Annotated in this window: 53 protein-coding genes, 1 tRNA gene, 3 pseudogenes and 1 riboswitch (2 of these 58 running past the window's edge); of the genes and pseudogenes, 49 read left to right on the top strand and 8 right to left on the bottom strand. The window is 34.7% G+C overall.

Features of this window, described 5'->3' with window-relative positions:
- From CaldiYA01_RS08235 to CaldiYA01_RS08200, 8 genes are all read left to right on the top strand, one after another.
- Nucleotides 1-80, top strand: partial view of a HesA/MoeB/ThiF family protein gene (locus tag CaldiYA01_RS08235; RefSeq protein WP_207178629.1) — the final stretch only. 601 nt of this gene lie to the left of the window's left edge; 80 of the gene's 681 nt are visible here — the last part of the coding sequence; the start codon falls outside the window, past its left edge; it ends in the stop codon at nt 78-80.
- Nucleotides 74-206, top strand: a riboswitch (molybdenum cofactor riboswitch). (Overlaps the previous gene by 7 nt.)
- 89 nt (nt 207-295) lie before the next feature.
- The gene (locus CaldiYA01_RS08230; protein WP_207178627.1) at nt 296-1,111 is read left to right on the top strand and encodes a substrate-binding domain-containing protein; all 816 of its coding nucleotides are present in this window, start codon (nt 296-298) and stop codon (nt 1,109-1,111) included.
- Between the two features lie 19 nt (nt 1,112-1,130).
- Entirely contained in the window at nt 1,131-1,763 is a 633-nt protein-coding gene (locus CaldiYA01_RS08225) for an ABC transporter permease (RefSeq protein ID WP_207178625.1), read from the top strand.
- The gene (locus CaldiYA01_RS08220) at nt 1,756-2,343 is read left to right on the top strand and encodes an ATP-binding cassette domain-containing protein (protein ID WP_207178623.1); all 588 of its coding nucleotides are present in this window, start codon (nt 1,756-1,758) and stop codon (nt 2,341-2,343) included. Before CaldiYA01_RS08225 ends, CaldiYA01_RS08220 begins: the two co-directional genes overlap by 8 nt.
- Nucleotides 2,340-3,554 carry a molybdopterin molybdotransferase MoeA gene (locus CaldiYA01_RS08215; protein ID WP_207178620.1) on the top strand — a complete coding sequence of 405 codons (1,215 nt, stop codon included), beginning with the start codon at nt 2,340-2,342 and terminating at the stop codon, nt 3,552-3,554. Before CaldiYA01_RS08220 ends, CaldiYA01_RS08215 begins: the two co-directional genes overlap by 4 nt.
- Nucleotides 3,551-4,714 (top strand): molybdopterin molybdotransferase MoeA, encoded by a 1,164-nt coding sequence (locus CaldiYA01_RS08210; protein WP_207178617.1) that lies wholly within the window; start codon nt 3,551-3,553, stop codon nt 4,712-4,714. Before CaldiYA01_RS08215 ends, CaldiYA01_RS08210 begins: the two co-directional genes overlap by 4 nt.
- A gap of 5 nt (nt 4,715-4,719) precedes the next feature.
- On the top strand, nt 4,720-5,655 hold the full coding sequence (moaA, locus tag CaldiYA01_RS08205) for a GTP 3',8-cyclase MoaA (RefSeq protein ID WP_238480628.1): 936 nt from the start codon (nt 4,720-4,722) through the stop codon (nt 5,653-5,655).
- A gap of 7 nt (nt 5,656-5,662) precedes the next feature.
- Nucleotides 5,663-6,589, top strand: a complete 927-nt coding sequence (locus CaldiYA01_RS08200; RefSeq protein WP_207178607.1) for a cyclic pyranopterin monophosphate synthase MoaC/MOSC-domain-containing protein — start codon at nt 5,663-5,665, stop codon at nt 6,587-6,589.
- Between the two features lie 9 nt (nt 6,590-6,598).
- Here the strand turns inward: CaldiYA01_RS08200 and CaldiYA01_RS08195 are convergent, their stop codons facing one another.
- A complete protein-coding gene (locus CaldiYA01_RS08195; protein ID WP_207178605.1) occupies nt 6,599-7,093 on the bottom strand; it encodes a MogA/MoaB family molybdenum cofactor biosynthesis protein in 495 nt (164 codons plus the stop codon).
- A 120-nt stretch (nt 7,094-7,213) separates the two neighbouring features.
- Here CaldiYA01_RS08195 and CaldiYA01_RS08190 point away from each other — a divergent pair, with 120 nt between their 5' ends.
- The 11 genes from CaldiYA01_RS08190 to CaldiYA01_RS08140 all read left to right on the top strand — a co-directional run bounded on the left by CaldiYA01_RS08190 (nt 7,214) and on the right by CaldiYA01_RS08140 (nt 15,625).
- A complete protein-coding gene (locus CaldiYA01_RS08190; protein WP_207178603.1) occupies nt 7,214-7,600 on the top strand; it encodes a GNAT family N-acetyltransferase in 387 nt (128 codons plus the stop codon).
- Nucleotides 7,601-7,624: 24 nt separating this feature from the next.
- Nucleotides 7,625-8,407, top strand: coding sequence for a CheR family methyltransferase (locus CaldiYA01_RS08185; protein WP_207178601.1), 783 nt, complete (start codon nt 7,625-7,627; stop codon nt 8,405-8,407).
- Nucleotides 8,404-8,916, top strand: a complete 513-nt coding sequence (locus tag CaldiYA01_RS08180; protein ID WP_207178599.1) for a hypothetical protein — start codon at nt 8,404-8,406, stop codon at nt 8,914-8,916. Before CaldiYA01_RS08185 ends, CaldiYA01_RS08180 begins: the two co-directional genes overlap by 4 nt.
- Nucleotides 8,909-9,889, top strand: a complete 981-nt coding sequence (locus tag CaldiYA01_RS08175) for an MraY family glycosyltransferase (RefSeq protein WP_207178597.1) — start codon at nt 8,909-8,911, stop codon at nt 9,887-9,889. The genes CaldiYA01_RS08180 and CaldiYA01_RS08175 overlap by 8 nt, the downstream gene beginning before the upstream one ends.
- A gap of 108 nt (nt 9,890-9,997) precedes the next feature.
- Complete coding sequence (locus CaldiYA01_RS08170; protein WP_207178595.1) at nt 9,998-10,981, top strand: GerMN domain-containing protein; 984 nt, start codon at nt 9,998-10,000, stop codon at nt 10,979-10,981.
- Between the two features lie 21 nt (nt 10,982-11,002).
- Nucleotides 11,003-11,779 (top strand): ribonuclease PH, encoded by a 777-nt coding sequence (gene rph / locus CaldiYA01_RS08165; protein ID WP_207178593.1) that lies wholly within the window; start codon nt 11,003-11,005, stop codon nt 11,777-11,779.
- Nucleotides 11,748-12,359 (top strand): XTP/dITP diphosphatase, encoded by a 612-nt coding sequence (locus tag CaldiYA01_RS08160; RefSeq protein WP_207178591.1) that lies wholly within the window; start codon nt 11,748-11,750, stop codon nt 12,357-12,359. Before rph ends, CaldiYA01_RS08160 begins: the two co-directional genes overlap by 32 nt.
- Nucleotides 12,340-12,816, top strand: coding sequence for a metallophosphoesterase (locus CaldiYA01_RS08155; protein WP_207178589.1), 477 nt, complete (start codon nt 12,340-12,342; stop codon nt 12,814-12,816). The genes CaldiYA01_RS08160 and CaldiYA01_RS08155 overlap by 20 nt, the downstream gene beginning before the upstream one ends.
- A 6-nt stretch (nt 12,817-12,822) precedes the next feature.
- Nucleotides 12,823-13,380 (top strand): GNAT family N-acetyltransferase, encoded by a 558-nt coding sequence (locus CaldiYA01_RS08150; RefSeq protein ID WP_207178587.1) that lies wholly within the window; start codon nt 12,823-12,825, stop codon nt 13,378-13,380.
- Nucleotides 13,381-13,430: 50 nt separating this feature from the next.
- On the top strand, nt 13,431-14,852 hold the full coding sequence (locus CaldiYA01_RS08145; RefSeq protein ID WP_207178585.1) for a rhamnulokinase: 1,422 nt from the start codon (nt 13,431-13,433) through the stop codon (nt 14,850-14,852).
- An 8-nt stretch (nt 14,853-14,860) separates the two neighbouring features.
- Entirely contained in the window at nt 14,861-15,625 is a 765-nt protein-coding gene (locus tag CaldiYA01_RS08140; RefSeq protein WP_015907385.1) for a DeoR/GlpR family DNA-binding transcription regulator, read from the top strand.
- 25 nt (nt 15,626-15,650) lie between these two features.
- On the opposite strand, the gene aroA is transcribed toward CaldiYA01_RS08140, so the two are convergent.
- The 4 genes from aroA to hisC all read right to left on the bottom strand — a co-directional run bounded on the left by aroA (nt 15,651) and on the right by hisC (nt 19,964).
- Entirely contained in the window at nt 15,651-16,952 is a 1,302-nt protein-coding gene (gene aroA / locus CaldiYA01_RS08135; protein ID WP_207178583.1) for a 3-phosphoshikimate 1-carboxyvinyltransferase, read from the bottom strand.
- Entirely contained in the window at nt 16,949-17,791 is an 843-nt protein-coding gene (locus tag CaldiYA01_RS08130; protein WP_207178581.1) for a prephenate dehydrogenase, read from the bottom strand. Before CaldiYA01_RS08130 ends, aroA begins: the two co-directional genes overlap by 4 nt.
- Nucleotides 17,792-17,796: 5 nt before the next feature.
- Nucleotides 17,797-18,810 (bottom strand): 3-deoxy-7-phosphoheptulonate synthase, encoded by a 1,014-nt coding sequence (aroF, locus tag CaldiYA01_RS08125; RefSeq protein ID WP_207178579.1) that lies wholly within the window; start codon nt 18,808-18,810, stop codon nt 17,797-17,799.
- Between the two features lie 77 nt (nt 18,811-18,887).
- Nucleotides 18,888-19,964 (bottom strand): histidinol-phosphate transaminase, encoded by a 1,077-nt coding sequence (gene hisC / locus CaldiYA01_RS08120; RefSeq protein ID WP_207178577.1) that lies wholly within the window; start codon nt 19,962-19,964, stop codon nt 18,888-18,890.
- A gap of 298 nt (nt 19,965-20,262) precedes the next feature.
- Here hisC and CaldiYA01_RS08115 point away from each other — a divergent pair, with 298 nt between their 5' ends.
- The 22 genes and pseudogenes from CaldiYA01_RS08115 (at nt 20,263) to CaldiYA01_RS08010 (ending at nt 48,214) form a co-directional block, all read left to right on the top strand.
- A complete protein-coding gene (locus CaldiYA01_RS08115; RefSeq protein ID WP_207178575.1) occupies nt 20,263-21,933 on the top strand; it encodes an ABC transporter substrate-binding protein in 1,671 nt (556 codons plus the stop codon).
- Between the two features lie 116 nt (nt 21,934-22,049).
- A complete protein-coding gene (locus CaldiYA01_RS08110; protein ID WP_207178573.1) occupies nt 22,050-23,135 on the top strand; it encodes a uroporphyrinogen decarboxylase family protein in 1,086 nt (361 codons plus the stop codon).
- A gap of 139 nt (nt 23,136-23,274) precedes the next feature.
- Entirely contained in the window at nt 23,275-24,951 is a 1,677-nt protein-coding gene (locus CaldiYA01_RS08105; protein ID WP_207178571.1) for an ABC transporter substrate-binding protein, read from the top strand.
- Between the two features lie 127 nt (nt 24,952-25,078).
- Nucleotides 25,079-26,017, top strand: a complete 939-nt coding sequence (locus CaldiYA01_RS08100; RefSeq protein ID WP_207178569.1) for an ABC transporter permease — start codon at nt 25,079-25,081, stop codon at nt 26,015-26,017.
- A 32-nt stretch (nt 26,018-26,049) separates the two neighbouring features.
- Nucleotides 26,050-26,949 carry a carbohydrate ABC transporter permease gene (locus CaldiYA01_RS08095; RefSeq protein WP_207178567.1) on the top strand — a complete coding sequence of 300 codons (900 nt, stop codon included), beginning with the start codon at nt 26,050-26,052 and terminating at the stop codon, nt 26,947-26,949.
- Nucleotides 26,950-27,067: 118 nt separating this feature from the next.
- Nucleotides 27,068-28,906, top strand: a complete 1,839-nt coding sequence (locus CaldiYA01_RS08090; RefSeq protein WP_207178565.1) for a sensor histidine kinase — start codon at nt 27,068-27,070, stop codon at nt 28,904-28,906.
- Nucleotides 28,907-28,921: 15 nt separating this feature from the next.
- Nucleotides 28,922-30,451 (top strand): response regulator transcription factor, encoded by a 1,530-nt coding sequence (locus CaldiYA01_RS08085; RefSeq protein ID WP_207178563.1) that lies wholly within the window; start codon nt 28,922-28,924, stop codon nt 30,449-30,451.
- Between the two features lie 58 nt (nt 30,452-30,509).
- A complete protein-coding gene (locus tag CaldiYA01_RS08080; RefSeq protein WP_207178561.1) occupies nt 30,510-32,591 on the top strand; it encodes an alpha-glucuronidase family glycosyl hydrolase in 2,082 nt (693 codons plus the stop codon).
- A gap of 42 nt (nt 32,592-32,633) precedes the next feature.
- Entirely contained in the window at nt 32,634-34,253 is a 1,620-nt protein-coding gene (locus CaldiYA01_RS08075; RefSeq protein WP_207178559.1) for a mannitol dehydrogenase family protein, read from the top strand.
- Nucleotides 34,254-34,283: 30 nt separating this feature from the next.
- Nucleotides 34,284-35,378, top strand: coding sequence for a mannonate dehydratase (uxuA, locus tag CaldiYA01_RS08070; RefSeq protein WP_207178557.1), 1,095 nt, complete (start codon nt 34,284-34,286; stop codon nt 35,376-35,378).
- Nucleotides 35,379-35,512: 134 nt separating this feature from the next.
- On the top strand, nt 35,513-37,945 hold the full coding sequence (locus CaldiYA01_RS08065; protein WP_207178555.1) for a glycoside hydrolase family 2 TIM barrel-domain containing protein: 2,433 nt from the start codon (nt 35,513-35,515) through the stop codon (nt 37,943-37,945).
- A gap of 240 nt (nt 37,946-38,185) precedes the next feature.
- The gene (locus CaldiYA01_RS08060; RefSeq protein WP_207178553.1) at nt 38,186-38,839 is read left to right on the top strand and encodes an energy-coupling factor ABC transporter permease; all 654 of its coding nucleotides are present in this window, start codon (nt 38,186-38,188) and stop codon (nt 38,837-38,839) included.
- Nucleotides 38,840-38,861: 22 nt separating this feature from the next.
- Nucleotides 38,862-39,182 carry a PDGLE domain-containing protein gene (locus CaldiYA01_RS08055; protein WP_207178551.1) on the top strand — a complete coding sequence of 107 codons (321 nt, stop codon included), beginning with the start codon at nt 38,862-38,864 and terminating at the stop codon, nt 39,180-39,182.
- A 6-nt stretch (nt 39,183-39,188) separates the two neighbouring features.
- On the top strand, nt 39,189-39,980 hold the full coding sequence (locus CaldiYA01_RS08050; protein ID WP_207178549.1) for an energy-coupling factor transporter transmembrane component T family protein: 792 nt from the start codon (nt 39,189-39,191) through the stop codon (nt 39,978-39,980).
- Nucleotides 39,977-40,726: an energy-coupling factor ABC transporter ATP-binding protein gene (locus tag CaldiYA01_RS08045; protein ID WP_207178547.1), complete on the top strand. Its 750-nt coding sequence runs from the start codon at nt 39,977-39,979 to the stop codon at nt 40,724-40,726. Before CaldiYA01_RS08050 ends, CaldiYA01_RS08045 begins: the two co-directional genes overlap by 4 nt.
- A 50-nt stretch (nt 40,727-40,776) precedes the next feature.
- Nucleotides 40,777-41,808 carry a nicotinate phosphoribosyltransferase gene (locus CaldiYA01_RS08040; protein ID WP_207178545.1) on the top strand — a complete coding sequence of 344 codons (1,032 nt, stop codon included), beginning with the start codon at nt 40,777-40,779 and terminating at the stop codon, nt 41,806-41,808.
- A gap of 152 nt (nt 41,809-41,960) precedes the next feature.
- A pseudogene (locus CaldiYA01_RS08035) lies at nt 41,961-44,405 on the top strand (type I restriction-modification system subunit M).
- Nucleotides 44,392-45,693 (top strand): AlbA family DNA-binding domain-containing protein, encoded by a 1,302-nt coding sequence (locus tag CaldiYA01_RS08030; protein ID WP_207178543.1) that lies wholly within the window; start codon nt 44,392-44,394, stop codon nt 45,691-45,693. Before CaldiYA01_RS08035 ends, CaldiYA01_RS08030 begins: the two are co-directional and overlap by 14 nt.
- A 105-nt stretch (nt 45,694-45,798) precedes the next feature.
- A pseudogene (locus CaldiYA01_RS08025) lies at nt 45,799-46,268 on the top strand (restriction endonuclease subunit S); the annotation flags it as partial.
- Nucleotides 46,254-47,096, top strand: a pseudogene (locus CaldiYA01_RS08020) (restriction endonuclease subunit S); the annotation flags it as partial. The pseudogenes CaldiYA01_RS08025 and CaldiYA01_RS08020, both read left to right, overlap by 15 nt.
- Nucleotides 47,093-47,383, top strand: coding sequence for a nucleotidyltransferase family protein (locus tag CaldiYA01_RS08015; RefSeq protein WP_127351497.1), 291 nt, complete (start codon nt 47,093-47,095; stop codon nt 47,381-47,383). The pseudogene CaldiYA01_RS08020 and the gene CaldiYA01_RS08015, both read left to right, overlap by 4 nt.
- A gap of 156 nt (nt 47,384-47,539) precedes the next feature.
- Nucleotides 47,540-48,214, top strand: coding sequence for a M48 family metallopeptidase (locus CaldiYA01_RS08010; RefSeq protein WP_207178537.1), 675 nt, complete (start codon nt 47,540-47,542; stop codon nt 48,212-48,214).
- A 127-nt stretch (nt 48,215-48,341) separates the two neighbouring features.
- Here the strand turns inward: CaldiYA01_RS08010 and CaldiYA01_RS08005 are convergent, their stop codons facing one another.
- Together CaldiYA01_RS08005 and CaldiYA01_RS08000 are read right to left on the bottom strand one after the other, a co-directional pair.
- Nucleotides 48,342-49,403, bottom strand: a complete 1,062-nt coding sequence (locus CaldiYA01_RS08005; protein WP_207178535.1) for a YARHG domain-containing protein — start codon at nt 49,401-49,403, stop codon at nt 48,342-48,344.
- Nucleotides 49,404-49,694: 291 nt separating this feature from the next.
- Nucleotides 49,695-49,771: transfer RNA gene (locus CaldiYA01_RS08000), tRNA-Arg, on the bottom strand.
- 193 nt (nt 49,772-49,964) lie between these two features.
- On the opposite strand from CaldiYA01_RS08000, the gene serS reads away from it, so the two are divergent.
- On the top strand, nt 49,965-51,227 hold the full coding sequence (serS, locus tag CaldiYA01_RS07995; RefSeq protein WP_207178533.1) for a serine--tRNA ligase: 1,263 nt from the start codon (nt 49,965-49,967) through the stop codon (nt 51,225-51,227).
- 37 nt (nt 51,228-51,264) lie between these two features.
- Here the strand turns inward: serS and CaldiYA01_RS07990 are convergent, their stop codons facing one another.
- The gene (locus CaldiYA01_RS07990) at nt 51,265-51,975 is read right to left on the bottom strand and encodes a TVP38/TMEM64 family protein (protein WP_207178531.1); all 711 of its coding nucleotides are present in this window, start codon (nt 51,973-51,975) and stop codon (nt 51,265-51,267) included.
- A 237-nt stretch (nt 51,976-52,212) separates the two neighbouring features.
- Here CaldiYA01_RS07990 and CaldiYA01_RS07985 point away from each other — a divergent pair, with 237 nt between their 5' ends.
- The 7 genes from CaldiYA01_RS07985 to CaldiYA01_RS07955 all read left to right on the top strand — a co-directional run.
- Complete coding sequence (locus tag CaldiYA01_RS07985; RefSeq protein ID WP_207178529.1) at nt 52,213-52,788, top strand: 2-oxoacid:acceptor oxidoreductase family protein; 576 nt, start codon at nt 52,213-52,215, stop codon at nt 52,786-52,788.
- The gene (locus CaldiYA01_RS07980) at nt 52,788-53,087 is read left to right on the top strand and encodes a 4Fe-4S binding protein (RefSeq protein WP_013290123.1); all 300 of its coding nucleotides are present in this window, start codon (nt 52,788-52,790) and stop codon (nt 53,085-53,087) included. Before CaldiYA01_RS07985 ends, CaldiYA01_RS07980 begins: the two co-directional genes overlap by 1 nt.
- Nucleotides 53,088-53,122: 35 nt before the next feature.
- Complete coding sequence (porA, locus tag CaldiYA01_RS07975; RefSeq protein WP_207178527.1) at nt 53,123-54,304, top strand: pyruvate ferredoxin oxidoreductase; 1,182 nt, start codon at nt 53,123-53,125, stop codon at nt 54,302-54,304.
- Between the two features lie 17 nt (nt 54,305-54,321).
- Nucleotides 54,322-55,260: a thiamine pyrophosphate-dependent enzyme gene (locus tag CaldiYA01_RS07970; RefSeq protein WP_207178525.1), complete on the top strand. Its 939-nt coding sequence runs from the start codon at nt 54,322-54,324 to the stop codon at nt 55,258-55,260.
- 149 nt (nt 55,261-55,409) lie between these two features.
- Nucleotides 55,410-56,267 carry a prephenate dehydratase gene (pheA, locus tag CaldiYA01_RS07965; RefSeq protein WP_207178523.1) on the top strand — a complete coding sequence of 286 codons (858 nt, stop codon included), beginning with the start codon at nt 55,410-55,412 and terminating at the stop codon, nt 56,265-56,267.
- Complete coding sequence (locus CaldiYA01_RS07960) at nt 56,264-57,169, top strand: DUF2232 domain-containing protein (RefSeq protein WP_207178521.1); 906 nt, start codon at nt 56,264-56,266, stop codon at nt 57,167-57,169. The genes pheA and CaldiYA01_RS07960 overlap by 4 nt, the downstream gene beginning before the upstream one ends.
- A protein-coding gene (locus CaldiYA01_RS07955; protein WP_207178519.1) for a DHH family phosphoesterase crosses the window boundary here: on the top strand, nt 57,166-57,671 show its 5' end (the start). Its footprint extends 1,498 nt past the window's final position; the window shows 506 of its 2,004 coding nt (coding positions 1-506); the start codon lies at nt 57,166-57,168; its stop codon lies beyond the right edge, outside the window. Before CaldiYA01_RS07960 ends, CaldiYA01_RS07955 begins: the two co-directional genes overlap by 4 nt.

The following is a 57,671-nucleotide window of genomic DNA, read 5'->3' as shown; positions in this document are numbered from 1 at the left end:
CAGCTCAAGGTGAGAACTTAATTGGAAAGTGTATGGTTGTAAATCTCTTGACAAATGAATACAGAATTTTTGAATTTTAGAATCTTTCCGAGCCACAGTAGCCTAAAAAGAGGGTGTTTCCTCTTCATGGTGCTGTGGCCGATAGGGTGCAGATTTGGGAAACCGCTGCGCCTCCCGCTTTGGAAAGGAAAGATTCTTCTAAAACTTGGTTTTTAGAAGGATACTCTTTTGCTTCAGGTTTCAAAGCGGGGGAGTATCCTTTTTGTTTTTGAAATATAAATGCGGAGGGATATAAATGAAAAAAGAAAAGTATTTTAGAAATTTAGCAGCATTACTTTTTTTAATTTGGATTGCTACTTTTAATTTTATTTCATTTTCTTATTCTAAAACTTATAAAATAGCTACGACTACTAGTATATACGATAGTGGTTTTTTAAATTTTGTTACACCAATATTTGAAAAGGAAAACAATATAAAGTTCGATTTTATTTCAGTGGGAAGTGGTCAAGCTGTAAAGATTTTCAGAAATGGCGATGTTGATGGAATAATAATACATGAAAAATCATTTCTGGATGAGCTTAAAAAAGAAAAACTGATAAACGGTTATACGGCATTTGTTTTGAACTATTTTATACTTGTTGGACCCAAGGATAAAAAGGATTTATTTAAAAAGGTTAAAAGTGTCCAAGAAGCTTTTGCCTTGATAAGAAAAAATAACTTTAAATTTGTGTCACGTGCAGACAACTCAGCAACTTATATTAGAGAACTTGAGATATGGAAGTTAGCAAATGTCCAGCAAAATTTTGGAGGATATATAAAGTCAGGGCAAGGTATGGGGATGAGTCTAAATCTTGCAAATGAAAAGGGAGCTTTTATTCTCACTGATGAAGCAACATTTTATAGAATGAAAGATACATTAGATAACTTGGATGTAGTTTACCAAAATCCAAAGGATCAAGTACTTACAAATATTTATTACTTTGCTTACTCACCTAAAAAAGCGCAGCTTTACAAATTTGCTACCTACTTGAAAAGCAAGGAATTTAAAGATCTTGTAACTTCTTTTAACATAAAATTCTTCAAAAAAGAAATCTACAGAGTTGTAAAATAAGTGCTCAAGAGGTAGCAAGATGCTGGCAAATGTAGTTATTTCAACTTTGGTTGTTTGTATTCCTTCGACATTCTTGGCAGTTTTGATAGGTGTTCCTGCAGGATATTTTCTTAAAATCAAAAGATTTAAATACAGAAAGATGGTAATAAGAATAGTTTATACCCTATCTGGGCTACCACCTGTGCTTGCAGGACTGCTGGTATACATACTTCTTTCCAGAAAAGGGCCTCTTGGTTTCTTGAACATACTTTTTACAAGATGGGCAATGGTTATTGCCCAGGTAATACTCATTGTTCCTATAGTCACACTGTATACCGTGTCTGGACTTAAAAATTTAGATAGGGTTATTGAAAACTTGGATTATTTGAACGTGAAAGGACGCAAAAAATATATAGCCATTATGAAGGAATATTCAAAAGAAATAATGTATGCTATTGTTTTGGGTCTATCAAGATCAATTTCTGAGGTTGGTGGAGTTTTGATTGTTGGAGGTAACATAGAAGGAAGCACACGGATTTTAACAACAGCCATAATTTTTGAAATTACCAAGGGTGAGTTTTCAAACGCTCTTTTGCTGGGCTCGATACTTCTTACCATCTCATTTATTTTTAACACAATTTTACAAATATTACAGGGTGATATTATTGATTGAGATAAAAAATGTAAAAAAGAACTTTGGACAGGTGACATTGTTTGAGTGCAAAAATCTTACGTTTGAGAAAAAAGGACTATATGTTATTAGAGGACCAAACGGTTGTGGAAAAACTACTTTTTTAAAAATGCTTTTTGGGAAAGACAAAGAGTATTCAGGTACAATAAATAATCTTTTTAAAAAAAACATTATGCTTCCACAGCAGCCATATTTTTTTAGAGGAACGGTTGAATATAATCTTGGACTTGCTCTTTCGCATGAGAGGCTAAAGTATACCCAGGGGGTTTTAAAGATGTTTGGTGTTCCTCTTAAAGTCAACATAAATCAGCTCTCATCTGGGCAAAAACAACTAGTAGGTTTTTTGAGAGCGTTTTATATACCTTCTGATGTGCTTTTCTTGGATGAGCCCGATTCCTTTCTCGACAAAGATGTAAAAGAGTTTGTGTACAGACTTATAGAAGATGAAGCACAAAAAAGGTGTATAATAATTGTAACACATAATCAAGGTATATCTTTGAGGGGTACTGTGATACGTTTTGAAAATGGTCAGATTGCCAAAGAAGGGGAGATTAACATATGAAGGTATTAAAAACATATTTTGAAGTGTTTGAAATACTTAAAAACGAATTTTATGATTTTAACCTTGAATCAGAAAAAATATATATTCAAGATGCGGTTTTTAGGATTGCGGCTCAAGATATTATAGCAGATATAGATGTTCCTCACTTTGACAAATCTACTGTTGATGGATATGCACTAAGATGTGAAGAGACGTTTGAAGCAAATGATGAAGCCCCGGCAATGTTTGAGATAATAGGCGAGGTAAAAACAGGAGAGGTACCAGACTTTCAAATACAAAAAAGACAGGCTGCAAGAATCTTCACAGGAGGATATGTACCACAAAATGCAAATAGTATTGTAATGCTTGAGAATACCATTGAAGAAGACGGGAAGCTTTATGTTTTCAAGCCTGTAAGACCTAGCGAGAATATAATTAAAAAAGGTGAAGATATAAAAAAAGGAAACGTTGTTATAAAGAAATATCAAAAACTTGAACCTGTTCAAATTGGTGTACTGGCAGCAATTGGAAGAAAGGAAATAGAAGTTTTTAAAAAAATAAGGGTGGGTATTATCTCAACCGGGGATGAGATAATTTCACCGGACGAAAAGCTTGATAGTGCAAAGATTTATGATGTTAACTCATTCACCTTGTTTACATCTTGCTACAGAGAATACGCTCTGCCAAAAATGTACGGAATTGTAAAAGATGATTTTGAAGCTTTAAAAGATATCCTCTATAAAGCTTTGCAGGAAAATGACATTGTTCTTATTTCAGGTGGAAGTTCAGTCGGTACATACGACAACACTTTAAAGGCTATTGAGAGCCTAAAAGATTCTAAGGTGCTTGTTGACGGTGTTTCAATAAAACCGGGCAAACCAACAATAGTAGCTAAGGTTGGAACAAAGGCAGTTTTCGGACTTCCTGGCCATCCTGTGTCTTGCCTTTTTATATTCAACTTTTTTGTAAAAAAACTTATGGACATAATATTACATCAGCAGGATACTTCCAGAAAAGTATTTGCAAAGATGAAGACAAGCATCGCAACTTCATCCGGCAGAACTGAGTTTATGTTTGTAAAGCTTCATTTTGGTGATGAGATTTTAGCTGAGCCTCTTTATGGAAAATCAGGTTCGATAAATCTTTTGAATAATGCAAGTGGATATATAAGGGTTGATGCAACAAAAACTGGTATCAGGGCGGGAGATATTGTTGAGGTGATATTGATATGAAAGATTATCATTTTTCAGCTGTGCTTCCCCAGCATGCAAGATCTTGTATCCAGGAAATTTTAAGAAAATATCTGATACTTAATGAAGAAGAAATTTCATTGTATGATGCAAGAAATAGATTTATTGCAGAGGATTACAAAGCTATTCACACATCCCCACCTACAGATGTTGCTGCAATGGATGGATATGCTGTGATGGCTGAAGAGACATTTGAAGCTTATGACACAAATCCAAAATACATTGGATGTTTCAAGGTTGTTCAAACAGGCGAGAGTATAGATAATTTCAATGCAGTTATTCCTTTTGAAGATGTCCAAGTTGAAGGTGAAAAAATAAAAATTTTTCAAAGTTACTATCCGCGCCAAAACATTCGTTCAAAAGGCGAGGATATAAAAGAAGGTGAGATGATAATAAAGAAAGGTGAGTTTTTGACATTTTTTGATAAGGTATATTTAAAAGCTGGTGGATGGCTTAATGTCAAAGTTTACAAAATGCCAAAGGTTGCTTTTCTTCCAACAGGGGATGAGCTTATGGATATAATTGAAAAAAGTGGGCAACTTGTTGAGTTCAATTCGGTGATTTTTAGTGAACTTCTTTATCAGTACGGTTTTGAAATTAGCATTTTCAAACCAGTAGCCAACAATTTAAATGTTTTAAAAGAAACTTTGAAAAAACTTTTAGATGAATTTGATATTGTGTTTGTAAATGCTGGGTCATCTAAAGGTGACAAAGATTTAACATCTGAAGCTATCCAAAGTCTTGGCAAGGTAATTGTCCACGGTATAGCTATAAAGCCTGGCAAACCAACAGTCATAGGTGAGGTAAATGGGAAACTTGTAATGGGGCTTCCTGGTTTTCCTGTTTCTATGTTTTTTGTTCTCAAAGAGATTTTTTTAAAGGCTTTTTTTGACACATATTTGTTGAATCCGAAAGAAAGAACCGTTTCGGCAACTTTGGAGAGAAGAGTTGGATCGGATATTGGATCTGAAGAGTATATAAGAGTAAAACTTGAAAACAAGGATGGCAAAAACCATGCAAGAGTTTTAAAAAGAGGATCAAGCGTGATTTCAAGCTTGATACGGGCAGATGGGTATATAGTTGTGCCAATAAATGTGGATGTGGTGGAAGAGGGAAGTTTGGTAAAGGTCAAGATGATTTGAAAAAGGTGATGAAAATGTTTGATGGTTTTTCAAGAAAAATAGACTATTTGAGGCTTTCTGTGACAGATAAATGTAACTTTTATTGCATGTATTGCCGAAAAAAGGATTTGATTTATAATACGATAGACCAGCTTTCAAAAGAAGAAATATTTATGATAATCTCTGCATTTAAAAAGCTTGGAATACAAAAGCTTCGGATTACTGGTGGAGAGCCTTTTTTGAGAAATGATATTTTTGAGATAATTGACTTTGCACACAGTATTGGTATAAAAAACATAAATATAACAACAAATGGTTGGTTAGATACCGAAAAGATTAAAAAGGTTATTAAAAGTCCGCTAAAGTCAATAAATATTTCTCTTGATACATTAGAAAGAGAAAAATTTAGGTATGTGACTGGAATTGATGGTTTAGATAAGGTTTTGAGAGCGATAGATGAGTTAAAAGAATACAAGAGAGTGAAAATAAACACTGTGCTTATTCGCTCTGTTAACCTTGATGAGATAGAAGATTTGATTTCCTATGCAAAAAAGAGTAATATTATTATTCGCTTTATTGAACTTATGCCAATTGGTATTGCCAACCAAATCTTTGAAGATGAATTTGTAAGCAAAGATGAGGTTATCAAAAGGTTCAAAGGAATAAAAGAAGTGGCTACAGATAAAGTTTCCACTGCTAAATATTACTATGTTGAAGATTTTGACTACACGGTAGGATTTATAAGTTCTGTATCAGACCATTTTTGCAAAACATGCAATAAAGTCAGAGTCTCATCAACTGGCGTGCTTTACAACTGTCTTTTTGATACGAATGGCTTGAAATTAAGAGATTATCTGGATGCTGAAGAACTCCTGCTCAAAAAGATAGAAGATTTTGTCAAAAAGAAAAAGCTGATAAGAAGCCTAAAATCGGATATGCCGATGTTCAGAATAGGAGGGTAGTGTAAATATGGAATTTACACATTTTGATAAAGATGGCCTTCCCAAGATGGTAGATGTTACGTCAAAAGAACCAAGTTTTAGGGTTGCAAGAGCAAGCGGGAAGATCTTTGTAGGAAAGGATGTTATTGAAGCAATTGAAAATGGGCTTTTACCGAAAGGGGATGTGTTTGCAACTGCTAAGGTTGCAGCGATAAATGCTGCCAAAAAGACATTTGAGCTCATACCTCTTTGCCACAACATATTTTTGTCTTTTGTTGACGTTTCGTATAGAATAGACAGGGAAGAAGGGTACATTGAAGCGGTATCAGAAATAAAAACTGAGGCAAAAACAGGTGCTGAGATGGAAGCAATCACAGCAGTGGTTATTTTTTTAGAGACAGTATATGACATGTGCAAAGCAGTAAAAAAAGATATGGTAATTACTGATGTCAGGCTTATAGAAAAATCTGGGGGAAAATCTGGACATTATATTTTTGAAAATGAAAATAAAACTGCAAAGGTTGTGTCAATCAATATCAGCAAACAAAAAGGAACATCAAAAGAACCAGTTAATGAAGCTATTTTGATTGAAAACTATGGGATTGAAGGTGATGCACACGCCGGGACTTCTCATCGTCAGGTGAGTCTTCTTGATATATCCAGCATAAAGAAGATGGAACAGTACGGGCTCAAAGGCCTTTGTTTTGGCAAGTTTGCAGAGAACATTACAACAGAAAACTTGGATCTGCAGAAAATTTCGCTTGGAACAAAACTGAAAATAGGGAATAATGTCTTGCTTGAGATAAGCCAGATAGGGAAAAAGTGCCACGGTAGCGGCTGCGAAATTGCAAGATTGGTTGGAGTTTGTATTATGCCCAAAGAAGGTCTGTTTGCAAAAGTATTAAAAGGTGGCAAAATTAAAGCGGGAGATATTATTGAGATCTTAAATGAGTAAAAAATCGGCTCAAGTTCCACTTCCACATTCTCTTTCATTTTCTAAGAGAATATTAAGACCATGATTTAAAATTGGTAAAACTGCCTCAAGACACTCTTTTACTGCCTTAGGTGAACCTGGAAGATTTATTATTAAACTGTTTTTGTATATTCCTGACACAGCACGGGAAAGGTAGCTTTTCTTGTTTATCTTTCCCGTTTCATATCTTATAAGCTCTGAAATACCTGGTGTTTGTTTTTCTACAATTTCAAGTGTTGCCTCAGGTGTCACATCTCTTGTATAAAATCCTGTTCCACCAGTTGTCAGTATTAGGTGTGCTCCGCTTTTTTGTGCTTGAATTATGGCTTCTTTTATCATTTCCTTCTCATCTGGTACAATCTTATAAAATACATTTATAAAACCTTGTGATGACAGTATATTGATTATCACTTTTGCGCTCAAATCCTCTCTTTCTCCTATTGAAGCTTTGTCAGAGCATGTGATTACTGCGAATGTAAAATCCATTTGTTTCATCTCCTTCCTGCAAGGCTTCTGCTTAAATATTTTTTAGTTGGCATTTCAAAGTCAACAGGAATTTGTTATAATTATATAAGATATTTTCTTGTATTGAAAGAGGGAAATTTAATGATTGAAATTAAAGAAGTACTACTGGAGAACCGAGAAAAAATCAGAAATTTTTGTTATATCAACAATGTGCCTTTTGATGAAGGCGCAATTTCACATGTTGTGTTAGATAGCAACAATATATTAGGGGTTTCTCAGATTAAGGTTGAAAATGGTGTAGGTGAAATCATTACTATTTTTGTGAAAGAAGAGTTTAGAAACATGGGATTGGGAGACGGACTTTTAAAAATGCAGATTAATTTTTGTTATAGAAATTCAATAGGTTTTATTAAAGTAAAAAAAGGTCTCAATGATGGTTTTTTCCAAAGAGTTGGATTTGTAGAAGATGGTGAATATCTTGTATTAGATGTTCAGGCGTTTTATGCAAATTTCAGATGTCAGCAATAAAATTTTGTAGAAAGAGGGTAAGAAATGCAGCTTGATTATGAATGGTTCAAGAAAAAAATCTGGGAGTATGTAGGGATAAATCTTTCGTATTATAAAGAAAAACAAATGAAAAGAAGAATTGAGTCTCTTATGAAAAAAAATGGGTTTGAAACTTTTGCAGATTATTACAATGCATTGACTAAGGACCAGAAACTTTTCAACGAGTTTATAAACTATTTAACAATCAATGTATCTGAGTTTTACAGAAACCCTCAACAATGGGAGATACTCGAAAAAGAAATCATGCCGTATATATTAAAGAGAACAAAGAGACCAAAGATATGGTCTGCCGCATGTTCTACAGGTGAAGAGCCATATTCAATTGTGATGCTTTTAACAAGATTTTTCTCTTTGAGTGAAATAAAGATTTTAGCAACCGATATTGATGATGATGCTATAAGAAAAGCCAAAGAAGGAGTATATATAAAAAAGAGTTTAGAAGGACTGCCTCAGGAATTTGTAAAGAGGTTTTTTAGAGAAAATGGAGAATTATATTACATAAGTGATGAAATAAAAAGGTGTGTTGAATTCAAACACCATGACCTTTTGAAAGATCCATATCCAAAGGATATTGACCTAATCGTATGCCGTAATGTTTTAATATATTTTACAGAGGAAGCAAAAGATATGGTCTACAGAAATTTTAACAAGTCACTTGTCATGAATGGTATTTTGTTTGTAGGATCAACTGAACAGATAATAATGCCTCAAAAATATGGGTTAAAACCTATAAAAACTTTCTTTTATGAAAAGGTGATGAATATTTGAATGCAAGGAAAATTACATATGCAGGTATGATGGTGGCACTTACAATAATCTTTTTGATATTTGCTTCAACCTTACCGCGGGCGAATAGCATATTTTATATACTTTGTTCTATAAGTATCATGATCATGGTTTGGATTTTTGGGATTAAAGAGGGATTTGTTGTATATATTGCAAGTTCTTTAATAGGGTTTTTTTTAGTTCCTAACAAGTTTGTAGCAGTGGTTTATATTTTAATTTTTGGTCTATATCCTTTAATAAAAGCTTTATGTGAAAGAGGTTTTCCTGTTTATTTAGAATTTTTTTTGAAATTTTTGTATTACAACCTTGCATTAATTATTTTATATTTTATGTTCAAACTAATTATAAAAGAACTTCCTCATTTCAAATTTGGATTAGCTCTGACAATTGTTTCTTCAGAGGTTATATTTATTCTATATGATTATCTTCTTACGCTGATTTTGCAAAAACTAAAGAGCCTCAAAATCTTTGGAGGGACTAACCATGGCTGAACTTATGATAAAAGATGCGCTTTCATTTTTAGTAGCGTTTGTCCTTGTAACCATCATAACACCATATGTGCAGAAAAAATCTATTGAACTGGGTTTTGTAGACAGACCAAACCCGCGAAAAATTCATTCAACACCAATACCTGTTACAGGTGGCATAGCTCTCTTTTTAGCTTTTTTTATATCCCAGTTTTTGATAAGAGGTTTTAGCAAAGAATTTTTAGGATTTTTTATTGCTTCATGCTTGATTTTAGCAATAGGTCTTTTAGATGACTGGTATAAATCACAAGGGAAAGAACTGAGTGCTTTACCAAAATTCATTGTTCAGATTTTAGCATGTTCAATAGTATTCTTTATGGGAATACAGATTGAAGGGATCACAAATCCCTTTACTCATAAATTCATAAGCTTTCCTGTTTGGTTCCAGTATATAGCAACAGTTATTTGGCTTTTTGGAGTAACAACTGTTATAAACTTTATTGATGGGATAGACGGACTTGCAGCTGGTATTACCACAATTTCCGGGACAACCCTGTTTTTTGTTGCGCTAATGAACCTGAGCATAATATCAACCGCAAGGGTTTCAACATATATGGCGGCAGCTTTAGTAGGTGTGTCGTCTGCGTTTTTGATATTCAACCGTCATCCTGCTAAAATTTTTATGGGTGACAGTGGTGCAACTTTTTTAGGATTTGTTCTTGGGACAATTGCTGTGGAAGGGACGTTTAAGGTAGCAACGGTAGTGTCGTTGATAGTACCCATTTTGACGTTGGGACTTCCTATCTTTGACAATCTTTTTGTTATATTCAAGAGAATCAAAGAGGGGAAACCTATTTATCAGGCTGATAGAAGCCAGGTACATTTTAGACTTTTGGAAGCTGGCTTGAACCAAAAACAGACGGTCTTATTTTTATATCTTGTTAGTATTTGTTTTTCTTTGACATCCCTGATTATCATGCTTCTTGCCAGAAGATAAGATATTAAAAGTTTTTTAAGTTCTTTTTCTTGTTCTAAGCCGCCCAAAGATTAAATATTCTTCTTAGTATGAAAGATTAACATAACTTTTTTGAAAGGGTGGTTTAGAATGAGAAAAAGAATTATTTTTTTTGTTATGTTTTCTTTTTTAATCTTTTTGGCAGGTTGCAGCTGGGAAAATCTATCTTCCACCTCACAGGAAAGTACTTACGCTAACAAGAGCACTCAAACAGACGATGGTATCAAATTTGAGGTTGTGGAAAGTGATGTTTATTTTTCTCAACAAACTGGACAAAGTGAGAATCTTGCAAGTATTAAAACTATTTTTTGCGATAAAAATCACAACTTAGTGTTGACAGAAGTTTTATCAAACAAAACACTTGATGTTGCAAAAAGAGGGCTTGAACTTTCTATTTTTTCAGTTTCTCGACAGCGCACCCTCAGAAGTTTTGGGCTTTTTTGTATTTTTCCTGATAGTGTGAAGATAAACTTCTTGAAAATTGAAAAAAACGCTGCAACTATCGACTTGAGTAGCGAGTTTTACAAACAAAAGTATTTAGATTTTTACATCAAGGCAATAACTTTTTACTTGACATCGTTTGAGAATGTAGATAGAGTATACTTTTACAATGAAGGGAAAAGCTATACAAACAAAGCCTTTGAACGCAAAAAAACAGGGCAGGTTATAATTTTTGTTCCTCAGAGAGTTTGTTCAGAGATTTTTCTTATCCCTAAGTGGATAGACATTCCAGACAAATTCAAAAATATTCCCATGACCTTTGCACTAAAAAGTTTAATTAATAGTCTTAGCTATAGATTTTCTAAGTTAAATGGGTTAAAATTGAATAATGTAAAGTTAAAAGAAAATACTTTGTATATTGATCTTTCAAAAGAGTTGTTAATCCTAAAAGGTAGTAGCCAGGTAGATATTGTTCTTTCGTCAATATGTTTTACTGCAAGAGAATTAGACAAAAATCTCAAATATTTAAAGATTTCAATAGATGGGAAGGAACCTTATCTTGACCAGTATGATTTGAGAGAAAAAATATATATGGACCAGTTTAAGTTAAACAGTTTGAAAATAAGACTGTAAGAGGAAAGGAGCAAAAAGATAATGAGACAAGACCAGAGATCTTACGATGAACTTCGACCAATAAAAATAACACGAAATTTTATCAAATATGCAGAAGGTTCATGTCTTATTGAAATGGGCAACACGAAGGTGATTGTTACAGCAACAATTGACGACAAGGTACCACCGTTTAAAAAGGGAAGTGGGGAAGGATGGATAACAGCTGAATACTCAATGCTTCCGCGTGCGACCCAGCAGAGAAATGTAAGAGATATAAATAAACTAAGGCTCAGTGGAAGAAGTCACGAAATTCAAAGACTTATAGGTAGGGCTCTGAGAGCTGGTATAAATTTTAAAGTACTTGGAGAAAGAGTAATAATCATAGACTGCGATGTTATCCAAGCAGATGGTGGAACACGTACAGCTTCTATAACTGGTGGGTTTATTGCTATGTTTGATGCATGTAAAAAACTTTACGATGAAAAAATAATTTCAAACTTTCCTGTAACAGACTTTATTGCAGCTGTATCTGTGGGAATTTGTGACGGTGTTGAGATGCTTGACCTTTGCTTTGAAGAAGACTCTAAAGCTGCAGTTGATATGAACCTTGTCATGAACGATAAAGGTGAGTTTATTGAGATACAGGGAACTGCCGAAGGCTCGCCTTTTTCGTGGGAACAGTTTCAAAAACTTTTAGAACTTGGGAAGCAAGGCATACAAAAGATAATAGAAATACAGAAAGAAGTTTTAGGTAAAGACTGTAATCTTGTTGGGAGTGTGCCGAAAGATGAGAAAACTTCTCGTTGCGACCAAGAATGAGGGGAAAGCAAAAGAAATAAAGCAGCTCATTGGAGGTTATTTTAACGACGTGGTTACACTGAAAGATTTTGACATCAATATAAACATCATAGAAGATGGTAGTACATTTGAAGACAATGCTCTAAAAAAGGCAAAAACTATTTATACCCTTTACAGGCAGCCGACACTTGCTGATGATTCTGGTCTTGAGGTAGATGCTTTGGGTGGAAAACCGGGTGTGATGTCTGCAAGGTATGCAGGGGAGAAAGCGACTGATGAGGATAGAATAAAAAAACTTTTGGATGAGTTAAAAGATGTGCCAGAAGACAAAAGAGGTGCACAGTTCATATGTGTTCTTGTTTTTATTGACCAGCAAGGTAGGATATATCAGACTAAAGGGATTTGCCGTGGTAAAATTGCATTAGAACCAAAAGGAAAAAATGGGTTTGGATATGATCCTATTTTTATACCTGATGGATTTGATAAAACATTTGCTGAGCTTGATAGCCAAATAAAAAATCAAATATCTCACAGATCAAAGGCTTTTGAAAACCTAAAAAAGATCCTGGGTGAGATTTACAATGAAGGTACTTGTGATTAGTGATACACACGGGATTGTATATGATGCAGAGAGGATTATAAAAAAGTACGAAAAGAATGTTCAGATGTGTATTCATCTTGGAGATTTAGTAAAAGATGCTGTTTATCTTCAGAATAGGTTCCCCAATCTCAAGTTTGAAATTGTCAGGGGGAACAATGACTTTACAAAGGATTTTCCGTCTGAGCAAGTAATTGAGCTTGGCAGCAAAAAAATACTTATTACGCATGGTCATATGTATTCTGTGAAATCTACATATGACCTTATTGTAAACCATGCAAAAGCGTTTAGAGTAGATGCATGCTTTTTTGGTCATACTCATCAACAGGAGGAGTTTTATTCGGACGGGATTCTTTTCTTGAATCCGGGAAGTTTAGCTTTTTCAAGAGATGGTTCAAAGACGTTTGCAATAGCAGAAGTTACTCCTTACGGGGTTGTAGCATATTTGGAAAAGGTGTGAAAGAAATTGATAGTAGCGCAAGGTGAACTTGTGAATATAAGAGAGGTTAGGTGGGGAGACTTAAAATATCTTCAAAAATGGGCAAATGATCCAGAAGTTGCCTACTGGGCAAGGGCAGAAACAAATATTTCAAGTGTTACAATAGGAGAGTTTCGAAGATGGTATTACAGGCGCTCCTCCTCTTCTGTTAGAAGATTTATCATAGAAACGAAGGAATCTAAAAAGCCTATTGGTTCTATTTCCTATAGAGATTATGATTCTGTCAACAAAGTGGTAGTTCTTGGCATACATATTGGAGAAAAGAGTTACTGGGGGAAAGGATTTGGCACCGATGCAATTAAGGCGTTTGTGAGATACCTTTTTGATACACTTGATATAAATAGGATTGAGCTTGATACTTTTGATGAGAATGTAAGGGCAATCAAGGCATATCAGAAGTGCGGATTTAAGATTGAGGGAGTTTTAAGAGAGGCAAGACTTATTGAAGGAAAGTTTCATGATGTAATTATTATGGGAATAACGAGAAAAGATTATTTAAAAATAGCAAACAAAACTCAAATATGATATAATAAAAACAAACATAAAATGACTAAAACAAAATAAGGGGGACAAAAATGAAGAGTATAAATTGCATCGGTGCTGATTTTGGTGCGTCAAATGGCAGGATTTTTGTTGGAAGGTTCGATGGGTCTGTTTTGGAGCTTTGTGAGGTTCACAGGTTCGAAAACAATCCTGTGAGGCTTGGTAAAAATCTTTTTTGGGATTTTCTTTACCTTTTTAACAATCTTAAGATTGGAATCTACAAAGCAAAAAAGCAATTTGAAAGTATAACAAGCATAGGGGTTGACACATGGGGTGTAGATTATGGTTTGATAGACAAACAGGGAAATCTTATTTCAAACCCCTATCATTATCGTGACCTGAGAACAAAATCAGCTATTGAGGAAGTAGGAAACATTATACCCCTCAATCAGCTGTATAACACCACTGGTATTCAATTTATGAATTTCAACACCATTTTCCAGCTTTACATAGACTACAAGACAAGAACTGAGATAATGAAAAATGCTTCTTCTCTTTTGTTTATGCCAGATCTTTTTACTTATTTTCTAACAGGTGAAAAGGTAAACGAATACACTATTGCTTCGACTTCTCAGCTCTTAGATGCACACAAGAGAACATGGTGTTTTGATATCATTGAAAAACTTGGGTTTGAAAAAGATTTATTTAATGATATAATTTATCCAGGAAACATTTTAGGAAAGCTTTCAAAAGATGTTCAAGAAGAACTTGAAGTAGAGAGTATACCTGTTGTAGCAGTAGGTAGTCACGACACAGCTTCAGCTGTAGCAGCAGCACCATTTTCTGACGGAAAACAAACAGTTTATCTTAGCTGTGGTACATGGTCGTTGATGGGTGTCGAGCTTGACAGACCTTTGATAAATGAAAAAACATTTGAGAAAAACTTTACGAACGAAGGCGGGGTTGAGAACAAAATAAGGTTTTTGAAAAACATCACAGGTCTTTGGATTATCCAGCAACTAAAAAGTGCATGGAGCAAAAAGTTTGAAGAAGTAAATTATAATCTCATAAGTGAACTTGCGCAAAAATCACATGTTGATTACGCAATTGACCCTGACAATGAACGGTTTTTAGCACCTGTTGATATCATTTCGGAGATAAAGAACTTTTGCAAAATATATTTTGGGGAAGAACCAGAAACACTTGGCGACATTGCAAGAGCAGCTTACAATGGAATTGTTAAGAAGTACCAGGCAACAGTTGAAGAGATAGAGAACTTAACAGGATTCAAGATTTCCACAATAAATATGGTAGGTGGAGGTATTAGAGATAAGTATCTTTGTGAGCTTACAGCAAAGTTTACGCAAAGAGATGTTGTAGCAGGACCTGTTGAGGCAACAGTGCTTGGTAATATTCTTATGCAGCTTATAGCTTTGGGGGAGATTAGAAGTCTGCAGGAAGGAAGAGATCTTTTAAAAAAGAGTGTCCAATTTGAATACTACAAAGGGAGGTAAGAGGAAAAGTGCTTGCAATTGAACGAAGACAAAAGATTATGGCAATGCTCAATGAAAACAAAAGCGTGCTTGTACCTGAACTTGCAAAGCTTTTCAATGTTACAGAAGAAACTATTAGGCGTGACCTCGAAAAGCTTGAAAAAGAAGGACTTTTGAAAAGGACATATGGCGGGGCAGTTTTAGTTGAAAATTACAATGTTGATATTCCTTTTGAGTTTAGAAATGTTACTAACATAGAAGGTAAAAAACAGATAGCATTGAGCTTGATAAAGTACATCGAAGATGGCGATACTCTTGTAATGGATTCGAGCACGTCTGCGCTTCAGGTTGCAAAGCTTTTAAAAACGAAGAAAAAAATAACTGTTATTACAAACTCAGAACAGATAATCAATGAGCTAAAAGTTTTTGAAGACACAATAAAGGTTATTTCAACTGGTGGGACACTTAGAAACAAATCTTTGTCGCTTGTTGGACCAATAGCTGAACAAACTTTGCGTTCTTTAAATGCAAACAAAGCAATAATATCATGCAAAGGCTTTGATATTGAAAAAGGGTTTACTGAGTCAAACGAACTTGAAGCTCAGGTTAAAAAACTTATGATTGAAATAGCGGATAAAGTCTACATGATAGCAGACCATACAAAGATGAACAAGACAGCTTTAGTAAACATTGCGACGCTTGATGATGTTGATTTTATATTCACAGACAAGATACTACCACCAAGTCAAGAAAATGCAATCAGAGAGAAAAATGTTGAGATTGTATATTGCTAAAAAAAGGGGCCAATTAGCCCCTTTTTTATATTTTTTTTGTTGAGGAAAAAAGAATATCGTAAAAGTTTGGAAAAGAGATTGATGCACACTCTGCATCTAAAATGGTACTTTCGCCATCAACTGCACACGCCATGATTGATGCTGCCATTGCTATTCTATGGTCTTTATATGAATTTACAATAGCACTTTTGAGTTTTTCCTTTGAGCCAATTATTTCAAGTCCATTTTCAAGTTCATAGCACTCAGCTCCAAAACTTTTCAGCATCTGAACTGTTGTCTTTATTCTATCACTCTCTTTTACTCTTAGCTCTGAAGCATGGTCAATTGTGGTTTTACCATCGGCAAACGCTGCTGCAACTGCCAAAATAGGTATTTCGTCTATGATGCGCGGAATATCGTTTTTGTCAACCTTTACACCTTTTAGGTTGCTGCTTCTTGCAACTATTTTTCCCACAAGCTCTCCGTTTCTATTTTCTATATCTTCAATTCTAATATCAGCACCCATCTGTTTTAGAACATCAATTATGCCCGTTCTTGTTGGATTTAAAATGCAGTTTTCAATGACCACTGAGCTATCTTCACATATAAGGGCAAGGACAATAAAAAATGCTGCAGATGATATATCTGATGGAATCTTTATCTTTATACTGGAAAGTTGACTTGGCAGTATTTCTACTGAATATACTCCATCTTTTTCCCAGCTTTTTATATTTGCTCCCGCATGTTTTAACATGAGCTCTGTGTGATCTCTTGACTTAGGACTTTCTTTTATAACACTTTTACCTTCAGCTTTTAAAGATGCAAAAATCAATGCAGATTTTACCTGAGCACTTGGAATAGGTAGGGTATACTCAATTGGTTTTAATTTTTTGTTGCCTTTTACCTTAATCGGCAAGAAATCTTCTTTTTCTAAAAACTCAAACTCAGCTCCCATTTGAGTAAGAGGTACTGTAACTCTTTTCATTGGTCTTTTTTTAAGGGAGCCATCACCTGTCAAAATGGACTCAAATTCCTGGGTTGCTAAAATTCCAAGAAGAAGTCTTGTGGTTGTTCCTGAATTTTGGCAGTCCAGTATCCGTTTTGGAGCAAAGAGGCTAAAATCGTTCCCTATAACTATTATTTTGTCATTTCGAATTTCTATATCAGTGCCAAGATTTTTGAAACAATTTATGGTTGCTAAACAATCATCCGAAAAGAGAAAGTTTTCTATCTCTGTCACACCTTTTGCCAGACTTCCAATCATGATACTTCTATGGGATATTGATTTGTCAGGAGGAACAGTTACATTTGAGTTTATTTTTCTTTTTCCATCTATCTTAACATTCACTTTTCATCACTCACAATCGTATCTCTAATTATTTTTGCTTTTTCAAAGTAGTTGAAAATTTCATTATAGTTTTCACTTTTCAAGCTTGTTTTAAAGTTTTTCAGAAGTTCAATATAAGCGTCAATAAGTTCAAGCAACATGTTCTTATTAGAGATTGATATATCTGCCCACATTTTAGGACTGGAGGAAGAGATACGGGTTATATCTTTAAACCCTCCTCCAGCAAATTTACAATATATCTCATTACTATTTAACATATTTACAAGTCCTGCAGATACAACATGCGGTAAGTGCGAAATAACAGCAGTTATTTTGTCGTGAAGTACATAGTCAACTTCTTCAACCTTGCAACCTATCGATTGCAAAAGATTTTTAAGCTTTTCAATATCTTCTTTTCTGTTCATTTCAGTTGGGGTTATAAAATAGTATGCACCATTAAAGAGTTCATCAAATGAATATTTATAGCCTATCTTTTCAGTACCTGCCATTGGATGTCCACCGATAAAATTTGCAATTTTATGTTCGATGGAATATTTGCAAATATGAGTTTTTGTACTTCCAACATCTGTTATGATTCCATTTTTGATTTTTGATGATAATTTGCCAAGAATAGGTATACTTTCTAATACTGGGACACATATAAAACTAAAGGCATACTCATCCTCTGTCTCATTCAAATCATCAATCCTCTCTTTTACAACACCTTCACAAATAGCCTTTTCAATTGCACTTTTGTCTATATCATAAGCATGAATTTCATATCCGCATTTTTTAAAAGCTTTTGCAAGTGAACCGCCAATGAGACCAAGCCCTACTATGAGTATCTTATTTCTCACCATTTTTTCTATACACTCTTTCCAATTGATTTTGCTATTAAAGTTATCTCTTTTACAAGCTTGTCAAACTCCTCAGGTGTGATTGACTGAGGACCGTCAGAGAGAGCCTTTTGTGGGTTTGGATGGACCTCAATCATAAGCCCATCAGCTCCTGCTGCAATTGCCGCTTTTGAAAGTGCCGGAACATACTTTGCTTTCCCTGCTGCATGACTTGGGTCAACTATTATTGGAAGATGGCTTTTTTCCTTTACAACAGGAATTGCAGAAATATCTAAAGTGTTTCTTGTTGCTGTCTCAAAAGTCCTTATCCCTCTTTCACACAAAATAACATTTGGATTTCCTTCGCTCAAGATGTATTCAGCAGCGTTTAGCCACTCTTCAATTGTTGCTGCGAGGCCTCTTTTGAGAAGAACAGGTTTGTCTTGTCTTCCAACATATTTTAGCAAATTAAAATTTTGCATATTTCTTGCACCAATCTGGAAAATATCCACATAATCATACGCTCTGTCAACAGCACTTTCGCTTATTACTTCTGTTATTACTAAAAGGTCATACTTTTGCGCAGCTTCTTTGAGAATTTTCAATCCTTCTTCTTCAAGACCCTGGAAAGAATATGGAGATGTTCTTGGCTTATAAGCTCCGCCACGCAGGATCTTTGCACCGCTTCTTTTAATCTTTTCTGCAACTTCAAACATTTGCTGATAACTTTCAATTGCACATGGACCACCAATGAGCGTAAGTGTATCTCCGCCAATCTCAACATCTTTAATTTTTATAACTGTAGGTTCTGATTTGAAGGTTCTGCTTGCGAGTTTGTAGCTCTCTAAGATTGGTATTATTCTGTCAACACCTGGTAAAAGTTCAACAGGGACATCAGATAGAATTCTCTCATCGCCAATGACACCAATCACAGTTCTTTCAACGCCCTGTGAAATGTGGGGCCGCAAGCCCAGTGATGTGATAAGCTTTACAACTTCTTCAATATCTGACTCTTTACAGTCCTTTTTCATTACAATAATCATATTCATCGCCTCCATCCTACCATTTTTTATTTTACTACAGTTTGCATCCGTTCTACCATTCTTCAAATTTTCTTTTTCTATAGAATTTCTTTCAAAGCCTTTATGAATCCCATGTTATCACCTTCCTGGCCAGTTGTAACTCTCAGATATGTTGGCATACCGAATATATCACCTGGTCTTACAATTATGCCTTTTAAAAGTAGTTTTTTAAACACTTCAACAGCATCTTTCTTTACATCTACCATGACAAAATTTCCATATGACTTTATATAAGGAAGCCCCATTTCTTCAAAGCTTTTATAGAAAAATTCAAGAGACTTTTTATTAAGATCTTTCGCCTTTTTTACATGATCTTCATCGTCAAGGGCAACAGAAGCTGCAATCTGTGCCAAGTGATTTACATTAAAAGGTGGTCTTATTCTGTTTAATTTTTCAATGATTTCCTCTGATGCTATTGCATACCCAATTCTTAAAGCAGCAAGACCATAGATTTTTGAGAATGTTTGAAGAACTATGAGATTTTCAAATTCATTGAGCCACTCTTTGGCATCTGGGTATTCTGGATCATCAATGTATTCTTTATAAGCCTGGTCAACAACAACTGCAATGTGTGAAGGTACTGATTTTATAAAGTCATATAACTCCTTTCTTTTAACAATTGTACCAGTTGGATTGTTTGGATTGCAAATCCATATTAGCTTTGTTCTTTCATTTATATTGTTGTAGAAAGCTTGCAAATCATGGGTAAAATCTTTTAATGGAAGTTCAATTGGTACACCGCCCATCGCTTTTGTTACTGTTTCGTATCTGGGGAAAGAGGGTTTTGCCATTATTGCGTTGTCTCCTGGGTTTATAAACACAGCAGCAATAAATTGAGTGATTTCATCAGAACCTGCTCCCAGAAGTATCTGCGATGGTTTTATACCTAACTTTTTTGAAAGCTTGAGTTTTAATTCTGTACAATTTCCGTCTGGGTATATACCAAGTTCATCTAAGTTTTGCATCAACGATTTTTTTACATTTTCAGATGGTCCTAAAGGATTTTCATTTGAAGCAAGTTTAATTACTTTATCAAGACCAAGTTCTCTTTTTACCTCTGATATGGGTTTGCCAGGGATATAAGGCGAAATTGTATTAATTACTTCTCTGAACAAATTAACACACCCCTAACTTGCGATTTTCAATAATTTTATTATCAACTCTTAGGACTTGTCAAGAAAAAAGTGATGAATATAAAAAAATATTGAGTTAGCTTGTCAAAGATATTTGTAAATTAGTTATAAATTTTTAGATTCATTAGGGATTAAAAAAGTCAATTTTGTGGGGGAAAAATATAAAATTTTTCAGGGTTACATTACTACAATTTATAGTTATAATTTATTTCAGATTCACAATTTTTAAAGTCTTTTTTAGACGTAGAAACGTCAAAATAAACAGTGAGGAGGGTTTAGTATGTCAAAAAAATTAAAATCATTTGCGTGGTTTATTTGTTTTGTGTTTATTTTTTCAACCCTTATTACGTTTCCAAGTTTAAAATCTGATTCTGTGAAAGCGGCTTCAAGCAGTCAACAGGTGAAAGTATTGACATTTTTCTATGGAGATTCAAATGCAGATCCCCATCCAGACCTATTTAGTACTCCTATTGGTAAAGAAATTACAAAACTTACAGGTGTAAAGCTCAAAATCGAATACTTAGCAGGTCAGGATGAAGCAACAAAGATTGGTCTTATGTTGGCATCTGGTGATTTGCCAGATTTGATTCATGGTCATCAGGAGCATGGAAAATTGATTGAAGCAGGTGTTTTGGTACCACTCGATAACTATATTCAAAAATACGGAAAATATTGTAAACAAATTTATACTGAAAAGGACTTTAAAAGACTAAGACAGAAAGATGGAAAAATTTATTTCTTGTCTCCTTACAGAAACGAAATAACACCAGACTTAAAACCAGATGGGTTCTGGCTCCCAATTGATCTTCTTGAAAAAGCAAAATGGCCAAAAGTAAGATATTGGGAGGATTATCAGCAACTTATAAGAGATTATGTAAAGAAAAATCCAACTATTGATGGCAAACCCACTATAGGATTTACGTTTATAACAGAAAGCTGGAGATTCTTTACATTAGAAAATCCACCATCATATCTTATGGGATATCAAAATGACGGCGATGTAATAGTTGACCCCAAGACATATGAAGCCAAGGTATATTCTACAATGGAAGGTTCAAGAAGATACTATAAAGATTTGAATAAGATGTGGAAAGAAGGGCTTATTGACAAAGAAGTGTTCGTTCAAAACTATGACACATATCTTTCCAAGATTGCTCAGGGTAGAGTTGTAGGCTTTTATGACCAATGGTGGCAATTTGGATATGATGCAGAAGCTTCACTGAAGAATGCAAAGAAATACAATAGAATGCATATATCCTTCCCGGTTGTCTACAAAGGTGTTCAAAGAGCAAGATATCTTATGATTCAGCCAATTGGCGCAAGAGATGGTATTAGCATAACAAAGAAGTGTAAAGACCCTGTCACAGCATTTAAGTTCTTGGATACTCTCTGCTCTTTAGAAGCTCAGAAACTCATGTACTGGGGAATAAAAGGTGTTGATTATAGTGTAGACAAAAATGGAAAAATGTACCTAACAGATAAACAGAAAAGGCAAAGAGAAGACCCTGTTTATAGAAAGAAGCAAGGTCTTGGATACTGGTGGGTATTCCCACATGCATACTTGAAACTCCAAGATGGAAATTATAGAGAACCAGGGTTTGACCCAGAGTATGTGTACAAGAACTTCTCACCAGCTGAAAAGAAGGTTCTCGATGCATATAAAGCTAAATACTTTATGCAACCTCCATTTACAGATCCTCCACTTGAAACACCTTACGGGTTTGCATGGGAGATTAATATTCCAGCTGATAAACCTCAAGTTACAATTGCTCAACAGAAGATGAGCGAGGTACGAAGAAAATATCTGCCTCAACTTGTAATGGCAAAGACAGATGCAGATTTTGACAGAATATGGAATGAATTTGTTAAGGCATTTGAAAAGACAAATTACAAAGTATATGAGCAGTTCAAGACAGAGATGATTCGCTGGAGAGTAAAGAATTGGAACTAAACTTGGAGTAAATTGTAGTATATTTTATAGGGAAGGCCTCCTATTATAGTTTTAGAGGTCTTCCCTATAAATTTTTGTAGTCTAAAAAATAATACCAACAAAGGAGGAGATTTCTTGTGGACTTATCTAAATTTGATGTAAAAAAATTCTGGGAAGAAAATGATTTTTGTCGGTTTAATTTTAACAAAAAGACAAGAATTCCTATCCATTTTTGGCTTGACGACCATTTTTTGTTTGAGCTCATTGGTCCTTTTTCAACAGTTGATTACTATTCTAATAAGCTATACAGGCTTAAAATTCACAAAAAAGCTAATGACATATTAGAAAAAGAACTTGGGAGAAGATTTTATTCAGAAGAAGAATTTGATCCTCCAGAACCGATAAGATTTGAGGTTGTAATGGGAAGTAGAGTGGTGATATCAGAAGGTGGAACACCTTGGCTGGAGCCGGCAATAGAAAATTTAGATGATGTAAAAAGTTATATAGAAAAAATAGAAAAGATTGATATAAAAAAAGTGGTTACACCTGAACTTTTAAAAGCAAAAGAAGATTACGAGAATCTAACTGGCAAGAAACTAAGATGGGGGCATATGACAAGAGGTCCTGCTACAATTGCAACAAGTTTATTAGGTACCACAAATCTTTGTATGCTTCTGATGGATGAACCAGAGCTAATGGATGAGTTTTTTAAGATATTAAAAGAAAAACTTGTGGAGTATATAAAGAATTTAAGAAGTTATTGTGAAGTTGAATATGACGGAATTGCAATTAACGATGATAACTGTTTTTTATTTTCGCCCAAGTTATATGAAAGATATTGTGCACCTATTTTGGAAAGTTTGTTTAGAAATTTTGCACCAAGAAAAGAAGATGTTCGCTATCAACACTCAGATAGTAATATGCAGCATCTAATTCCAATTTTAAACGACCTTGGTGTGAATAGTGTTAATTTTGGACCTGAAATTCACCCTGCCACAATAAGAAAACTTATGCCAAATGCGTTGATTTATGGGCAGATGCCACCATTTATATTAAGAAATGGGACTACAGAAAAAATCATTGAGTATGTAAAAAGGGATATGCAAGTTTTAAAAGATGATGGAAACTTTATCGAAACACCAGCGGGTTCTGTTGCCTCAGGCACCCCTCTTGAAAATATAAAATTATACATGTGGGCAGTTCAAGAATTTGGGAAAATATAAATTTTTGATATATCAATTTTATGGGGGAAATATGTTAGATTTTAAGGGTTGTTTTTATCTAAATACTATGTAAAATGAACAGTAGAGGATGATAATTGTTCATCCTTGATAAAAATTAGAAGAGAGGAGGCGTATCAATTTGAAATTTTTAAGAAAAATTTCGTTTTTTGTGGTATTCGTATTTACCATCTCAGCCATTCTTGGTGGAGTAGCACCTGTGACTTCACAAAAGGCTGAAGGTGCATCAAAAAAGGTTGTAACTTTTACAATGTTTAGTGCAGATGCAACAGTGCAATATCACCCAGATATCTTCAGTACTGCTATTGGTCAAGAAATTACAAAAAGAACTGGCGTAAGATTAAAAATCGAACATTTTGTAGGAATGGACCAGGCAACAAAAATATCACTTATGCTCGCATCTGGAGATTTACCAGACCTTGTCTACGGTAGCGGCGAACACAAACAGTTTATTCAGAACAAAGCTTTAGTGCCTCTTGATAACTACATTCAAAAATACGGTCAGTGGACGAAGAAGGCTTACTCTCAAGCAGATTTAAGAAAACTTCGCCAAGCTGATGGACATATCTATTTCTTGAGCTACACAAGAGGTGAAGTTTCACCAAGCGCAAGTGGTGAAGGTTTATATGTAATGATTGACATGTTACAAAAGAATAACTGGCCAAGATTAAAGTACTGGGAAGATTTGGTGCCAATGATAAGAAATTATGTCAAGAAATATCCAAAGTATAAAGGTATGCCTGTAATAGGTATGTCAGCAATTACAGAAGGTGCAAGATTCTATGTAATTCAAGACCCTGCAACAGGTCTCAATGGCCTTATAGCAGATACTGTCCAAGTTGATCCAAAAACATATAAAGCAAGCTATGACCCAGCAGGAATAGGAATGTACAAAGCATATAAGGCGTTAAATGCTCTTTGGAATGAAGGTTTGTTTGATAAAGAAGCATTTGTTCAGACATATGACCAGTGGGCTGCAAAAGTTGCTCAAGGTAGAGTTGTAACAAGCTGGGGAAGGTCATGGCACTTTAACACAGCGTTCAATACACTCCGAAAGAATGGCGAAGATGATAGAATCCTTGTTCCATTTGGCATTGTATTTAAAGGTGTTAAAAAATCAAGATATGTAATGCTTCAATCAATTGGTACAAGAGATGGCATAAGTATTACAAAGAAGTGTAAAGATCCTGTAAGAGCATTTCAGTTCTTAGACCAAATGCTCAATCCAGATATTCAAAAACTAATGTTCTGGGGTATTAAAGGAAGAGACTATCTTGTTGACAATAAAGGCAAGATGTACAGAACTCAAGCTATGATTGATAAAGCAAGAGATCCGGTTTACCAGAAACAAGAAGGGCTTGGTTACTGGAACATCTGGCCAAGATGGCAGCTTAAGCTTCCAGATGGAAATTATGTGAAACCTGAACTTGATCCAGACATTGCATATATGCAATGGGCACCAGCACAAAAGAAAGTGCTCGAAGCATACAAAGCAAAGACATTTGTTGAGCCACCATTTGCTGATGAACCTGAATGTCCACCTTGGGGATATGCATGGGAGATTAATGTTCCACCTGAAAAGCAAAAAGAAATCCAGGTTCCACTTAACATTGCTAATGACCTTGCAAGGAAATATATACCAATGCTTATAATGGCTCCAAAGGGCAAATATGATGAGATATGGAACAAATATAAAGCAGAGGTTAGAGCAAAGATTAACACAAAACCGATTGAAGAGTTCTATACACAGGAAATGAGACAAAGAATGGCTGATTGGTACGGGATAAAAGTTAAGTAATGTTTCTAAGACCTCAAAGGGAAGAGGTGAAACCCTCTTCCCTTATATAAAATTTCTAAATTGTTAAATTCTCATTATAATGGGTACTTATCTTGTAGAAGTAAAGTTTTAAAAGGAGGTAATTGCATTGGATGCAGTATACTACAATGAGTCGAAGAAAACATTCTGGCAAAAAGTAAAAGATCAGAAAGAACTTGTTTTTATGATATTTCCATTTGTCTTGTATGTGATTTTGTTTCACTATATACCGCTTTGGTGGTGGGTTATTGCATTTAAAGAATACAGGCCATTCCAAGGTGTTTGGGGCTCTGAGTGGGTAGGGTTACAACAATTTAAAGATTTGTTTAGCGACTCTGGTTTTTGGCTTGCAATGAGAAACACAATTGTAATTAGTTTTCTTAAACTTATTACTTCATTTGCGGCAGCTATTTTACTTGCACTTATGCTAAATGAAGTTAAGAACATGTTGTTCAAAAGAACTATCCAAACTATATCATATCTTCCGCACTTTGTTTCGTGGGTTGTTGCTGCAAGTATAGTTATAAGCGTTTTATCGCCCGAATCTGGAATACTTAATCAGATTTTAATGTCTCTTAAGATTATTAAACAGCCAATTGTTTGGATGGGTGAAGGACATTATTTCTGGTGGATATTGGCTCTTTCAAACGTTTGGAAAGAAACAGGATGGAACGCTATAGTATATTTGGCCGCAATGACAAGTATAGATCCTGAACTTTACGATGCTGCGAGCGTGGATGGTTGTGGAAGACTACAGAAAATAAGATATGTAACCTTACCAGGAATTGCACCAACAATTAGTATGCTTCTTATTCTTAACGTTGGTTGGCTTTTGAATGCTGGTTTTGAACAGGTTCTTTTACTCAGAAACCCACTTGTTCAGGATTATTCTCAAATTCTTGACACATATGTTCTTGACTATGGTATTACAATGTACAGATATTCATATGCTACAGCTGCTGGTATGTTCAAGAGTGTTGTGAGTATCTTACTTGTTTTGTTTGCGAATAAAGTTGCTGCTAAGTTGAATGCATCAACTGTTGTATAGAAAGCTTATTTGTTAAGGAGGGAAAATTCAAAATGTTTAGAAAAAAAACAGCCGAGGACATTATAGTTGACTTGGTTGTTTATATAAGTTTGATTTTTGTTGGTATTGTAACTTTATATCCATTTTTAAACGTCTTAGCTGTTTCATTCAACGATGCACTTGATACAGTTCGAGGAGGAATTTATATCTGGCCAAGAAAATGGACTTTAAAAAACTATGAAATTATTGTTAGCAATCCACAAATTTATAATGCAGCGTTAGTGTCTGTTGCAAGAACAGTTCTTGGTACAGTGCTGGGTATTATTTGTACAATGTTTGTTGCTTATCCTCTTTCAAGAAAAGATTTTGTATTAAGACGTCCATTTTCTGCAATAATGGTTCTAACAATGTATTTTGGAGCAGGTTTAATTCCAACCTACTTGTTGTATAGGTCGCTCGGACTTTTAAACACATTTTGGGTTTATATTGTACCGGCTCTTTTGGGAATGTTTAATGTTGTTGTGGTCAGAAGCTATATAGAATCTTTGCCATCAAGTTTGATAGAATCTGCTAAGATTGATGGTGCAAGCGAATTTAGAATTTTGTGGCAAATAATTTTCCCGCTTACTTTACCAGCAGTTGCGACAATAGCCCTGTTTATAGGAGTTGGACATTGGAATTCGTGGTTTGACGTGTATATCTTTAATTCTCAAAGACCAGACCTGAGTACTCTTCAGTATGAGCTTCAAAAAATTCTGGCATCTGTGAGTATGCAGGTTGGAAGAAATCCTGACTATCAAATGGGAGCAATGGCTGAAACTCAGCAGGTTACTCCAAATTCGGTAAGAGCAAGTATGACAATAGTTGCAACAGCTCCGATTATTATGGTATACCCATTCTTGCAGAGATATTTTGTAAAAGGTCTTACTCTTGGCAGTGTTAAAGGTGAGTAATTGTGATATTTTTGGAGTGGGTGATTCTCGCCCACTTTGATTTATTTTTTCTGAGTAAATAAAATACAGTTAACCTTTATATGCATTGTGATATAATTAAAATTAAGAGTTATAACATTTGTGGTGGAATGAAGTGTTAAGAAAATTATTAAAATTTTCGAAAGAAAGAATAGTTGAAAGGTTAGATAGTCTTTCTGTTCGGAAGAAATTGTTACTTGTATACATTTTGTGTGTTTTAATTCCCACGATAGTAAGTCATTTTATATTTACAATTTTCATTATAAAAAATCTCCAACAACAGAAGATTGCTCAAATAAAAAGTGCTTTTAACATCTTGAGTACTAATATAAAAAAAGTAATTGATGAGGCAATACTATATTCAAATACTTTGTACACCGATGATTTACTTAACGATATGCTTGATATTGATTACCAAGGTATGGATGATTTTTATTCTAATTATGTTCAGTATCTGAGAAATAGAATATATCAGGGTAGAAATGTGTATTCAAATATTGCTCGTGTAACGATATACACAAATAATCCCACGATTTTGAACAGTGATGGTTATAGAAAGCTAAATATAAAAGAGGTTAAAGAATGGTATGATAAGGTAGTTAATAATCTGCAAGGGATAGTTATAATACCGACCAGCGATAATGGAGTAAATGGAGAAGAAGGATATGTGTCACTTATAAGAAATCTTAATCAATATGAGCAAAGAAGTACTTCTACAGGAAACAATAGTAAGTACACGAAAATAGCAAAAATTGATATTTATCTTTCAAGCTTTTTTAATTCCATAAATTTTGAGGTGTTTGGTGGAGAGATTTACTTAATAGACAGCAGCAACAGAGTAATTGCAGCTCATACATACAATAATTTAATCTTTACAAAACCTTTTGTAAAGTTTGATAAAAGTAAATTTGTACCGGAAGGTTCATACGTGTTTATAGATAATTTGGATATAAATCTTTTGAATGGATGGAAACTTGTTGGAGTATTTTCACGTTCGTATATGATGGGAGAAATATACAGAGCTATTGAGTTTATATTACTTATATCGCTTTTGAGCTTGATATTTGCAACCTTTTTAATAAGGCTTATAACCTCTTCGCTTTCAAATAGATTAGAACTTTTGGAAAGGCATATAAGAAAAGTTAAAAAGCAAAGATTTGAGATTTTGACATGCAGAGAAGGGAACGATGAGATAGGTAATCTGATAAGAGAGTTTAACAATATGACAGTAAGACTTAAAGAGCTAATAGAAAAGGAAATGCTTTCTGAGATTCAAAAGAAGACACTTGAAGTTGAGAAAAAGCAGGCAGAGATAAACGCGCTGCAGAGCCAGATAAACCCACATTTTCTTTTCAATACACTGGATTCAATAAGAATGCGTTCTGTTTTGAAGAACGAACTTGAAACAGCTGAAATTATTAAATATCTAACAAGGACTTTGAGAAGGCTTATTTATTGGGGCAATGATATAACCACAGTTCAAGAAGAAATCAATTTTGTAGAGGATTTTCTGAAAATACAACAATACAGATTTGGTGAAAAGTTGACATATGAAATTTTTGTAGAAGAGGATGCTAAAAATTGTTTGATTCCTAAGATGACTATCCAGCCGCTTGTTGAAAATGCATGTATACATGGTATAGAGGAAAAAGAAGATAGTGGCAGGGTAATAGTTAAAGTAAAAAAAGAGGGTATAAATTTAGTAATAGAAGTTGCTGACAATGGGATAGGAATGGACGAGAAAAAGCTTGAAGAGCTTTATACTAATCTTAACAATCCGCTATATGACAAAAGTATAGGGCTTAAAAATGTTTACAGAAGATTAATGCTGTACTACAACGACAATGCTAAATTTTACATTGAAAGTTCCATCAATAAAGGTACGAAGGTTGTCATTAAACTTCCTTTAGAATTGCCAGCATTTGTTCATAGAATATAGTGAGGGTGTGTAACAATGATTAAAATTCTTTTGGTTGAAGATGAAATATTTATGAGAAAAGGTATAATTAAACTTATTGATTGGGAAAGTCTTGGATTTGAAATTGCATATGAAGCGGGAAACGGGCAGGAAGCCCTTGATATTCTCAAAAGTAAGAAAGTAGATATAATAATAACAGATATAAAAATGCCAGTAATGGATGGAATTGAACTGATAAAAAGAGTCTCCGAGAATTTTGAAAACAAACCAGCAATAATAATTATCAGTGGATACAATGAGTTTGAATTTGCAAAGGCAGCTATAAAGTATGGTGTAAATGATTATCTATTAAAACCTATAGATGAGAATGAGCTTATTCAAACCTTAGAGAGGATAAAAATGAGGATATCAAGCGAAAAAGAAGACTACAAGAAGAAGGAATTGTTTGAATATGTAAGAAGGAACTCAGCTTTTATGAAAGTTCTTGAGGTACAAAATGATGATTATCTTGTAAATAGTAGTGAAAATGGTATAAAAAAATATCTTGGAATTTCAAAACAGGAAGCTTTTCAATATGAAGATGATTTGACAGTTTATGAGAAATTAATGGAAACAGAAAAAAGTATAAATGCTAATTATTTGGCTAAAGGTGTTGAGATTAAGTGTTATTGGGATAGTTACTTTAATTTGATTTTTTTAATAAACACCTTTCAAGGATATAAGAAAAATATTGTAATTAGACAGGCTTTTGAGGAAATAAGGAGATTATTAAATTTGCAAACAATTATTATACAAGAATATGTATCTAATCAGAAGATATATATGTTGTATAAACAGCTTCTGAAAAAATTTAATTTTGCTCAATTTTATGAAAAAAGTGGCGTAATTGAAGCGTCCGAGATAGGAGAATTTGAACATTACCTTGAGGATAAGAAACTTTCAAAAGAATTAATTAAACTTATTGAAGAAAAACTATTTGATGATGTTAAAATAAAGCTGTCAAGATTTTTTGATGAATGTCAGAACAACAAAGTATCACCAGAAGTAATAAAAGGTTATATTCTCTTTGCTGTGCTTGAAGTTATAGATTACTTTGAATTGTACCAGCTCTTCGAAACTGATAATATAAAATTTATATTTAGAGCAGACATACAAAAAACCAAGTTTATTTCTAAAGTTATGGAAATTTTAGACCAGATAATAAGTTGTATTGAGCAGAATTTAAAATTTAATGGTTCAAGTTTTATGAAAAAAATAGAGTTGTTTATAAAAGAGAACTACAATAAAGATTTAACAATAAAAAGTATTGCTCAGCAGTTTTTTATCAACCCTATATATTTAGGCAGGATGTTCAAAAAACATTTTAACATGCCATTTAATAAATATTTACATTTTGTACGTATTGAAAATGCAAAAAGGCTGCTATTGACAACTGATAAAAAGATTTATGAAATAGCAAAAGAAGTAGGCTATAGCGATCCAGACTATTTTTCATTAAAATTTGAAGAGTATGTAGGAAAAAGTCCATCTAAATTCAGAAATTCTATATCTGTAAATAATGGTTAACTTTCTATCTCTTATTTAGAAATCGTTTTCTAAACTCTATGGAAGGAAGTGATTTGTTATGATTTTGTCAAAAAATAGCAAACAAAAATATTCTATGTGTTGGCTTTCTTATAAACCAATAGATGAAATAGAATATATTAGAGAGTTTGAAAGATATTTGGATAAGATAGTATTGCTTGAGAATAATATATATTTTCAGAATGCTGGAAATGAATTAAGGAGAGCTTTAGAAGTACTTTTTGGAACTGATCTGAGGCTCAGCAATTGCATAGATGCTAATATGGGCAGTGGAATCATTTTAGGTAAAGTGACAGATGAAAGACTCAACAATTTTATAACTGATGATGAAAAAAAAGAAGTGAGTGAGGAAGGATTTTTGATAAAAGTTATAAATAAAAATAAGGGAAGATACATTATTGTTGCATCCAAAGGCGAGAAAGGAATAATATATGGAATATTTCATTTAATAAACAAGATAAGGCTTAAAACAAGATTAAAAGAACTCAACTGTATAGAAAAGCCAAAAGCCCCATTACGAATCATTAATCATTGGGATAATATAGATGGAACTATCGAGAGAGGGTATGCAGGCAAATCTATATTTTTTGCTAATGGTAGAATAAAGCGTGATTATAAACGTATATTAGATTATGCAAGACTTCTTGCTTCAATTAGAATAAACGGTGTTGTGATAAATAATGTCAATGTAAGGGATAAAGCCATATGGTTAATTACGCCAAAATATTTAAATGAACTATCAAAAATAGCAGAAATATTTAGACTCTATGGAATTAAACTTTACCTTAGCATAAACTTTGCAAGCCCTATCTACATAGGAGGTCTTGACACTGCAGACCCACTTGACAAAAACGTTCAAAAATGGTGGAAAGATGCTGTAAAAACTATTTACAGCTACATACCAGACTTTGGTGGATTTTTGGTAAAAGCCGATTCTGAGTTCAATCCAGGACCTTATGTATACGGTAGAACGCACGCAGATGGGGCAAACATGCTTGCAGAAGCACTTTTGCCATATGGAGGAGTTGTCATCTGGCGTGCATTTGTTTACAACTGCCTGCAGGATTGGAGGGATACAAAGACAGACAGAGCAAAGGCTGCATATGACAACTTTAAACCTCTTGATGGGAAGTTTTCTGAAAATGTCATTTTACAAATAAAGTATGGTCCGATGGATTTTCAGGTAAGGGAACCTGTGTCGCCTCTTTTTGGCGCTATGGAGAAGACAAACCAGATGATGGAGTTTCAAATAACACAAGAATATACGGGGCAGCAAATTCATCTTTGCTACTTAGGAACGCTATGGAAAGAGATTTTAGAGTTTGACACATATTGCAAAGGAAAAGGTTCATACGTAAAGAGAATAGTGGATGGAAGTCTGTTTGGAATGAGATATGCAGGATTCGCAGGTGTTTCGAACATTGGTGATAGCATCAACTGGACAGGTCATGACCTTGCTCAGGCGAATCTGTGGACGTTTGGAAAACTTGCGTGGGACCCAGATAAAAAGATTGAAGATATAGCAAGAGAGTGGACCATTTTAACATTTGGAGACGACAAAAAAGTGGTTGACAACATTTTATGGATGCTTCTTAATTCTCACACAATCTACGAAAAATATACAACTCCGCTTGGGCTTGGCTGGATGGTAAATCCAGGTCATCACTATGGTCCAAACCCAGAAGGGTATGAGTATTCAAAGTGGGGAACGTATCACCGGGCAGACACAAAAGCAATTGGAGTTGACAGAACATCAAGAGGGACAGGTTACACATTGCAGTATCATAAGTTCTGGCGGGAAATATTCGATGATATAAATAAATGTCCTGAAGAACTTCTTCTATTTTTCCACAGAGTGCCATATGATTTTAGGCTGAAGAATGGAAAGACGCTCCTGCAGTTTATGTATGACTCTCACTTTGAGGGTGTTGAGATGGTAGATGAACTTATAAAAAAATGGGAGGATCTGAGAGGAAAGATTGATGATGAAGTTTTCAATAGAGTATATGAGAGATTAAAGATGCAAAAAGAGCATGCAATAGAATGGAGAGATGTTATCAACACATATTTTTATAGAAAGACAGGAATACCTGATGAAAAGGGAAGAGTAATATATCCATAAAATAAAATAGATTTTAAAAGAAAGCGAGGTTTAGAAATTGAGATGTTTGAGCTGAAGAAAAAATATATATCAAAGCAAGATTCATGGCAAAAAGCCAATATTGTGTTGCCTCAATTTGACATTGAAAAAATAGAAAGTGCTACTTACCAAAATCCTGTATGGCTTCATTTTGGAGCAGGGAATATTTTCAGAGGCTACATTGCAGCAATTGTACAGGATTTAATTGAAAGAGGAGAAATGAACAATGGAGTAATTGCAGCAGAGCTTTTTGACTATGAGATAATAGACAGGATATACAGACCTTATGATAATCTTTGCTTGATTGTGACGTCTGATGCAAAAGGCAATTTAGAAAAAAGAGTGATTGCAAGCATTACAGAAGGGCTAAAGTGTGATAAAAGCTTTGAAGCAGACTGGCAAAGACTTTGGAGAATTTTTGAAAGTCCAACTCTTCAGCTTGTAACCTTCACAATAACAGAAAAGGGATACAACCTGTTTGACCTCAAAGGTGATTATTTACCTGAAGTAAAAGAGGATATAGAAAATGGGCCGCAAAGTCCAAAAAGTTCAATGGGCAAGGTAGCAGCCCTGGCATATGTTCGATATAAAAGCGGCAGAAAGCCAGTTGCATATGTGAGTCTTGACAATTGTTCTAGAAATGGTGAAAAGCTGCAAAATTCAATAGTTCAGATAGCAAAAGAGTGGGCAAAAAGAGGTTTTGTTGAAGATGATTTTGTTGAATACTTGAACGATTCTTCTTTGGTAAGTTTCCCATGGAGCATGATAGACAAGATTGTTCCAAGACCTTCAGAGAGAATAAAAGAGCTTTTAGAGAAAGATGGACTTAAGAATATGGATATTATTTGTACGTCGAAAAATACATACATTGCGCCGTTTGTCAATACAGAGAAAGCTCAGTACCTTGTGATAGAAGATAGTTTTCCAAATGGAAGACCGCCACTGGAAAGAGTAGGAGTATTTATGACAGATAGAAAGACAGTAGAGGATTCTGAGCGGATGAAGGTTCAGACGTGTCTAAATCCTCTTCACACGGCTTTAGCTATATTTGGCTGTCTGCTTGGGTATAAGACAATTTATGAAGAGGTAAAAGATGAGCATTTAAAAAAGCTTATCGAAAAGATAGGGTACGATGAAGGATTGAAGGTTGTAATTGATCCAAAAATAATAAATCCGAGGGAGTATATAAGGGAAGTGATAGAAGAAAGATTCCCAAATCCGTATATACCTGATACACCGCAAAGGATTGCAACAGACACATCACAAAAGATGCCAATTAGGTTTGGAGAGACTATAAAAGCATATTTAGAAAGCCCGGATTTAGATGTAAAAAGCCTCAGATACATCCCTCTTGTAATAGCAGGGTGGCTGAGGTATTTAATGTGCATTGATGATGAAGGGAGAGCTTTTGAGCCAAGCCCAGATCCACTTATACTTGAGCTTAAAAAACATCTTGAGGGCATAGAGCTTGGCAGGGAGTATAAAGATTTAGAAGAAAAGCTAAGACCAATTCTAACTAATGAGGTTATTTTCAGGGTTGACTTATTTGAAGTGGGACTATCTCAGAGGGTAGTGGAATATTTTAAAGAGATGATACAAGGCATTGGAGCTGTGAGAAGAACATTGCAAAAGTATGTAAATTAAAAGATTTTAAAAAAGAAAGGGGCTTGAAAAATGGGTTTTAAGATGACATTTAGATGGTTTGGGCCAAAGGATGACAACATTCCTCTTGAGTATATACGTCAGATTCCAGGTATATATGGTGTTGTGACAGCCATATTTGATATCCCAGTTGGAGAGGTGTGGCCGGAAGACAGAATTTTTGAGCTAAAAAAAATGGTAGAAGATGCAGGTCTTAAATTTGAGGTAATAGAGAGTGTAAATGTCCATGAGGACATAAAACTTGGTCTTCCAAGTCGAGATAGGTACATAGAAAACTATAAACAGACCATAAGGAACTTAGCAAAAGCAGGAGTAAAGGTAATATGCTATAACTTTATGCCTGTATTTGACTGGCTGAGGACAGACCTTGCAAAAAAGCTTCCTGATGGTTCTGAGGTGATGGAATACAATCATGAGATGCTAAAGAATCTGACACCAGATGAACTTGTAAAAAGCATGGAAAAAGGTTCACAAGGATTTTCTCTTCCTGGGTGGGAAAGCTACAGGTTAAAACAGCTGCAAAGTTTATTTGAGATGTACAAGGATATTGATGAGAATAAGCTTTTACAAAATCTTATTTACTTTTTGGAGAATATAATTCCTGTGTGTGAACAATGTGATGTTAAAATGGCAATACACCCAGATGATCCACCTTGGTCACTTTTTGGTCTCCCAAGGGTTGTAACAAACAAGGAAAATATAGAAAAGTTTTTAAAAGCGGTTGACAGTCCGTACAATGGGTTGACTTTGTGCACAGGGTCACTTGGAGCAAACAGGGAAAACAACATTCCGGAGCTTATAAAGTATTTTGGCAAGATGGGAAGAATACATTTTATGCATGTGAGAAATATAAGATTTACAGGTGAGAGGTCTTTTTACGAAACATCCCACCTGTCGACAGATGGTTCATTTGACATGTTTGAGATTATGAAGGCTATATACGATATAGGATTTGAAGGTTATTTGCGACCTGACCATGGAAGGATGATTTGGGGCGAAAAAGGAAGACCTGGTTATGGACTTTATGATAGAGCCCTTGGCATTGCGTATTTGAACGGGCTGTGGGAGGCAATTGACAAGATGTCAAGAAATGAGAAAAAGTGGTAAGTAAAAAAAGGAAGATTTCTCCCGAAAACCGCCTGCTGGGGCTGGGAGGCTTTGATATGGCGGACTATAAATACCCCAGCCATCTTGAGCCGCTACTTTTCTGAAATGGCTCAAGATGTTCTTGAGTTTCAAAAATGCAGAAGATAAATTTGGACAGGTCATGGGAATATATTGAGCTTGGTTTTGTAAATGTATTAAACTTAACAAGTTCAGAATATGAGTGGAAAAAGGTGAATCTGCCACATGATGCTGTAATTGAGAAGGAAAGAAATAAGACTAATCCCTCAGGTGCTGGTGAAGGGTACACTGCGGGATGCAGTTTGTATTACAAAAAGGAATTGTTCTTGAATGAGCAATGGAAGGGCAAAAACTTAATACTTGAGTTTGAAGGAATCATGGGTATAGCCGAGGTTTTTGTAAATGGTAGATTAGTTGCAAAACACTTCAATGGATACACAAGTTTTCTAATTGATATAACAAAGCATGTAAAGTTTGGTGATAAGAACATTATTATTGTGCGTGTAGAAAATACTCATAAGCCAAGCTCAAGATGGTACGCAGGTTGTGGCATATACAGACATGTGTGGCTACACATTGGTGGCAAGGTGTATATAAAACCATGGCATTTGCATGTTCAAACCAGAGCAATTGAAAATGAAACTGCAAAGTTAGAAGTAAGAGCTGTTGTCACCAACAGTGTCAATGAAAAAGTTCAAGGAGTAATAAAATTTGATGTATTTTCAAAAGATGAGAAACTAATGCTCAGCAGTGAAGAGAAGTTTTTGATTGATGAAAGTGAAGAAAAGATAATTGCCAAATCCTTAGTACTAAAACCATTTAAATATTGGGATATAGAAGACCCATATCTTTATAAAATTCAAGCAACTATTATTTGCAATAAAAGTATTGAAGATAGTGCTTATACATTATTTGGCATTCGAACAATTACGGCTAATTCAAAGGAAGGATTTAAATTAAATGGTAAGCCATTAAAATTAAAAGGTGGCTGTATTCATCATGACAACGGACCACTTGGAAGTGCGAGTTATGACAGAGCAGAAGAGAGAAAAGTAGAACTTTTAAAAGCTTCTGGATTCAATGCAGTAAGACTTGCTCATAATCCATTTGCTCCAGCTTTTTTGGATGCATGTGATAGATTGGGAATGTTTGTGATAGAAGAATTTTTTGATGTATGGCATGCTGGCAAGGTTAGCTTTGACTACCATCTATTTTTTGACAAGTACTGGGAAGAAGATTTGGAGTCCACCATAATGAGGGACTATAATCATCCTTCGATAATAATGTGGTCAATAGGAAACGAGATTACATGGGGAGTTGGAGTTGATGTTGACGATGATAGTAGCTACTCAATATACACTTGGTGTGAACGATTAGCCAAAAAGGTAAAAAGTTTGGATCAATCAAGACTTGTAACAGCGGCACTGTGCGCAATTCCGGATGATTATAAAAGGCTTTTTGCTATAATTGAAGAAGGTAACTATGTAATTAGAATGCTAAAACAAGAAGCAGATATTATTGAAGATAAATGGGGCGAGTTTTCAGAGAAGTTTTCAAGATTTCTGGATGTAGTGGGTTATAATTATAAAGTAGATAGATATATATACGATAGGTATAAATATCCTGACCGAGTAATCTGTGGTACAGAAACTTATCCATATACTCTTTTTAAAAACTGGAAACAAACAATAGAAAATTCAAATGTTATAGGTGATTTTGTGTGGACGGCCATTGATTATTTGGGCGAAGCAGGTCTTGGTAGGGTAAGTATTGAAGCAGATGACCTTAAATCTTTCTGCGGGTCTTATCCATGGTTTTTAGCAAATTGTGGGGATATTGATATCTGTGGTGAAAAACGTCCTCAATCGTATTATAGAGATGTTGTTTGGGGAAATAGAAAAGACCCTTATATTGTAATACTTCCACCGCAAGTTTATGGCAAAAAACTATATTTTAAACCTTGGGCATGGGAGCCAGTTGAACGAAGCTACACTTTTCCTGGATGTGAGGGAATGAAAGTAGCGATACATGTCTATGCAAATGCAGATGAGGTTGAGCTGTTTGTAAACGGCAGAAGTTTGGGAAGAAGAGAAGCAGGGATTAATACTCAGTTCAAAACGGTTTATGACACAATTTATGAACCTGGAGTGGTGGAAGCAATAGCGTTTAAAGATGGTAAAGAGATTGGCAGGGACAGATTAGAAACAACAGGTGAGCCTATAGCCTTAAGATTGGTGCCTGATAGAGAAGTTATATCCTCTTCTTACGGCGATTTGTGCTATATAAAAATAATGGCAGTAGATAGAAAGGGAAGAGAGGTTGTTTTCGCAGATAACACAATAGTTGTAGAAGTTGAAGGTGTTGGCGAACTTGTTGCATTAGGAAGTAGCAATCCATTATCAACAGAACCATTTGTTAGCCGAGAGAGAAAGCTCTATAAGGGGCGAGCATTGGCTATAGTAAAGAGTATTGGCAAAAAAGGAGAATTTAAATTGAAAGCTTGGGCAGAAGGATTGGATGATGCACAAGTTTTTGTAAAATGCATTTAACTAGATTTAATTATCAATTTTTTTATTTAGTTAAATGGATATTTTGGGCATAATTGCCTTTTAACAAAAAGTATTGCTCAATAATCGAGTTATATGATAAAATTAGAAACAATAAATTAATTAGGAGTTGTAAAAAGAAATAAAATAAATGGCTAAATGCCCACGAAGGGCTGAAGTAAACAGCTTTTCGTGGGCTTTTTATTTTTTACAAATAAATTTAAAAAAGGAGGAGATGTACAAATGCACATTCCTGATGGCTATTTAAGTCCGCAAACTTGTGCTACATTTTATGCTGCATCTACAGCAGCAGTTGGTTTTGCATTTGCAAAGTTTAAAAAATCAGTTGATGAAAAGACTTTCGTTAATCTTTCAGTGGCATCGGCATTTACATTTATTGTTATGATGTTTAACTTTCCGGTAGTGGGAGGAAGTTCTGCTCATATTACTGGAATACCGCTTATAACTTATCTGTTCGGGCCGTTTGCTTCAATCATAGCATCTACAGTGGTCCTGATAATTCAAGCTCTTTTGTTCAGAGATGGAGGAATTTTAGCACTTGGAACAAATGTGTTTAATATGGCTATTGCTATTCCGCTGGTTACCATTTTTGTCGACAGCCTTTTAAAAATTGCTAACCTCAAGAATGAAAAGGTGAGAATGTTTATAAGCACATACATTTCAACAAATGTGGCTGCGCTTTTGACAGCAGTTGAGCTTGGACTTCAACCAATTTTATTCACAAAAGCAGGAAAACCGTTGTATTTTATGTACGACTTAAAAACAACTATTCCTGCTATGATGGTCCCACACCTTTTGATGGTAGGAGTGGTTGAAGCAGTTTTGACAGTTTTGCTGTATTCACCTTTAAAAAATTTTGCTAAAATAAAAAAGTAATTTAAAAGGGGTGGCTTATTCTATGAAAAGGGGCGTTAGTAAAAACTTTAAAACGATATTAATAATTCTGTTTGCCCTTGCTATTTTGACCCCGCTTGGGCTTTTAACACAAAACCCGGCGTTTGGCGAGTGGACTGAAGAAGAAATAAAGAAAATGCTGGGGTTTGTGCCTGAGGGATTAAAGAGGTATGCTGAGATTTATAAATTTGACCTTTTTGATGGCTATTCAGTTAAGTTTATTCACAACCAGTATATTGGCTATATTTTATCAGCACTTATAGGAATAGGGGTTATATTCGCCATATTTTTCTTATTAAAACATTTGATGACTGAAAGGAAGTAAGATGAAGTGCTGCCAGATTTTTTGAGAGAAGAAGATAACGCTAAAGTCAAAGTTGCAAAAGAAGGATATGTTGAAAAGAGTCTTTCTGGTTACTTGAAAGTTTCTCAGTGGTTTTTCAAAAGAAACAAAAGTTTATTTACAAGGATTAACGAATGGGCAAAACTTTTGTTTTTAATATGGTTTAGTTTACTTGTGAGTATCTCTGATAGTATATTGTTTTTAGCAGTTGCTTTTACTTTTGTATTGGTAGTTGCAGCAATATCAAAAGCTGATATCAAAGCATTGATTGTTTCATCTTGGGCGTTTGTGCCGCTTGTTACATTTATAATAAGCATTCCTTATATGCTGATAACAAAAAATATTATGCCAGCTATTTTGCAGGTTTTAAAGACAGGTATCATTATAATGACAGGTGAGGTTGTAATATATAACTCAAGAATTGACAGGCTTTTGAAGCCTTTTTCTTTTTTTGGAGGTCTGAAGGAATTCATATGGCTTGTTGAGCTCACGATAAGGAATATCTTTGTGCTTTTGCACACAATTACAGATATTTTGTTCGCAAAGAAGATACGGACGGTGGGTGTATCAAGGAATAGATTAGATTTTGTAAAATCTATGATAAAGGCCATTGCTCAAAAGACTATATATATTTCAGAGGTTACTTATTTCTCTATGAAAACGCGCGGCTTTTCATCCGGAAATATTAAATTTGTGTATAGATTTGATGCTACTTTGTCAGAACTTTTTGTAGTATTTTCATTGATTATTATGAGCATTTTGGAGAGGATTTTAAGATGAGCGCAGTCTTCAGGGGAAAAGATATAACATACAGGGTAAACAACAAAACCATTCTTGATAGTGCAAGTTTTGAGATTGAGAAAGGAAAGGCTTATGCGCTTGTAGGTTGCAACGGGAGTGGAAAAACTACACTAATGAAAATACTTTCTGGAATCATACTTGATTTTGAAGGAGAGCTTTACTTTTATGATAAAAAAGTTGATAAAACTTCTTTTGATGAGCTTTTCAAAAACGGATTTTACAAAAAGGTAGGTTATATGTTTCAGGAGACAGAACTTCAGCTTTTTAATCTTACTGTGTTTGATGAGATTGCTTTTGGTCCAAGGCAGTTTATGAATGATGAAAGCAAAATCCAAAAAAGAGTTTTGGAGGTAGCAAAGTTTATAGGTATTGATAATTTACTTGAAAGTGATATACTTACATTGAGCGGTGGGGAGAAAAAAAGAGTAGCGCTTGCTTCAATACTTGCAAATAACCCGGAGGTTTTAATACTTGATGAGCCAACAAACGACCTTGACCCCAAAAGCATAAGGTTTTTTGCAAGGATTTTAAAACAGCTCAAAGATGTTGGAAAAACTCTAATTGTTTCTACGCACCACTTTGACTTGCTTTTTCGCTTGGCTGACTATACAATTTTGCTTTCACCAGACCACAGAATACTGAAGATTGGCACTACAAAAGAGATTTTAGAGGATAAAAATCTTTTGATTGAAGCTGAGGTCATAGATGAAGAATTTGAGGTTTGAGATGTTAGGGCTACTAAAACAAAAATTTTTAAAGGAAGTGAGCAGACCATATGAGGATTAGTAGACTTGATGATGTGGAAAAATTCAAAATCGAAGATGGAAGATTATTTTTTTCTGCCCAACATGAAGAGATTAAAATGGGTTTGACTACAGATATATACTTCATAAAAACACTTGAGGTTTTGAAGTACCTTAAAAGAGAGGATGCCTATGTTAAAGCTGAAATTTTTGCAAGAAGAGATGGGATTTTTTGTGGACTTCCAGAAGTTTTAAATCTTTTAAAAGATGTTAATTGCAAGGTGTATTCTCTTGAAGAGGGGGAAAATTTTTCTGCAAAAGAGGTTGTAATGAGAATTGAAGGAAGATATGTAGACTTTGGAATTTATGAGACACCTATTCTTGGTATACTTGCAAGTTCATCAGCATGGGCAACTGCTGCGCATGAGTGCAAGCTGGCAGCAGGTAACAAGCCAATTTTGTGCTTTGGTGCGCGACACATTCATCCTTCAGTTGCGCCAGTAATGGAAAGGGCGGCGAAAGTGGGTGGAGCAGATGGTGTAAGCTGCATATTGGCAGCAAAAATATTGGGAGTTTCGGCATCTGGCACAATTCCTCATGCTGCAATACTGATTGCAGGCTCAACAGAGGAGGTTGCCATTGCGTACGATAAGGTAATACCTGAAGATTCACCACGTATCATTCTTGTTGATACTTTCAAGGACGAAGCTCAAGAAGCTTTAGATGTTGCAAAAGTGCTAAAAGAAAAGTTGTATGGCATAAGACTTGACACGCCAAGTGAAAGAGGCGGAGTTACACCTGAGCTTGTCTATGAGGTAAGAAAGAGGCTTGATTTAGAAGGATTTGAGCATGTCAAAATTTTTGTGTCCGGCGGACTTGACCCTGAAAAAATAAAAATACTTTCAGAAGCGGGAGCAGATGCTTTTGGTGTTGGAAGCTATATTTCTTCAGCACCTCCAATTGACATGACGATGGATATAAAAGAGGTGGATGGCAAACCTGTTGCAAAAAGGGGAAGAATTCCTGGTGTGACAGAAAATAAGAGACTAAAGAGAGTGAAGTGATTTCTGGGTATGCCAAATTCAAAGTGATATAGATTGGGAATTCTCACAGGTTGAATTGATTGAAAAATAATTTAGTAATTGGTAAAATAGATAACAAAGAATAATTAATGAAAAATTTGTTGTGTCAATAAAGTTTAATCGGAGGGGTTGATTTGGCTGGTGACAAAATAACCTTAAGACAGCTTGAAAACCATCTTTTCAAGGCAGCTGATATACTCAGAGGTAAGATGGATGCCTCTGAGTATAAAGAATATATTTTTGGTATGCTTTTTCTAAAATATACTTCGGATGTTTTTGAAGAAAAAAGACAGGAGTTAAAAGATAGATTTTAAGCTATGGGATTTTCTGAAAAACAAATATATGAACTATTAGAAGATCCAAGCTCTTATGGTGATGCCTTTTTTGTCCCTGAAAAGGCAAGATGGGAAAATATTTTGAAATTAAAAGAAGATGTTGGAAATCAGCTAAATAAAGCTCTGAGCGTTTTAGAGGAAGCAAATCCAGAGCTTGATGGAGTTTTGAAACACATAGATTTTAACGCAGTAAAGGGAAAAACCCGACTCAAAGATCAGCAACTTATTGACCTTATTAACCATTTCAACAAGTATAAACTAACACCTTCAAACTTTGAATTTCCTGATCTACTTGGTGCTGCTTATGAGTATTTGCTAAAGGAATTTGCCGATTCAGCTGGTAAAAAAGGAGGAGAATTTTATACACCATCACATGTTAAAAAATTGATGGTAAGGTTAGTTAAGCCCCGTAAGGGCATGTCAATTTACGACCCAACTGTGGGCTCTGGTGGTTTCTTGATTGAGGCATTCCACTACGTTGAAGAACAAGGACAAAACCCAAGAAACTTAGCACTTTATGGTCAAGAACTTAACGGATTGACATGGTCTATATGCAAAATGAATATGATTCTGCACAGCATTAATGATGCGCACATAGAAAATGAAGATGTGTTGACAACCCCCATGTTTTTGGAAAATGGATACATAAAAAGGTTTGACAGAATATTAGCCAATCCACCTTTTTCAGAAAACTATACCCGCGCAAATATGCAATTTGAAGAAAGATTTAAATATGGCTTTACTCCTGAGAATGGGAAAAAGGCAGACCTTATGTTTTTGCAGCACATGATTGCAAGCCTGAAAGATGACGGAGTAATGGCAACAGTTATGCCCCATGGAGTTTTGTTCAGAGGTGGGCAGGAAAAGGTTATAAGGGAAGGAATTGTAAGAGATGATCTAATTGAGGCAATAATAGGACTGCCGCCGAAGCTTTTCTACAACACTGGAATACCAGCTTGTATTATTGTGATTAATAAAAACAAGCCAGAACATTTAAAAAATAAGATCTTGTTTATTAACGCTGATAGAGAGTATGGAGAAGGTAGAAATCAGAATTTCTTAAGACCAGAGGACATAGAAAAAATAGTTACAGTGTTCGATGAAAAGAAAGAGATACCTAAATACTCCAGGTTGGTTGATATAAAGGAGATAGAAGAAAACGATTTTAATCTGAATATTAGGCGTTATGTGGACAATTCTCCAGATCCTGAAATCGAAGATGTTCGTGCACATCTTTTTGGTAGTGTACCGAAGAAAGAAGTATTGCTGTATGAAAAACAGTTGAGGAAATTTAACTTGAGCTATGATATTTTGCTGGCAGAGAAGAGTGAAAATTATTTGGAGTTTAAAAAAGACATTACTGACAGAAATCAAATTAGGGAACTGATTGATAATTGCACTGAAGTGAAAGCTACAATAGAAAAACACAGAGAAAAACTTTTGGAGTGGTGGCAGCTTGTAAGGACTGAAATTGAACAGTTTTTTGGCAGAAATAATCTTTGGAAGTTTAGAAATGAAGCTTTGGAAAAATTTAAAGATAGCTTATTGCCAATTGGAACATTTGATGAGTTCAAAATAGCGGGCATATTTGCAAATTGGTGGGAAGAGCTTGTTTATGATTTCAAAAGTATAGTTTCTGCGGGTTGGAACAAGAATTTGGTTGAAAGAGAAAGAATTAAAGAAAAATATTTTAAAGAAGATATAGAAAAAATTGAAGATGTTGAAAGCAGGCTTGCCGAAATTGAAGCAGATTTAAGTGAGCTTTTAGAAGAAGTTGAAGATTGGGATGAAGAGCAGCAGGGAGATAAAACTGCAAGCAAGGTCAAAGAGTTTCTGAAGGACTTGGTTAAAGATTTAAAATCAAAAGACAGCGAGGCTGCGAGAAGAGAAGCAAAAAAATGGGAAGATTTGTTAGAAAATATTGCTCAAAAAGAAAAGGAAATTAAAAAGGTGAGAAGTGAGATAAGCAGAAAGCAAAAGGAAATTGAAAATAAGATAGATGAAAAGATTGAATCTATTACCGAAGAAGAAGCAAAAGAGCTATTGCTCGAAAAGTTCTTTGAATTAATTAGCAATCAACTTGAAAAGTACTTAAATGCAGAGAAAAAAGAACTGATAAAGATTTTTGAAAAGCTTTGGGATAAATATCATGTGTCTCTTGAACATCTTTTAAAGGAACGAGAGCGGGAGGTCAGTAGGTTAAATAAATTTTTGGAGGAACTTGGATACTATGAGAGAGTCTAAACAAGTGGAATTTAAAGCACAGTGGAACGACGAGCATCTTAAAACAATCTGTGCATTTGCTAATTCAGAAGGTGGAATAATATACATAGGTGTAGATGACAAAGGCAATCCTATTGGAATAACCAATATGGATAAACTTCTTGAAGACATACCAAATAAAATTTTAAGCAAACTTGGAGTTATTGCAGATGTTGATGTTGAAATGGTAAAAGGGCAGGAGGTAATAAAAATAAAGGTGGAAAAGTCAGAAGTGCCAATCTCATATGATGGCAAGTTTTACATTCGGACAGGTTCGACCATTCAGCAACTTAGCGGAAATGAACTTGTGAGATTTATGTTAAAAAAACAGCGAATTTCGTGGGATTCATTACCTTCTGAGGCAGGCGTTGACGAAGTAGACATCGAAACAATAGAAAGGTTTAAGAGGATGGCAAAAAAGAGATTGCCCGAAATATCCGAAGAAGATTCCATCGAAAAGATTCTCAAAAACCTTGAACTTGTAAAAGAGGATAAACTTACAAATGCAGGATTACTGCTTTTTGGCAAAAAACCTCAAAAGTATATCCACGGTGCAGGTGCCCGTGTTGGAAGATTTAAAACTCCAACCATCATACTTGATACCATTGATGTTAGTGGAAATCTTTTCAAACAGCTTGATGGATTAATGGAAGCTATTAAAAAACATTTGAATGTTCGATTTGAAATAAAAGGGATAGAAAGAGAAGATATATGGGATTATCCTCTTGAAGCTATAAGAGAGGCAGTAATAAATGCATTAATTCATAGGGATTATTTAAGCCTTGCGGACATTCAAATAAAGATTTATGATAATAAAATTTGGTTTTTCAATCCGGGTAAGCTTCCAGAAGAAATAACAATTGAGATGCTAAAACAAGATCATGGATCAATACCACGCAACAGGCATATTGCTTATGTATTTTTCCTCGCTGGATTGATTGAAAAATGGGGAAGCGGTACAAAAAGAATGGTTGAACTTTGCAGGGAAGCAGGACTGCCAGAACCTGAGTTTAAAGAAGAAGGCGGTTTTGTGGTCGAATTTTATAAAGACATATACACAGAAGAGTATTTAGCCAAGCTTGGGTTAAATGAAAGGCAGATAAAGGCAGTTATGTATGTAAAGGGGAAAGGGAAAATTACCAACAGAGAATATCGGGAACTGACAGGGCTTTCTGATGAGGGTACAAGAAAGGATATAAACGTTTTAGTTGAAAAAGGATTGCTGTTGCCTGTTGGGAAAGGAAGGAATACTCATTACATTCTTAAATAAGTTGGCGATTTGTTGGAATTTAGTTGGCGATTGTGGCGATTGTATAATGCTTATGTAGAAAAAATGTTTAATGAAAATGCAAAACCATATTGAGGAGTGGCACTAATGCTTAAACAACAGGAAGAATTAAGAATGGATAAAACAAAATGTATTCCTAAAAATTGGGGTGTTGCAAAGTTAGGAGAAATATGTGAAATAACTATGGGACAATCTCCACCAAGTGAATCATACAATATGGAAGGAAAGGGAATGCCTTTTTTGCAAGGCAAACAAGAATTTGGAAGCAATCATCCTGTAAATGTTAAGTATACCACAAAACCTTTAAAGATAGCTTTTGAGAATTCTATATTGATTTCAGTCAGGGCCCCAGTAGGTGATGTTAATATTGCTGATAAGACTTACTGCATCGGGAGAGGATTAGCTTCATTAAGGGCAAAAAAGGAATTATAGCTCTTTTCTTATATTATCTAATGGCTTTCCAAAAATCTGATGTTGAAGCAATAGGGGAGGGTTCAACTTTTCAAGCAATTACTAAATCTCAGATTTTCAATTTTAAAGTTCTTCTTCCACCTCTCCCCGAACAACGCAAAATCGCTGAAATACTTGAGACAATTGATAATGCAATTGAAAAAACTGACGCCATTATAGAAAAGTACAAACGCATAAAGCAAGGTTTGATGCAAGATTTGCTTACTAAGGGAGTGGTAAGTGAGGGTGAAGGTGAGAGTGAGAGGTGGAGGTTGAGAGATGAGAATATTGATAAATTCAAGGATTCACCGCTTGGTAGGATTCCTGAAGAGTGGGAAGTAGTGAGGCTGGAAGAAGTAGTTGAAATTAATCCTGAGACATTGAATTTAAAGAATAAAGATATGACGATTAACTATATAGATATTGAAAGTATAGAGGATTATAAAGTTAAAAATTATAAGACATTTAAAGTGTCTGAAGCTCCAAGCAGAGCTCAAAGAATTGTAAAAGAAAAAGATGTGTTAGTCTCTACCGTTAGACCCAATTTAAAAAGTTTTGCAATAATCACTAAGGATAAAAATAATTTTATATGTTCTACAGGATTTGCTGTTTTGAGATCAAAAAATAATTTATCTTCAGAATATCTATTTTATTATACCCAATTTGACTATTATTTTTTAAATCAAGTTTTACCTATAATTGTTGGTTCTAACTATCCTGCTATAAATTCATATGAGCTAAAAACATTTTTTATACCCCTTCCCCCCATCCCCGAACAACAACGCATAGCTTCAATTTTATCTCAAATAGATGAAGTCATAGAGAAAGAGCAAGCCTATAAGGAAAAACTTGAAAGAATCAAAAAAGGCTTAATGGAAGATTTGCTAACAGGCAAAGTCAGGGTAAACCACCTTATTGAGGAGGAAGAAAAATGAACAATGATATACAAGTAATTTTACAAGAACGAAAAAATTATTTAGTGGAAAAGTTCGGAGTAATTGAAATTGCTATCTTTGGCTCCTATGCAAGAGGCGAACAAAGAAAAGATAGTGATGTAGATATAATTGTTGATTTTAAAGAGGGTTACAAAACATTCGATAATTATATGAATTTGAAATTCTACCTTGAAGAACTTTTTGGTAAAAAGGTTGACCTTGTGATTAAATCAGCTATAAATCCACGTCTAAAGCCTTTCATAATGGAGGAAGCAGTATATGTCTAAAAAGCGTATACTAAAAGTATAATTATTGAAGACATCATTGAAAAATGGAAGTATTGAGAGTTTACACAGGATAGAAAAATACTATAATTTTACAGAAAATAAACAGGTTTTAATGCTGTTTTAAAAGACAATTGAAGATATTTTGGGGTGACTTTTATGCTAGACATAAAAATTGAAAAAATCATACGCTCAAATAGAAAAACCATAGCTTTGCAAATGACAGAAAATAGCACACTCATAGTCAAAGCTCCGATCAATGTGGATGAAAAAACAATATGGGATGTTATTCAAAAACATAGAAAGTGGATTGACAAGAGAAAGAAAGAGATAGAAGCAAGAGATTCCAAAACCTTGCCAAAAGAATTTGTCAGCGGAGAGGGATTTTTATACCTTGGCAGGTATTATAAACTGCACATAGTTGAAAACCAATATGTCCCGCTCAAATTCGAAAATGGGTTTTATCTCTCAAGAAGTGCTTTGCCAGAAGCAAAGAATGTATTCATAGATTGGTATAAAAAAGCTGCCTATGAGAAGATTCTTGAGAGAGTAAACTGGTGGGCTCAAAAAAGAGGTTTTAAATACAACAAAGTAAATATAACAAATGCACAGAGAAGATGGGGTTCTTGTTCTGTAAAAGGTAACTTAAACTTTTCTTGGAGACTTATTATGGCACCGCTGTCTGTAATAGACTATGTAGTTGTTCATGAGCTTGTCCATCTTGAAGAGAAAAATCATGGAAAAAATTTTTGGACAAAGGTAAAACTTCTCATGCCTGATTACAAAAAATATGAAGATTGGTTGAAGAAAAACGGGTATTTACTTAATATATAAAGAATTACCGATTGAAAGCTATAAAATAACCACTTTGGGTAATTATGATAAAAAATAGAGGGTTGTCAGTTAACTCATATTTTCTGGCAACCCTATTACTACTTTCCTATGAAAAACTTAAAGAAGTTTAGTCAGCATAACATAGTCCTATTAATGCATCTCGCGCATCCATATTATTATCAACAAGAAAAGAGAAATCTTTTAAAAGAAGCCATCCTTCTTTGCCAGTAGATGTTTCAATCAAGCACCATTTTTTATTATCACAGCCAACTATATTTATGATTTGTCCTTGCTTAAGAGTGAAACACTTACTTTTTTCGCTTCTTGTGGTGTGAAGTTTAATATCTTTTTTTACAAAAACGTAGAAGTTTGTTTTATAAATATCTTGAGGAATTATTTCAAGTTTATGATTTTTCAAAATATATTTTTCATTGAAATACCATGTTTGAAGAAGTTTTGCACGAATCAATCCTTCGACAATACCGTTACCATAAACATGAAGTCCAATATTATAAATTCCCCCTACACTTCCTATTTCAATGATTTTATTATTGTAAAATTGATAAAAAATTGATGTGTAATCATTACTTGGACCCTCGTCAAAAATAACAATTTCTTTGTAATTATCAGATTTATAAATATCAACAATTGCAAACTTTTTTTGTAGATTTGTATACAGTTCGTTTGTTATTGATTGATTATTTACTTGCAGAGTAAAACCTTTATTAGAAGGTTTATAAATGATAGATTCATTTATACCGTCATTGTTAAGATCATAATGTACTTCTTTATTCGCTGGGAAGAAGAGTATTTTATCTTTGTAGTTTTTCTCAATGAATAATTTGCTTTTATAATAGTATTTTTCAAAGTATGAAATTAGAATAACGTTGTATTTTTCTATGCTATTGAGTTCATCAAAAGACACTTTTTTGATAGGTTTGTACCACTTTTTAGATAAAAAATAATTTCTTAACTCTCTGTTTTCAAAAATATGACCATGTCTTGCAAAAATTTCGTTTCGCGCAATATACAATTTGTTATATACCTCGGGATTAAAGAAAACGTCTTCGGATAGTTTTTTAATATAGCTTTGGGGAAAAACAAAATCATCATTTGCAATTGATTTAATTGGCCAGCTTAGCAGAAAAATAAAAATTAATAATAAAGCAAAAGAGTGTTTTTTAAACATATTATACCTCCTTTCAGCAACGTCATCATAGATATCCAAAATACATCATTGTTGTAAAGTATTTATTAATAAATATATACTACTCACGTAGCAAAGTCAATATATAACAAAAGAATACTGCAAATAATACAATTATAAATAACCTTCACTTAATAATAAAGATTTTACAACGTCTTTTGTAATCAATCTGCCTATAAAGTTTCAATCATGCTATCTTAAATTAGGGAATATCAAAGGAAAGGAGAAAAGATTTTTATAAAGATTTTTCAGAAAAGACTAAAAAAGAATTAGTGGTGCGCCCGAGAGGACTCGAACCTCCGGCACATGGTTTAGGAAACCATTGCTCTATCCTGCTGAGCTACGGGCGCACAACGTTTTTGCAAACAATATAATACAACATTTTGAGGCTATTGTAAAGATCCTTGAGACAAAAATCAAAGCAGCTTGAGAAAAAGGCGCAAAAAATATTTACAACCTCTGAAAATACTGATAAGATAAAATGTATACAGTTTATTAATTTCTAAGATTGGAAATTACAATTACAAGGGAGAGGCGAGTGTAATGCTTGATTTAAAATATATAAGGTCAAATCCAGAAAAGGTACAAGAAGGACTTTCTAAGAGGAACAAAGACATTTCAATTGCGCCCATTTTAGAGCTTGATGAAAGAAGAAGAAAGCTTTTGGCTGAGGTTGAAAGCCTGAAAGCTCTGCAGAATCAAAAATCTAAAGAGGTTCCAAAGCTCAAAAAGGAAGGGAAAGATGTTACAGACCTTATGAATGAGCTAAAAGAGCTATCTGATAAAATTAAAGAGTTAGATAGCAAGGTCAAAGAGGTTGAAGATGAGATAGAAAAGATTTTGCTTACAATCCCAAACATTCCTCATGAGTCTGTACCGGTTGGCAAAGATGATACAGAAAATGTTGAAGTAAGGCGCTGGGGTGAGGTAAGAGAACCTGACTTCGAAATAAAGCCACATTGGGAAATTGGTGTAAATCTTGGAATCTTGGATTTTGAAAGAGCCTCAAAAGTGTCAGGAAGCCGTTTTACATTTTACAGAGGACTTGGTGCAAGGTTAGAAAGAGCTTTAATCAACTTCATGCTTGACCTTCACATTGAAAAGCATGGCTATACTGAGCTATTCCCACCTTTTCTGGTTGCCAGAAAATCTATGATTGGCACAGGGCAGCTTCCAAAATTTGAAGAGGATGCATTTAAGACAACAGATGATTACTTTTTGATACCAACAGCAGAGGTGCCTGTTACAAACTACCACAGAGAAGAGATACTCAAAGAAGAAGATTTGCCAATAAAATATGTTGCCTACTCAGCATGTTTTAGGGCAGAAGCTGGTGCTGCTGGCAAAGACACAAGAGGGCTTATTCGTCAGCATCAGTTTAACAAGGTTGAGCTTGTGAAGTTTGCAAAGCCAGAAGATTCTTATGATGAACTTGAAAAACTCACAGCTGATGCAGAGGATGTTTTAAAGGAATTAGGACTTCCTTACAGGGTTGTTCTTCTTTGTTCGGGTGATTTAGGATTTTCTTCTGCAAAGACATACGACATTGAAGTCTGGATGCCAAGCTATGGAAGATATGTTGAGATTTCTTCTTGTTCAAACTTTGAAAGCTATCAGGCACGAAGAGCAAACATCAGATTCAGAAGGAAAGACGGAAAACTTGACTATGTTCATACGCTAAACGGCTCAGGCCTTGCTGTGGGAAGAACCTTAGCAGCAATACTTGAAAACTTCCAGCAGAAAGATGGAACAGTAGTTGTTCCAGAGGTTTTGAGAAGGTATATGGGTACAGATGTAATAAAGTAAAAATTAGGAAAGAACAAAGGTAGCAGCAGGACATCATTTAAAGATTGCTGCTACCTTTTTTGTGCACCCAATTATGAATGGTTTTTATGATATTGTCTCTGTATACAACACCCAAGACAAACAAAATAGTAGCTGCAGCAGAAACTACAATTGCCATTGTGTAGTTTTTCTCTTCAAGGCTGCTTCCAATGTATGATGAAAAAAATATTCCTGGCAGTCTTGCAATGGCAACAATCGCAAAAAATCTTAGCGGTTTTATTGGCGAAAGTCCAACAATGTATGTCAGAATGTCTTTTGGAAATCCTGGTATCAAAAAGAGCAAGAATATGGCTATTTCTCCTTTTGGAGAATTGATAAGTGAATAAAATTTTCTGAGCTTTTCCTCTGAGACAATTTTCCTCACAAGACTATATCCCAAAAACCTTGTTATATAAAATACACACACAGAGCCTATCATGATTCCAATTAATGAATATACTGTGCCAAACAGCGTACCATAAAGATATCCGCCAGAGATTTGTACAGCCTCACCAGGTATAACAGAAATAATAACCTGAAGAATTTGAATAAAGATAAAAATCAAGATACCAAGATGCTCAAAGGATAGAATCCAGTTTTTAAACTCTTTTGGTTTGGAAACAATATCTGCAAAAAAGTGCCTATATTTTATAGCTACTGCTGTTGCCAGTAAAATAAATCCTGCAATTGCAACGATATTTAAGACAATTGAAAGATTTTTCCTCTTCACTTTTGCCCTCCAATGTCACAATTAAGACGTTTTATAATTTAACGCTCACCATATTACTATAACCTACTGATGAATTTTTTGCAACCCCTAATCCAAATATATACAATTATGGTGTATTCAAAAATATGTTGATTTTTTAACATTCAAAATATATAATAAAAAGGTAAGTAGCCTTCTAGTGATGAGTTTATCTTTTTCGAATAAAGTTTTCAAATGTTTTTTAAGGGAGGTTTGAACATGGGCAAGATGATTGAGATAAGATGGCATGGTCGAGGTGGCCAGGGTGCAAAGACAGCTTCACTTCTTTTAGCTGAAGCTGCTTTCAACACAGGCAAATACGTTCAAGGTTTTCCTGAGTATGGGCCGGAGCGAATGGGTGCTCCTATCACAGCTTACAACAGAATAAGCGATGAAAAGATTACTATTCACAGCAACATTTATGAACCTGACTACGTAGTTGTTGTTGATGAGACATTAATCGGAAGTGTTGATGTAACAAAAGGGCTCAAAAAAGGTGGTGCAATAATTGTTAACACTTCAAAGTCTCCTGAAGAAGTCAAGAAGATGCTCGGAGATTTTGATGGAAAGGTTTACACAATTGACGCAAGAAAGATTTCAATGGAGTGTTTGGGCAAGTACTTCCCGAATATCCCTGTTCTTGGAGCGGTTATAAAGGTAACAGGCATTATTCCCGAAGAAGAAGCAATAAAGGACATGGAAGGGTCGCTTCATCACAAGTTTGCAACAAAGCCAGATGTGATTGAGGGTAATCTCAAAGCGTTTGTTAGAGGAATGCAGGAGGTGCAAGGATAATGAGAAAGATGAAAATAACAGAAGATGTTACATGGAAGGAAATAACACCGGCAGGTGTAATTATCGATCCAGGTAATGCAGAGGACTTTAAAACAGGCGACTGGAGAACAATGAGACCTGTTTGGCATGAAGATAAATGCAAGCAGTGCCTATTTTGCTTCTATGTATGTCCAGATTCATCTATAAAGGTTGAAAATGGAAAGATGGTTGGAGTTGATTATGACCACTGCAAAGGTTGCGGAGTTTGCACAGAGGTTTGTCCATTTAAAGCTTTTGATTTTGTAGAGGAGAAAAAATAAGAAAGAATTTTGAATTTGAGGAGGGGAAACTACAGATGGCTATTCGAGATAGACTTTCTGGTAACGAAGCAATAGCTTTTGCAATGAAACAAATAAATCCTGATGTTGTTGCCGCTTTTCCAATTACACCTTCAACTGAGGTACCACAATATTTTTCTCAATATGTTGCAAACGGTGAGGTAGACACTGAGTTTGTTGCTGTTGAGTCTGAGCACAGTGCAATGAGCGCATGTATTGGTGCGTCAGCAGCAGGTGCAAGAACTATGACAGCAACATCCTCACAAGGTCTTGCACTCATGTGGGAGATGCTCTATATTGCTGCGTCAATGAGACTTCCAATTGTTATGGCTGTTATAAACAGAGCTCTTTCTGGTCCTATTAATATTCACAACGACCATTCAGACTCAATGGGTGCAAGAGATAGTGGCTGGATTCAGATTTACTGCGAAAACAACCAGGAAGCTTACGACTCGTTGATTCAGGCAATAAGAATTGCTGAGCACAAGGATGTAAGACTTCCTGTGATGGTTTGCTATGACGGATTTATTACAAGCCATGCTGTTGAAAATATAGAACTTTTGGAAGATGAACTTGCAAAGAAGTTTGTAGGTGAATATAATCCAGAGTTTTATCTTTTGAACGAGCAAAACCCAATTTCAATGGGTCCGTTAGACTTGCCACCATACTACTTTGAGCACAAAAGGCAGCAGGCTGAAGCTATGAAAAACGCTAAAAAGGTAGTACTTGAGGTTGCAGAAGAGTTTGCTGCCTTGACAGGAAGAAAATATGGTCTTTACGAAAGCTACAAGCTTGACGATGCAGAGGTTGCAATAGTTGTAATGAACTCAACAGCAGGAACAGCTAAGGCTGTTGTTGACGAGTACAGAAGCAAAGGATACAAGGTAGGGCTTTTAAAGCCAAGGCTTTTCAGACCATTCCCTGTTGATGAGATTGTAGGGGCGCTCAAGCACTTAAAAGCAGTTGCTATAATGGACAAGTCAGATGGATTTAACGCAGCTGGCGGTCCACTTTTCACTGAGATTACAAGCGCTCTTTATGGAAGAGCAGATGGTATAAAGGCTATCAACTACATCTACGGTCTTGGTGGAAGAGATGTTAAGACAGATGATATCGCAAAAGTTTATGACAGGCTTCTTGACATTGTCAAGACAGGTAATATTGGAGAAATTTACAACTACATTGGTGTGAGAGAATAAGGAGGTGCAAATTAAAAATGGCATACAATATAAAAGAGCTTGCAGCAAGACCTGAAAGGTTTACAGGCGGGCACAGGATGTGTGCAGGGTGCGGTGCACCTGTTGCTGTAAGAGCAATACTACGCGCACTCAAACCAGAAGATAGGGCTGTTGTTGGTGTTGCAACAGGATGTTTGGAGGTTTCAAGCTGTATTTACCCATACACAGCATGGAAAGACTCGTTTATCCACAGTGCATTTGAAAACGCTGCTGCAACAGTTGCTGGTGCTGAGGCTGCATACAAGGTTTTGAAGAAGAAAGGAAAAGTTCAAGGTGAGTTTAAGTTCATTGCGTTTGGTGGTGACGGAGGAACATACGATATTGGTCTTCAGTCGCTTTCCGGTGCAATGGAAAGAGGTCACAACATGGTATATGTTTGCTATGACAATGGTGCTTATATGAACACAGGTATTCAGAGATCTTCTGCTACCCCACTTTATGCTGATACAACAACATCTCCACAAGGCAAGGTTTTACCAGGTAAGATGCAGCCAAGAAAAGATCTTACAGAGGTTATGGTTGCGCATGGTATACCATATGTTGCACAGACAGCTTTCATCACACCAAACTTAAAAGATTTGATTGAAAAGGCTGAAAAGGCACTTTACACGGATGGACCAGCATTTTTAAATGTTTTGGCTCCATGTCCAAGAGGTTGGAGATATGAGACATCAAAGCTCATTGAAATTTCAAAGCTTGCAGTTGATACATGTTTTTGGCCACTTTATGAAGTTGTAAATGGTCAGTACAGGCTCACTTACAAGCCAAAAGAAAAGCTTCCTGTTGTTGAGTTTTTAAAGACTCAAGGAAGGTTCAGACACCTTTTCAAGAAAGGAAATGAACACTTAATTGAGCAGATTCAGCAGGAAGTTGACAGAAGATGGGAAAGACTTTTAGAACTTTGTGGTGAAAAATAAGCGATATAATAATATAGCAAAAGTAAAAAGGCTCTCTGCCTGAAAAGTTTGAGATGAGGTTTAGGCGGGGAGCCTTTTTGATATGTTTGTCTTTTATACTTTCGCAATCAATGTTAAAATATATAAAAAGCAGGTTATGAGGTGAAAATGTGAAGGTTGCATATTTAGGTCCTATTGGTTCATATTCATATGAAGCTGCAAGAAAGTTTTTTGCAGACGAACAAGAGAAAAATCTTGTAGCACGCGACACAATAGATGATGTGTTTGAGACTGTTGAAGAGAATGAGGTTGAATTTGGAGTTGTTCCTGTTGAAAACTCCATTGAAGGAAGTGTCTCGACAACCCTTGATTATCTTTTAAAATCCCAAGTTTATATAATAAAAGAAATAGTTTTGAAAGTAGAACATTATCTTTGCACAAGAGAAGAGAAAGAACAAATTTTAACAATTGCTTCACATCCCCAGGCGTTTTCTCAGTGCCATGATTATTTAAGAAAGAATTTTAAAGAAGCAAAACTTATACAAGTTAGCAGCACGTCATATGCTGCAAGGATTTGTGCAGAAGGTGAAGTAGACGCTGCAATCTGTTCTTTATTTGCAGCACAGAAAAATAATCTTAAAATTTTGGCTGGTCCAATAAACCACGAGAATAATTACACAAGATTTTTTGTTATAAGTAAAAATCCTAACTTTGAAATGGGGGAGAAAAACAAGACATCAATTATCTTTTCCACCTATGACAAACCGGGAAGTCTTTACAAAATATTGGCTATTTTTAATCTTTATGATTTGAATTTGACAAAGATAGAGTCACGACCGGCAAAGACTAATCTTGGTGAGTATGTGTTTTTTGTTGATATAGAGGGATTTGTGGATGATGAAGATGTGAGTGATGCGCTGAAAGTGGTTCAACGAAAATCTACATTTTTTAAGCTTTTAGGGTCTTATTCTGTTGTTTGTCCAGATTCGGATAATAAAAATTATTGGATGGATGTGGATGGAGTATGAACAATAAACTGCTAAAAGAAGGGCTTATATCAATAGTTACTGGAGTTTTCCAGTTGGTTTTATTTTTATTTCAGTTTAATCCTATTTTTGCTTTGGTAGGTTTTCCTCTTTATGTTGTAGCAGTTAAGGAGAATTTTTCAAGAAGTATAGCTATATCGTATGTTATTTCTGCCTTAATAATTATGATTCTTGGAAAATCCCCAATTAATTTACTTTTTATTCTAATAACATTTATCTTGCCGGTGTGTGTATTTTTGATTTTACGCGTTTCAAAAACTACTGTTATGGATTTTGTAATATACATTGCTGGATTTTTGTTCTATCATGTCCTTTTTATAAAGGCTATAAAAATTCTTTACAAGATAGATATCGTAGAGCTTGTTCTTTCTATTTTAGAAGGCATTTTAAAAGGTTACTTTAACCCAGCTGGCGATGACAAACTGAATAAACTTGTGGAATTTTTGAAACTTTTTATGCCCGGATTTGTAATTGTTGAGGCTATCACATTTGCACTTTTTGGGTATTATATTACCAAATTTGTAGCAAACAAAGTTGGAATTCAAAAGGAATTTTTACCTTTTTCAAAGCTATTTATGCCCAAAGAAGTGACAGTTGGAGTTGTAGTATTCTTTATTCTTTCTTTATTTTTGACAAGCATCAATGTTTTTTATATTATTGTGAGCAACATGACAATGATTCTTACGTGGCTTTTATTTATTCAAGCACTTTCTTTGATGTATGCAGTCATAACTGAAAAAATTCGCTCACCGTTTATTAGAGGCTGGCTTTTTACAGTTTTGATTATATTCAGTATGCAATTTTTTGTTTTAATGATATTCATTGGTTTTTTAGACCTTATAGTTGATTTTAAAAAACGCAAACCAAAGAGGGTGGAATTGTGAAAGATAAAAAGTCTCACTTTAGATTTGATTTTTCCGTATCGCAAGCAGGTTTTATACTCTCTTTGCTTTTTGATTTTGTAATTCTATATTTTAATATCAAAATTGGTTTAATTTGTCTTACGCTAATTGTTCTACTTGCTATTTATAATGTTAGACTCAATAGGAAAAAGAACAAACAACTTTTAGAATATATAGAAACTCTCACTCTTAATATAGACACAGCTTCAAAAGACACACTTTTAAAGTTTCCATTTCCAATTCTTATATCTGAGTACAATGGTGATATAATATGGTATAATCATAAATTTCTTAACACAGTAAAGAACAAGAAATTAATAGGCAAGAATCTTAAAGATGAACTTCCTGATCTTTATTCAGCTGTTTTAGAAGGGAAAAGTAAAGTAGAAAAATTTGAGTATGATGGTAATTTCTTTGATGTTTTGATAACCATTGTTGAGGTAGAAGAAGGGAAGAATGAAAAGAGGTTTTTGAACCTGTTTTA

The organism is Caldicellulosiruptor diazotrophicus (genome assembly GCF_017347585.1).
Classification (GTDB): Bacteria; Bacillota; Thermoanaerobacteria; order Caldicellulosiruptorales; family Caldicellulosiruptoraceae; genus Caldicellulosiruptor; species Caldicellulosiruptor diazotrophicus.
This window is presented reverse-complemented; position numbering and strand designations above follow the sequence as displayed.

Coding starts and splice junctions, on each gene's coding strand:
- CaldiYA01_RS08010 (WP_207178537.1), top strand. CDS start 47,540: ATGCTAGACATAAAAATTGAAAAAATCATACGCTCAAATAGAAAAACC.
- CaldiYA01_RS08225 (WP_207178625.1), top strand. CDS start 1,131: ATGCTGGCAAATGTAGTTATTTCAACTTTGGTTGTTTGTATTCCTTCG.
- CaldiYA01_RS08005 (WP_207178535.1), bottom strand. CDS start 49,403: ATGTTTAAAAAACACTCTTTTGCTTTATTATTAATTTTTATTTTTCTG.
- CaldiYA01_RS07980 (WP_013290123.1), top strand. CDS start 52,788: ATGAGAAAGATGAAAATAACAGAAGATGTTACATGGAAGGAAATAACA.
- aroF (WP_207178579.1), bottom strand. CDS start 18,810: ATGATTATTGTAATGAAAAAGGACTGTAAAGAGTCAGATATTGAAGAA.
- CaldiYA01_RS08160 (WP_207178591.1), top strand. CDS start 11,748: ATGAGAAAACTTCTCGTTGCGACCAAGAATGAGGGGAAAGCAAAAGAA.
- porA (WP_207178527.1), top strand. CDS start 53,123: ATGGCTATTCGAGATAGACTTTCTGGTAACGAAGCAATAGCTTTTGCA.
- uxuA (WP_207178557.1), top strand. CDS start 34,284: ATGGGTTTTAAGATGACATTTAGATGGTTTGGGCCAAAGGATGACAAC.
- CaldiYA01_RS08040 (WP_207178545.1), top strand. CDS start 40,777: ATGAGGATTAGTAGACTTGATGATGTGGAAAAATTCAAAATCGAAGAT.
- CaldiYA01_RS08185 (WP_207178601.1), top strand. CDS start 7,625: ATGCAGCTTGATTATGAATGGTTCAAGAAAAAAATCTGGGAGTATGTA.
- rph (WP_207178593.1), top strand. CDS start 11,003: ATGAGACAAGACCAGAGATCTTACGATGAACTTCGACCAATAAAAATA.
- CaldiYA01_RS08095 (WP_207178567.1), top strand. CDS start 26,050: ATGTTTAGAAAAAAAACAGCCGAGGACATTATAGTTGACTTGGTTGTT.
- CaldiYA01_RS08055 (WP_207178551.1), top strand. CDS start 38,862: ATGAAAAGGGGCGTTAGTAAAAACTTTAAAACGATATTAATAATTCTG.
- CaldiYA01_RS08065 (WP_207178555.1), top strand. CDS start 35,513: ATGCAGAAGATAAATTTGGACAGGTCATGGGAATATATTGAGCTTGGT.
- CaldiYA01_RS08155 (WP_207178589.1), top strand. CDS start 12,340: ATGAAGGTACTTGTGATTAGTGATACACACGGGATTGTATATGATGCA.
- CaldiYA01_RS08115 (WP_207178575.1), top strand. CDS start 20,263: ATGTCAAAAAAATTAAAATCATTTGCGTGGTTTATTTGTTTTGTGTTT.
- CaldiYA01_RS08045 (WP_207178547.1), top strand. CDS start 39,977: ATGAGCGCAGTCTTCAGGGGAAAAGATATAACATACAGGGTAAACAAC.
- serS (WP_207178533.1), top strand. CDS start 49,965: ATGCTTGATTTAAAATATATAAGGTCAAATCCAGAAAAGGTACAAGAA.
- CaldiYA01_RS07970 (WP_207178525.1), top strand. CDS start 54,322: ATGGCATACAATATAAAAGAGCTTGCAGCAAGACCTGAAAGGTTTACA.
- CaldiYA01_RS08200 (WP_207178607.1), top strand. CDS start 5,663: ATGGAATTTACACATTTTGATAAAGATGGCCTTCCCAAGATGGTAGAT.
- CaldiYA01_RS07985 (WP_207178529.1), top strand. CDS start 52,213: ATGGGCAAGATGATTGAGATAAGATGGCATGGTCGAGGTGGCCAGGGT.
- CaldiYA01_RS08190 (WP_207178603.1), top strand. CDS start 7,214: ATGATTGAAATTAAAGAAGTACTACTGGAGAACCGAGAAAAAATCAGA.
- CaldiYA01_RS08080 (WP_207178561.1), top strand. CDS start 30,510: ATGATTTTGTCAAAAAATAGCAAACAAAAATATTCTATGTGTTGGCTT.
- CaldiYA01_RS08015 (WP_127351497.1), top strand. CDS start 47,093: ATGAACAATGATATACAAGTAATTTTACAAGAACGAAAAAATTATTTA.
- CaldiYA01_RS08145 (WP_207178585.1), top strand. CDS start 13,431: ATGAAGAGTATAAATTGCATCGGTGCTGATTTTGGTGCGTCAAATGGC.
- CaldiYA01_RS08230 (WP_207178627.1), top strand. CDS start 296: ATGAAAAAAGAAAAGTATTTTAGAAATTTAGCAGCATTACTTTTTTTA.
- CaldiYA01_RS07960 (WP_207178521.1), top strand. CDS start 56,264: ATGAACAATAAACTGCTAAAAGAAGGGCTTATATCAATAGTTACTGGA.
- CaldiYA01_RS08075 (WP_207178559.1), top strand. CDS start 32,634: ATGTTTGAGCTGAAGAAAAAATATATATCAAAGCAAGATTCATGGCAA.
- CaldiYA01_RS08215 (WP_207178620.1), top strand. CDS start 2,340: ATGAAGGTATTAAAAACATATTTTGAAGTGTTTGAAATACTTAAAAAC.
- CaldiYA01_RS08030 (WP_207178543.1), top strand. CDS start 44,392: ATGAGAGAGTCTAAACAAGTGGAATTTAAAGCACAGTGGAACGACGAG.
- CaldiYA01_RS08130 (WP_207178581.1), bottom strand. CDS start 17,791: ATGGTGAGAAATAAGATACTCATAGTAGGGCTTGGTCTCATTGGCGGT.
- CaldiYA01_RS08085 (WP_207178563.1), top strand. CDS start 28,922: ATGATTAAAATTCTTTTGGTTGAAGATGAAATATTTATGAGAAAAGGT.
- CaldiYA01_RS08175 (WP_207178597.1), top strand. CDS start 8,909: ATGGCTGAACTTATGATAAAAGATGCGCTTTCATTTTTAGTAGCGTTT.
- CaldiYA01_RS08170 (WP_207178595.1), top strand. CDS start 9,998: ATGAGAAAAAGAATTATTTTTTTTGTTATGTTTTCTTTTTTAATCTTT.
- CaldiYA01_RS08060 (WP_207178553.1), top strand. CDS start 38,186: ATGCACATTCCTGATGGCTATTTAAGTCCGCAAACTTGTGCTACATTT.
- CaldiYA01_RS08210 (WP_207178617.1), top strand. CDS start 3,551: ATGAAAGATTATCATTTTTCAGCTGTGCTTCCCCAGCATGCAAGATCT.
- CaldiYA01_RS08195 (WP_207178605.1), bottom strand. CDS start 7,093: ATGGATTTTACATTCGCAGTAATCACATGCTCTGACAAAGCTTCAATA.